Source organism: Aquisalimonas sp. APHAB1-3 (genome assembly GCF_048323695.1).
Lineage (GTDB): Bacteria > Pseudomonadota > Gammaproteobacteria > Nitrococcales > Aquisalimonadaceae > Aquisalimonas.
This window is the reverse complement of sequence record NZ_JBLWFT010000007.1, coordinates 1-56444: the sequence shown is the minus strand read 5'-3', so window position 1 is coordinate 56444 and position 56444 is coordinate 1. Positions and strand designations below refer to the sequence as shown.

General features: G+C 66.2%; 56 protein-coding genes (1 of these 56 running past the window's edge). 26 read left to right on the top strand and 30 right to left on the bottom strand.

The annotated features are described in order from the left end of the window. From accD to prmB, 14 genes are all read right to left on the bottom strand, one after another. Window positions 1-879 carry the 5' portion of an acetyl-CoA carboxylase, carboxyltransferase subunit beta gene (accD, locus tag ACNSTU_RS11580; protein ID WP_290630451.1) on the bottom strand. The gene continues 36 nt to the left of window position 1, outside the view, so 879 of the gene's 915 nt are visible here — the first part of the coding sequence; its start codon is at window positions 877-879; its stop codon lies beyond the left edge, outside the window. A gap of 65 nt (window positions 880-944) precedes the next feature. Then, window positions 945-1766 (bottom strand): tryptophan synthase subunit alpha, encoded by an 822-nt coding sequence (gene trpA, locus ACNSTU_RS11575; RefSeq protein WP_290630449.1) that lies wholly within the window; start codon window positions 1764-1766, stop codon window positions 945-947. Further along, window positions 1763-2974, bottom strand: a complete 1212-nt coding sequence (trpB, locus tag ACNSTU_RS11570) for a tryptophan synthase subunit beta (protein WP_290637251.1) — start codon at window positions 2972-2974, stop codon at window positions 1763-1765. The genes trpA and trpB overlap by 4 nt, the downstream gene beginning before the upstream one ends. Then, window positions 2958-3605: a phosphoribosylanthranilate isomerase gene (locus ACNSTU_RS11565; RefSeq protein ID WP_290630493.1), complete on the bottom strand. Its 648-nt coding sequence runs from the start codon at window positions 3603-3605 to the stop codon at window positions 2958-2960. Before ACNSTU_RS11565 ends, trpB begins: the two co-directional genes overlap by 17 nt. Before the next feature lie 51 nt (window positions 3606-3656). Continuing rightward, window positions 3657-4424, bottom strand: coding sequence for a tRNA pseudouridine(38-40) synthase TruA (gene truA / locus ACNSTU_RS11560; RefSeq protein WP_290630491.1), 768 nt, complete (start codon window positions 4422-4424; stop codon window positions 3657-3659). Window positions 4425-4488: 64 nt separating this feature from the next. Then, entirely contained in the window at window positions 4489-5175 is a 687-nt protein-coding gene (locus ACNSTU_RS11555; RefSeq protein ID WP_290630445.1) for a CbiQ family ECF transporter T component, read from the bottom strand. 30 nt (window positions 5176-5205) lie between these two features. Further along, window positions 5206-7893, bottom strand: coding sequence for a FimV/HubP family polar landmark protein (locus ACNSTU_RS11550; RefSeq protein WP_418212386.1), 2688 nt, complete (start codon window positions 7891-7893; stop codon window positions 5206-5208). Between the two features lie 237 nt (window positions 7894-8130). Then, the gene (gene asd / locus ACNSTU_RS11545; RefSeq protein WP_290636903.1) at window positions 8131-9243 is read right to left on the bottom strand and encodes an aspartate-semialdehyde dehydrogenase; all 1113 of its coding nucleotides are present in this window, start codon (window positions 9241-9243) and stop codon (window positions 8131-8133) included. Between the two features lie 49 nt (window positions 9244-9292). Next, on the bottom strand, window positions 9293-10372 hold the full coding sequence (gene leuB, locus ACNSTU_RS11540; protein ID WP_290632972.1) for a 3-isopropylmalate dehydrogenase: 1080 nt from the start codon (window positions 10370-10372) through the stop codon (window positions 9293-9295). Window positions 10373-10398: 26 nt separating this feature from the next. Next, window positions 10399-11040 carry a 3-isopropylmalate dehydratase small subunit gene (leuD, locus tag ACNSTU_RS11535; protein ID WP_290632970.1) on the bottom strand — a complete coding sequence of 214 codons (642 nt, stop codon included), beginning with the start codon at window positions 11038-11040 and terminating at the stop codon, window positions 10399-10401. A 1-nt stretch (window position 11041) separates the two neighbouring features. Further along, window positions 11042-12445: a 3-isopropylmalate dehydratase large subunit gene (leuC, locus tag ACNSTU_RS11530; RefSeq protein ID WP_290632968.1), complete on the bottom strand. Its 1404-nt coding sequence runs from the start codon at window positions 12443-12445 to the stop codon at window positions 11042-11044. An 88-nt stretch (window positions 12446-12533) separates the two neighbouring features. Then, complete coding sequence (locus ACNSTU_RS11525) at window positions 12534-13715, bottom strand: MFS transporter (RefSeq protein WP_290632966.1); 1182 nt, start codon at window positions 13713-13715, stop codon at window positions 12534-12536. A 3-nt stretch (window positions 13716-13718) separates the two neighbouring features. Further along, entirely contained in the window at window positions 13719-14831 is a 1113-nt protein-coding gene (gene aroC / locus ACNSTU_RS11520) for a chorismate synthase (RefSeq protein ID WP_290632964.1), read from the bottom strand. A 10-nt stretch (window positions 14832-14841) separates the two neighbouring features. Next, complete coding sequence (gene prmB, locus ACNSTU_RS11515; RefSeq protein WP_290632962.1) at window positions 14842-15789, bottom strand: 50S ribosomal protein L3 N(5)-glutamine methyltransferase; 948 nt, start codon at window positions 15787-15789, stop codon at window positions 14842-14844. 149 nt (window positions 15790-15938) lie between these two features. Here prmB and ACNSTU_RS11510 point away from each other — a divergent pair, with 149 nt between their 5' ends. Together ACNSTU_RS11510 and asd (ACNSTU_RS11505) are read left to right on the top strand one after the other, a co-directional pair. Continuing rightward, window positions 15939-16589, top strand: coding sequence for an SCO family protein (locus ACNSTU_RS11510; protein WP_290632960.1), 651 nt, complete (start codon window positions 15939-15941; stop codon window positions 16587-16589). Further along, window positions 16576-17508: an archaetidylserine decarboxylase gene (asd, locus tag ACNSTU_RS11505; RefSeq protein ID WP_290632958.1), complete on the top strand. Its 933-nt coding sequence runs from the start codon at window positions 16576-16578 to the stop codon at window positions 17506-17508. Before ACNSTU_RS11510 ends, asd (ACNSTU_RS11505) begins: the two co-directional genes overlap by 14 nt. A gap of 53 nt (window positions 17509-17561) precedes the next feature. Here the strand turns inward: asd (ACNSTU_RS11505) and ACNSTU_RS11500 are convergent, their stop codons facing one another. Further along, window positions 17562-18026, bottom strand: a complete 465-nt coding sequence (locus tag ACNSTU_RS11500; protein WP_290632956.1) for a GlcG/HbpS family heme-binding protein — start codon at window positions 18024-18026, stop codon at window positions 17562-17564. 213 nt (window positions 18027-18239) lie between these two features. Between ACNSTU_RS11500 and ACNSTU_RS11495 the strand changes: the two genes are divergently transcribed. Beyond that, a complete protein-coding gene (locus ACNSTU_RS11495) occupies window positions 18240-18635 on the top strand; it encodes a DoxX family protein (protein WP_290632954.1) in 396 nt (131 codons plus the stop codon). 52 nt (window positions 18636-18687) lie between these two features. On the opposite strand, the gene ACNSTU_RS11490 is transcribed toward ACNSTU_RS11495, so the two are convergent. Continuing rightward, a complete protein-coding gene (locus ACNSTU_RS11490; RefSeq protein WP_290632952.1) occupies window positions 18688-19155 on the bottom strand; it encodes a hypothetical protein in 468 nt (155 codons plus the stop codon). A 125-nt stretch (window positions 19156-19280) separates the two neighbouring features. On the opposite strand from ACNSTU_RS11490, the gene ACNSTU_RS11485 reads away from it, so the two are divergent. The 4 genes from ACNSTU_RS11485 to ACNSTU_RS11470 all read left to right on the top strand — a co-directional run bounded on the left by ACNSTU_RS11485 (window position 19281) and on the right by ACNSTU_RS11470 (window position 24197). Next, window positions 19281-20462, top strand: coding sequence for a M24 family metallopeptidase (locus tag ACNSTU_RS11485; RefSeq protein WP_290632950.1), 1182 nt, complete (start codon window positions 19281-19283; stop codon window positions 20460-20462). A gap of 86 nt (window positions 20463-20548) precedes the next feature. Further along, on the top strand, window positions 20549-21694 hold the full coding sequence (locus ACNSTU_RS11480) for a glycosyltransferase (RefSeq protein ID WP_290632948.1): 1146 nt from the start codon (window positions 20549-20551) through the stop codon (window positions 21692-21694). Between the two features lie 94 nt (window positions 21695-21788). Then, complete coding sequence (gene pckA / locus ACNSTU_RS11475; RefSeq protein ID WP_290632946.1) at window positions 21789-23405, top strand: phosphoenolpyruvate carboxykinase (ATP); 1617 nt, start codon at window positions 21789-21791, stop codon at window positions 23403-23405. 123 nt (window positions 23406-23528) lie between these two features. Next, window positions 23529-24197: a type 1 glutamine amidotransferase domain-containing protein gene (locus ACNSTU_RS11470; protein WP_290632944.1), complete on the top strand. Its 669-nt coding sequence runs from the start codon at window positions 23529-23531 to the stop codon at window positions 24195-24197. Here ACNSTU_RS11470 and ACNSTU_RS11465 read toward each other — a convergent pair whose 3' ends face one another. Continuing rightward, window positions 24198-25094, bottom strand: coding sequence for a DMT family transporter (locus ACNSTU_RS11465; RefSeq protein ID WP_290636900.1), 897 nt, complete (start codon window positions 25092-25094; stop codon window positions 24198-24200). A 101-nt stretch (window positions 25095-25195) separates the two neighbouring features. Between ACNSTU_RS11465 and ACNSTU_RS11460 the strand changes: the two genes are divergently transcribed. Together ACNSTU_RS11460 and nudC are read left to right on the top strand one after the other, a co-directional pair. Continuing rightward, complete coding sequence (locus tag ACNSTU_RS11460) at window positions 25196-25666, top strand: flavodoxin family protein (protein WP_290632940.1); 471 nt, start codon at window positions 25196-25198, stop codon at window positions 25664-25666. Window positions 25667-25731: 65 nt separating this feature from the next. After that, the gene (gene nudC, locus ACNSTU_RS11455; protein WP_290636899.1) at window positions 25732-26577 is read left to right on the top strand and encodes an NAD(+) diphosphatase; all 846 of its coding nucleotides are present in this window, start codon (window positions 25732-25734) and stop codon (window positions 26575-26577) included. Between the two features lie 10 nt (window positions 26578-26587). Here nudC and ACNSTU_RS11450 read toward each other — a convergent pair whose 3' ends face one another. Both ACNSTU_RS11450 and ACNSTU_RS11445 read right to left on the bottom strand, forming a co-directional pair. Further along, window positions 26588-27166: a hypothetical protein gene (locus tag ACNSTU_RS11450; protein ID WP_290632936.1), complete on the bottom strand. Its 579-nt coding sequence runs from the start codon at window positions 27164-27166 to the stop codon at window positions 26588-26590. A 154-nt stretch (window positions 27167-27320) separates the two neighbouring features. After that, complete coding sequence (locus ACNSTU_RS11445) at window positions 27321-28016, bottom strand: bactofilin family protein (protein WP_290632934.1); 696 nt, start codon at window positions 28014-28016, stop codon at window positions 27321-27323. Between the two features lie 224 nt (window positions 28017-28240). Here ACNSTU_RS11445 and ACNSTU_RS11440 point away from each other — a divergent pair, with 224 nt between their 5' ends. From ACNSTU_RS11440 to ACNSTU_RS11420, 5 genes are read left to right on the top strand one after another with little or no spacing between them, the layout of a single operon-like run. Further along, window positions 28241-28594: a PA2779 family protein gene (locus ACNSTU_RS11440; protein ID WP_290632932.1), complete on the top strand. Its 354-nt coding sequence runs from the start codon at window positions 28241-28243 to the stop codon at window positions 28592-28594. Then, window positions 28591-29526: a PA2778 family cysteine peptidase gene (locus ACNSTU_RS11435; protein WP_418212385.1), complete on the top strand. Its 936-nt coding sequence runs from the start codon at window positions 28591-28593 to the stop codon at window positions 29524-29526. Before ACNSTU_RS11440 ends, ACNSTU_RS11435 begins: the two co-directional genes overlap by 4 nt. A gap of 18 nt (window positions 29527-29544) precedes the next feature. Continuing rightward, window positions 29545-30774, top strand: coding sequence for a DsbA family protein (locus tag ACNSTU_RS11430; RefSeq protein WP_418212384.1), 1230 nt, complete (start codon window positions 29545-29547; stop codon window positions 30772-30774). Between the two features lie 33 nt (window positions 30775-30807). Next, window positions 30808-32010: a CaiB/BaiF CoA transferase family protein gene (locus ACNSTU_RS11425; RefSeq protein WP_290636896.1), complete on the top strand. Its 1203-nt coding sequence runs from the start codon at window positions 30808-30810 to the stop codon at window positions 32008-32010. Continuing rightward, window positions 32007-32687, top strand: coding sequence for a glutathione S-transferase N-terminal domain-containing protein (locus tag ACNSTU_RS11420; protein WP_290632924.1), 681 nt, complete (start codon window positions 32007-32009; stop codon window positions 32685-32687). Before ACNSTU_RS11425 ends, ACNSTU_RS11420 begins: the two co-directional genes overlap by 4 nt. A 7-nt stretch (window positions 32688-32694) precedes the next feature. On the opposite strand, the gene ACNSTU_RS11415 is transcribed toward ACNSTU_RS11420, so the two are convergent. Beyond that, window positions 32695-34152: an amidase gene (locus ACNSTU_RS11415; RefSeq protein ID WP_290632922.1), complete on the bottom strand. Its 1458-nt coding sequence runs from the start codon at window positions 34150-34152 to the stop codon at window positions 32695-32697. 133 nt (window positions 34153-34285) lie between these two features. Here ACNSTU_RS11415 and ACNSTU_RS11410 point away from each other — a divergent pair, with 133 nt between their 5' ends. The 5 genes from ACNSTU_RS11410 (at window position 34286) to ACNSTU_RS11390 (ending at window position 38101) form a co-directional block, all read left to right on the top strand. Beyond that, entirely contained in the window at window positions 34286-34774 is a 489-nt protein-coding gene (locus ACNSTU_RS11410; protein ID WP_290636895.1) for a permease, read from the top strand. Then, window positions 34771-35274, top strand: coding sequence for a hypothetical protein (locus ACNSTU_RS11405; protein WP_290632918.1), 504 nt, complete (start codon window positions 34771-34773; stop codon window positions 35272-35274). Before ACNSTU_RS11410 ends, ACNSTU_RS11405 begins: the two co-directional genes overlap by 4 nt. Further along, window positions 35271-36620 (top strand): MATE family efflux transporter, encoded by a 1350-nt coding sequence (locus ACNSTU_RS11400; RefSeq protein ID WP_290632916.1) that lies wholly within the window; start codon window positions 35271-35273, stop codon window positions 36618-36620. Before ACNSTU_RS11405 ends, ACNSTU_RS11400 begins: the two co-directional genes overlap by 4 nt. A 78-nt stretch (window positions 36621-36698) precedes the next feature. Then, window positions 36699-37100, top strand: coding sequence for a hypothetical protein (locus ACNSTU_RS11395; protein ID WP_290632914.1), 402 nt, complete (start codon window positions 36699-36701; stop codon window positions 37098-37100). Window positions 37101-37321: 221 nt separating this feature from the next. Then, entirely contained in the window at window positions 37322-38101 is a 780-nt protein-coding gene (locus ACNSTU_RS11390; RefSeq protein ID WP_290632912.1) for a ferredoxin--NADP reductase, read from the top strand. Between the two features lie 28 nt (window positions 38102-38129). On the opposite strand, the gene ACNSTU_RS11385 is transcribed toward ACNSTU_RS11390, so the two are convergent. Then, window positions 38130-38717 (bottom strand): TetR/AcrR family transcriptional regulator, encoded by a 588-nt coding sequence (locus ACNSTU_RS11385; RefSeq protein WP_418212383.1) that lies wholly within the window; start codon window positions 38715-38717, stop codon window positions 38130-38132. Between the two features lie 181 nt (window positions 38718-38898). Further along, on the bottom strand, window positions 38899-39102 hold the full coding sequence (locus ACNSTU_RS11380) for a cold-shock protein (RefSeq protein ID WP_091640723.1): 204 nt from the start codon (window positions 39100-39102) through the stop codon (window positions 38899-38901). Window positions 39103-39365: 263 nt separating this feature from the next. Here ACNSTU_RS11380 and ACNSTU_RS11375 point away from each other — a divergent pair, with 263 nt between their 5' ends. Further along, window positions 39366-40862: a 1-acyl-sn-glycerol-3-phosphate acyltransferase gene (locus ACNSTU_RS11375; protein WP_290632907.1), complete on the top strand. Its 1497-nt coding sequence runs from the start codon at window positions 39366-39368 to the stop codon at window positions 40860-40862. Here the strand turns inward: ACNSTU_RS11375 and ACNSTU_RS11370 are convergent. From ACNSTU_RS11370 to dctP, 3 genes are all read right to left on the bottom strand, one after another. After that, window positions 40852-42165 (bottom strand): TRAP transporter large permease, encoded by a 1314-nt coding sequence (locus ACNSTU_RS11370; RefSeq protein ID WP_290632905.1) that lies wholly within the window; start codon window positions 42163-42165, stop codon window positions 40852-40854. The genes ACNSTU_RS11375 and ACNSTU_RS11370 overlap by 11 nt on opposite strands. Further along, the gene (locus ACNSTU_RS11365; protein WP_290632903.1) at window positions 42162-42713 is read right to left on the bottom strand and encodes a TRAP transporter small permease subunit; all 552 of its coding nucleotides are present in this window, start codon (window positions 42711-42713) and stop codon (window positions 42162-42164) included. The genes ACNSTU_RS11370 and ACNSTU_RS11365 overlap by 4 nt, the downstream gene beginning before the upstream one ends. Window positions 42714-42832: 119 nt before the next feature. Next, the gene (gene dctP / locus ACNSTU_RS11360) at window positions 42833-43873 is read right to left on the bottom strand and encodes a TRAP transporter substrate-binding protein DctP (protein WP_290632901.1); all 1041 of its coding nucleotides are present in this window, start codon (window positions 43871-43873) and stop codon (window positions 42833-42835) included. A 463-nt stretch (window positions 43874-44336) separates the two neighbouring features. On the opposite strand from dctP, the gene ACNSTU_RS11355 reads away from it, so the two are divergent. Together ACNSTU_RS11355 and cfa are read left to right on the top strand one after the other, a co-directional pair. Then, complete coding sequence (locus ACNSTU_RS11355; protein ID WP_290632899.1) at window positions 44337-45197, top strand: crotonase/enoyl-CoA hydratase family protein; 861 nt, start codon at window positions 44337-44339, stop codon at window positions 45195-45197. 128 nt (window positions 45198-45325) lie between these two features. Further along, on the top strand, window positions 45326-46483 hold the full coding sequence (cfa, locus tag ACNSTU_RS11350) for a cyclopropane fatty acyl phospholipid synthase (RefSeq protein ID WP_290632897.1): 1158 nt from the start codon (window positions 45326-45328) through the stop codon (window positions 46481-46483). 46 nt (window positions 46484-46529) lie between these two features. On the opposite strand, the gene ACNSTU_RS11345 is transcribed toward cfa, so the two are convergent. Both ACNSTU_RS11345 and ACNSTU_RS11340 read right to left on the bottom strand, forming a co-directional pair. Next, the gene (locus tag ACNSTU_RS11345) at window positions 46530-47159 is read right to left on the bottom strand and encodes an SDR family oxidoreductase (RefSeq protein WP_290632895.1); all 630 of its coding nucleotides are present in this window, start codon (window positions 47157-47159) and stop codon (window positions 46530-46532) included. Between the two features lie 135 nt (window positions 47160-47294). Beyond that, a complete protein-coding gene (locus ACNSTU_RS11340) occupies window positions 47295-47942 on the bottom strand; it encodes a TetR/AcrR family transcriptional regulator (RefSeq protein WP_290632893.1) in 648 nt (215 codons plus the stop codon). Window positions 47943-48183: 241 nt separating this feature from the next. On the opposite strand from ACNSTU_RS11340, the gene ACNSTU_RS11335 reads away from it, so the two are divergent. The 3 genes from ACNSTU_RS11335 (at window position 48184) to ACNSTU_RS11325 (ending at window position 53493) form a co-directional block, all read left to right on the top strand. Then, complete coding sequence (locus tag ACNSTU_RS11335) at window positions 48184-50274, top strand: 3-hydroxyacyl-CoA dehydrogenase NAD-binding domain-containing protein (RefSeq protein ID WP_290632891.1); 2091 nt, start codon at window positions 48184-48186, stop codon at window positions 50272-50274. A 52-nt stretch (window positions 50275-50326) separates the two neighbouring features. After that, window positions 50327-51505 (top strand): acetyl-CoA C-acyltransferase, encoded by a 1179-nt coding sequence (locus ACNSTU_RS11330; RefSeq protein ID WP_290632889.1) that lies wholly within the window; start codon window positions 50327-50329, stop codon window positions 51503-51505. A 227-nt stretch (window positions 51506-51732) separates the two neighbouring features. Continuing rightward, window positions 51733-53493, top strand: a complete 1761-nt coding sequence (locus ACNSTU_RS11325; RefSeq protein WP_290632887.1) for an AMP-binding protein — start codon at window positions 51733-51735, stop codon at window positions 53491-53493. Between the two features lie 40 nt (window positions 53494-53533). Here ACNSTU_RS11325 and ACNSTU_RS11320 read toward each other — a convergent pair whose 3' ends face one another. After that, window positions 53534-53899 carry a DUF2784 domain-containing protein gene (locus ACNSTU_RS11320; RefSeq protein WP_290632885.1) on the bottom strand — a complete coding sequence of 122 codons (366 nt, stop codon included), beginning with the start codon at window positions 53897-53899 and terminating at the stop codon, window positions 53534-53536. Window positions 53900-54045: 146 nt separating this feature from the next. Between ACNSTU_RS11320 and ACNSTU_RS11315 the strand changes: the two genes are divergently transcribed. After that, on the top strand, window positions 54046-54594 hold the full coding sequence (locus ACNSTU_RS11315; RefSeq protein ID WP_290632883.1) for a helix-hairpin-helix domain-containing protein: 549 nt from the start codon (window positions 54046-54048) through the stop codon (window positions 54592-54594). Here ACNSTU_RS11315 and ACNSTU_RS11310 read toward each other — a convergent pair. Both ACNSTU_RS11310 and ACNSTU_RS11305 read right to left on the bottom strand, forming a co-directional pair. After that, window positions 54572-55480, bottom strand: coding sequence for a LysR family transcriptional regulator (locus ACNSTU_RS11310; RefSeq protein WP_418212382.1), 909 nt, complete (start codon window positions 55478-55480; stop codon window positions 54572-54574). The two genes, ACNSTU_RS11315 and ACNSTU_RS11310, sit on opposite strands and share 23 nt — an antisense overlap. Before the next feature lie 82 nt (window positions 55481-55562). After that, a complete protein-coding gene (locus ACNSTU_RS11305) occupies window positions 55563-55769 on the bottom strand; it encodes a YjfB family protein (RefSeq protein ID WP_290632879.1) in 207 nt (68 codons plus the stop codon). Window positions 55770-56444: the final 675 nt, after the last annotated feature.

Below are 56444 nucleotides of genomic sequence, written 5' to 3'. Positions count from 1 at the left end.
GGGATCGGCCGCCGGCGACGCCTGATGCGTCAGCATGGCGAGCAGGCGCGCCAGCGTATCGCGCATCTCGCGGCGGTCGACGATCATGTCGATGGCGCCGTGATCAAGCAGGAATTCGGCGCGCTGGAACCCTTCCGGAAGGGTTTCGCGCACCGTCTGCTCGATCACCCGCGGGCCTGCAAATCCGATCAGGGCACCGGGCTCGGCGATATTGACGTCCCCGAGCATGGCCAGACTGGCGGAGACGCCACCCATGGTCGGGTCGGTGAGTACCGAGATGAAGGGCACACCCTCCTCGCGCATGCGGCCCAGCGCGGCGCTGGTCTTGGCCATCTGCATGAGCGAGAACAGCGCTTCCTGCATGCGGGCGCCGCCACTGGCGGTGAAACAGACCAGAGGGATTCGCTCCTCGAGCGCGATATTGGCTGCGCGCACGAACCGCTCACCCACCACCGAGCCCATGGAGCCGCCCATGAACTCGAACTCGAAGGCGCAGGCCACCACGGGCCGCCCCTTGAGTCGCCCCTGATAGACCACCAGGGCATCGTCTTCGCCGGTGCTCTTCTGCGCCTGGGCGAGACGGTCCTTGTACTTCTTGCCGTCCTTGAAACGCAGCATGTCCACCGGTTTCACGTCGGCGCCGATCTCGGTGAGATCGTCACTGTCCAGCAGCGACTCCAGGCGGATGCGGGCGGTGACGCGCATGTGGTGCCCGCACTTGGGGCAGACCTCGTGGTTGCGCTCGACCTCCGGCCGGTACAGCACGGCATTGCACCCGGGGCATTTGGTCCAGAGCCCTTCGGGCACGCTGCGACTGCGGGCCTTTTCCGTCGCATCCGTGCGGATGCGGGAAGGCATGAGTTTCTGAAACCAGCTCATGATGTCGCGTTCCTGTATTCAATGACGTTAAGCGTTGATGCGCCCGACCCGCATTGTCCGGCTGGTCAGGTACTGGCCGCTGCCGCGGCATCCATGGCATGCCGCATGTCGGCGACCAGCTCGGTGACGGCTTCATGCGCCTTGTCCAGGTCGTCCTGGTTCGCCTCGATCCGCCGGACCAGGGCGCTGCCCACTACCACCGCATCGGCGACCGCGGCCATGCGCGCGGCGGTGGGCGCGTCACTGATACCGAACCCGACACCGACCGGCAGCCCGGTCATGGACCGGAGGCGGTCGACCCGTTGCCCCACCGCGTCCACATCGAGGCTCGCCGCCCCCGTAACGCCTTTGAGCGAGACGTAGTAAACGAATCCGCCCGCTCGCTCGCAGATGGTCTGCATGCGCTCCTCGGTGGACGTGGGTGCGACCAGGAACACGGGGTCCAGCCCGGAATCGGCAAGCAATCCGTCGAGGTCGCCCATTTCCTCCAGCGGCATGTCTACGGTTAACACGCCGTCAACGCCGGATTCCAGTGCGGCCTTCGCAAATTCCGCATAGCCCATGACCTCGATGGGATTCATGTACCCCATCAACACCACGGGCGTCTCTGTGTCGTCCTCGCGGAAACGGCGGACCATGGCCAGTACGTCCCGCAGTCCGACGTTGTGGCACAGGGCGCGCTCGCACGCCTGCTGAATCACCGGGCCATCGCCGATCGGATCGGAGAAGGGGACGCCCACCTCCACCACGTCCGCACCGGCGGCCACCATGCCGTGCATCAGCCGCACCGTGAGATCCGGGTGCGGGTCCCCGGCTGTGATGTACGGGATCAGCGCGGTACGCTGCTGCTCACGCAGCGCCTGGAAACGAGTGGCTAGACGACTCACAGCTCAATCCCCTCCCGTTCGGCGACGGTCTGAATGTCCTTGTCTCCCCGGCCGGAGAGATTGACCACGATGCTCTTCCCGGGGCCCAGTTCCCGCGCGAGTTTCTCCGCATAGGCCAGCGCATGCGCAGTCTCCAGCGCCGGGATGATGCCCTCGGTCCGGGTCACCTCATGGAATGCCGCCAGGGCTTCATCGTCGGTCACCGATGTGTACACGGCACGGTTGATGTCCTTGAGCCAGGCGTGCTCCGGCCCCACCCCGGGGTAGTCCAGCCCGGCAGACACGGAGTGGGTGCCGATGATCTGGCCGTTGTCGTTCTCCATGAGGTAGGTGCGGTTGCCGTGCAGCACGCCGGGGCGGCCCGCGCACAACGGTGCGGCGTGCTGACCGGTCGCGACGCCGTAGCCACCGGCTTCCACACCGTGCAGGGCGACTTCCTGGTCCTCCAGGAACGGGCGGAACAGACCAATGGCGTTGGAGCCACCGCCTACACACGCCACCAGAGCATCGGGCAGCCGGCCCTCGCGCTCAAGCATCTGCTCCCGCGTTTCCTGACCGATGATGGCCTGGAAATCGCGCACCATCATGGGATAGGGGTGCGGCCCGGCCACGGTGCCGATGATGTAGAACGTGTCATCCACGTTGGCAACCCAGTCACGCATGGCCTCGTTGAGGGCGTCCTTGAGCGTGCGCGAACCGGACGTCACCGGCACCACCTCGGCACCCAGCAGACGCATGCGGTAGACGTTGGGCGACTGGCGCTGGATGTCGTCCGCCCCCATGTAGACCACACAATCCAGACCCAGCCGCGCAGCCACGGTGGCGCTCGCAACGCCATGCTGCCCCGCACCGGTCTCGGCAATAACCCGGGTCTTGCCCATCCGCTTGGCGAGCAGGGCCTGGCCAATGGTGTTGTTGATCTTGTGCGCACCGGTGTGGTTGAGGTCCTCGCGCTTGAGATAGATGCGCGCGCCGCCGACCTTCTCGCTCCAGCGCTCGGCGAGATACAAAGGCGACGGCCGCCCGACGAAGTCCTTGCAGTCGCGCTCGAACTCGGCGCGGAAATCGGGATCGTCCCGGTAGCGCGCATAGGCATCCTGCAGTTCCCGCAGAGGCGCCATGAGCGTCTCGGGCACGAACTGCCCGCCATAACGGCCAAAATGGCCGGTCTCATCCGGAAACCGGGCGAAATCAATCGACTGCTGCATTGCCTCGGACGTCTTGGACACCTTGGACCTCGCTGATAAAGCTTGCCATCCGCCGGGCATCCTTGATGCCCGGCGCGGATTCAACGCCACTGCTCACATCCACCGCCCACGGATTCGCCTGACGCACGGCCATGGCCACATTACCCGGGTGCAGCCCGCCGGCAAGCACGATCGGACGCTCCGGCGACGACGGTACACTGCTCCAGTCAAAGACCCTGCCGCTGCCGCCTTGTTCCCCGGCGCCGTGCCCGTCCAGCACGAAACCGGCCGCATTGGGGTGGCGCGCCATGAGGGCGTGAGGGTCGGCACCGTCAGCCATGGGCACGACCTTGATGTAGGGCCGGGAAAACGATTCACAGTACGCCGCGTCTTCGCCACCATGGAACTGCAGCAGATCGATGGCGACACCATCGAGCACGTGGCGAACGCGCTGCTCCGGCGCATCCATGAACAACGCGGTGACTGTCACGAAAGGCGGCAGCAGGGACCGGATCCCGCGGGCGGTCGCCACGTCGACACCCCGCGGGCTGGCGTCGTGAAACACCAGACCGACCGCATCGGCACCAAGCCGCGCCGCGGTGCAGGCCTCATCCGCCCGGGTCAGCCCGCAGATTTTCACACGCGTGCGCACGCGCCCCACCCCACGTCGGTAAAACATTGAATGGTAACCCGGCCGTGTAAGTCAGGCAAAGCGCGGCGGCGCCGGCGGGGCCGGCAGACCGAACGCCTCCGGATAGTCCACGGCGACCATGTAGAGGCCGGCGGCCGGCGCGGTCATGCCACCCACCGTCCGGTCCCGTGCCCCGAGGACGTCCGCCACCCAGTCCGGATCGCGCTCCCCCGCGCCCACCGCCATGAGCGTACCGGCGATGTTGCGGACCATGTGATGCAGAAACGCATTGGCGCTCACGTCCATGTAGATGAACTCGCCGTGGCGGATCACATCGACCCGGGTCACCTCGCGCCACGCGTGCGCCGCCTGACAGGCAACGGCGCGAAACGATGTGAAGTCCTGCTCGCCGAGCAGGTGCCGGGCCCCCGCGTGCATGCGCTCCGCATCCAGGGGCTTCCAGGTCCAGGCGACCTGACCGTGAAGCCACGCGGGACGCACGGGCCGGTTGAGGATCACGTAGCGATAGTGCCGCTGCCGTGCGCTGCGCCGTGCATCGAATTCCGGCGCCACCGGTTGCGCCCAGGTCAGCGCAATGTCATCGGGCAGATAGGTGGTACCACCGAGCCGCCACCCGTGCATATTGCGCCGCGCTGGCGTGTCGAAATGGATTACCTGGCCCAGGCCGTGGACGCCGGCATCCGTGCGCCCGGCACACACCACGTGGACACGGTGGTCGGCCACCCGCGACAGCGCCGCCTCAACCCGCGCCTGCACCGAGTCGCAGTGGTGCTGCTGCTGCCAACCCGCGTAGCGACCACCCAGGTACTCGACGCCCATGGCGATGCGCGTGGTGTTCGCCCTGCTGTCTGCATCAAGACTCACGGTCGTTCGGCTCCTGAGCTTACTGGCCCATCGGCAGGCTAGCCGCCACTGCGCCGCACACGACGGCGACCGGCAGAAGCCACTGCCAGACGGGCAACGGCGGCAACCGGGGGATCCGGATCGGTGCGGGGGGTGATTCGTCGCCACGGCCCAAGGCGTCAGCAACCAGTGCCGCGCCAAGCGCCGCCACGCGCTCCCGCCAGGGTACACCGGCCGTCGCGGCGCGCGCGCGGCCGATCTGCTCCCGCAGCGCCGGCACCGCTTCCAGCACCAGTACCAGCCGGAGCGCAAAGCGATCGGCATCAACACCCGCGACCGCGAACGGACGCAACCACCAGTGCAGCGCCGCGATCAGCCAGTGTCGCGGGGTCGACGCCAGCAGCAGCTGCACCGCCGCGATCAGATAGCCGAGGGCCAGTGCGCGTTCGGCCCCGCCCAGGAGCCCCTGCCAGGTCGGAATCAGGGACGAGTCGGACGGCACCACGGGCGTTCCGGGCGTCAACCACCCATAGAAGACCACAATGGTGAGGAGCAGCCAGCGCAGCCGCCACAGACCACGGAGCGCCACCAGTGGCGAGAGGCGGGCCTGCCAGTACATAAACGCCAGGCCCAGCGCCGGCAGGACGAGCCCCGCCCATCCGGGGCGGGCCACCACCACCGCCAGGCACACCAGCCACAGGATGCGCGCCGCCGGGTGGAGCCGCATGGGCTTCAATTCCGCGTGACCCGCCTGCCGTTACTCCGCTTCGGCGTACAGTGTCCGCGCCTCGGACTTCTGGGAATCGGACCCTTCCTCCAGGACCTCGTCCAGCAGTGACCGGGCACCTTCACTGTCACCCATGTCGAGGTAGGCGCGGGCAAGGTCCAGTTTGGTGCTGTTCTCGTCGCCGGCGTCGAACAAGGCGTCGTCCGCGTCCTCGGTAGCCTCGTTACCCGCCGACTCGTCAACATTCCCGCTGTCCGGCGCAGCCGGGTCCGCCTCGGCGTCATCCGCCCCGTCGCCCACGGGCTCCGGCTCATCTGGGATCGCCTCCGGCGCGTATTCCAGCCCCGCTTCCTCGTCGCCGGCATCGGTTCCGGTATCCAGTTCGTCGAGACTGAACGTCGGAGCATCATCCGCGTCGTCGACCGACGATTCCGGACCTGCGGGGGTCTCCGGTTCCGGCCGGTCCGGCACCTCGAAGTCGAGGCTGAACGCATCATCCTCGAGAGGGTCGTCTTCGCCGGCTGCCTCCCCGGGCACTCCGGTCTCGGTGGAGGCGGCCGGAGTCGCCGCTTCATCCGGTGCCTCCAGGTCGTCCAGATCGAAATCGAGGCTGAAGGCGTCATCATCCGCCGCGTCGTCCGCCGGCGCTGCGGAGTCGCCCGCGGGCGCAGCAGCCTTCTCTTCAGGGGCGTCGGGCGTGTCGGCCGGCGTCTCGTCAAGACTGAACTCCAGATCACTGAAGTCGTCTTCATCGGCAGACTCAACCGCCTCCGCTGGCGCGGGGGCAGTGGGCGCAGGCAGCTCTTCCTCGGCCGGTTCCTCTGCCAGCATGCCCGTGAAGGGATCGTTCTCCTCCGCCGGCTCCGGCGGCGCCGGGGGCGCGTCGTCGGCACCACCGAACAGGGGGTTCTCCGGCGCAATCTCCCGCCCCATTTCGCTGACACGCTGCCAGACAGGGTCCGTGTCACCATCCACCAGGCCGAAGAGCGCCTGGGCATCCGCTTCGAACGCCGGGCGATCACCGCTGAGGGAATGCGCCTCCAGCAGTTTCAGCCGCAGATCCTTGCGCTCCGGATCTTCCGCCACGGCGGTCGTCAGCAGGTTCTTCGCCTGGTCATGACGGCCGTAGGCGAGATTGATCTCCGCCTCCTCCAACGGATCAGCACCGCCGGCACGCGTCGGCGAAGGCTCGAAATCGTCGTCTACCAGCGGCCGGGAGGCATCATCGTCGGCCTGCTCAGCGGCCTCGTCGGTCCGGGCGGTGGTGCCGGCGGCCATGGCTGCGGCCAGGTTCGCCTCCACCTCCTCCGACGCATCGGTCGCTGCATTGCGCCGACGGCGCACGACGAGCAGCGCGAGTAGCATCGACGCAACCAGCGCCGCCCCGGCAAGACTGAGGTTGCGCGGATCCTCCCAGGGTGCCTGCGGCTGCGTCGTGGCCGACTCATCCGCGGCGGTGCCGGTTGGATCCTGCTCATCGGCAGCCGCCACTGCCTCGTCGGTATCAACGCCGTCGGCGGCGGCAGCGACCTCGTCCTCTTCGTCGGTGACTGCCGGCTCGTCATCGTCCGTGGCTGCGTCGGCCAGCGGCACGTCCTCCTCCGCCGACTCCTGCGGCATTCCGGGAATCGCGCCCTGGACTTGCACGTCCAGCGTCCGCTCCAGCGCCTCGACCCGCTCAAGCAGTTCCTCGGTCTGGGAGCGCAGGCGCTCGTTCTCGGATCGAAGGGATGCCTCGTCCTCGCGCGCGGCAGCGAGTTCGGCCTGAAGGCGAGCCACGGTTTCGGGGCTCGCATCCTCGTCTTCATCCATGAGCGATGCAGTGGCATCGTCACCGCCCGTGTCGCCCGCGGCCACCACCTCGAGACGCCCGTCGGTCACGTCGGGCTGGTCAGCGTCCTCGGCCACCTCAGGCTCTTCAGGCGGCGCCGGATCCGGCGCCCGCCCCGCCTGCCAGGCTTCCACCTGCCGGGAATACTGCTGCCGGGCATCCGCCGCAGACAGCGCCACGGCCTCATCCCGGTCCGGTACCCGCAGAATGGCCCCCGCACGCACGTTGTTGACGTTGTCGTCGATGAACGCGTCCGGATTCGCTGCCAGCAGCGCCATCATCATCTGGTGAACGGAGGCGTCCGTCCCCTGGCGCGCCTCGTCGGCAATCTCCCAGAGCGTGTCATTGCTCTGGACTTCGATCTCGCCGGGTGCATCCGCCACCGGATCCGGCTCTCCCGCATCGCCCGGGGTGGCAGTGGCAACCTCTTCATCCGCCGTCGCGTCAGGGGCCGGAGCATCGGCGGGCGCCGGGGCGGCATCGTCTTCCGGGGAATGCACGGGCGGATCCAGCAGCATGGTGTACTCACGGACCAGCCGCCCGCCGGCCCAGTTCAGTTCGACGAGGAATGCCAGGAACGGCTCGCGCACCGGATCGCTGGTGCTGACCACCACGTAGGGCTCCGCACCATCGGTCACCACCTCGAAATCGAGCTGCGAGAGCATGAACGGGCGCTCCAGACCGGCCCGTTCAAAGGCGTCGGGAGAGGCCAGCGTCGCGCTGAGGGTCTCCAGTTCCTCCGCATCGGCGGACTCCAGCGGAATCCGTGCCTCCAGCGGTTCGTTCAGCGCCGATTCCGTCTGAATCGAACCAACGCCCAGCGCCGCCGCGATGGAGGGGGCTAATACGGTGCTAAGCGCTGCGATGCGAGCCAGTCTGCGTGCCATGGCATTCCCTTATCGGTGGACTGATCAGGTGGTCAGGTCGGTTGTCAGCCCTTGCATTGTGATTCTTGTCCCTGAATGCGGTACTGCCCGACGCCACTGCGATGGCAGTGATCGCCGTGCCGGAGACGCGCCCGTGGTGCGGCCACCCGCTTCCACCGCACACTAGCGGCCAGCCCGGCGAATTTCAAACCCCGCCAGGCCGCGCCAGAGGCGCGGCTGACAGGAATGCGACGCCGTTCACCCCTCGTTGAGGATGCGCAGCATCCGCCGCAGCGGTTCCGCGGCACCCCAGAGCAGCTGATCGCCGACCGTGAACGCACCCAGGTAGTCATTGCCCATGGAGAGCTTGCGCAGGCGGCCAACGGGCACGTTCAGGGTTCCGGTCACCGCCGCTGGGGTGAGATCCCGCAGGGAATCTTCCTTATCGTTGGGCACCACGCTGGCCCAGGGGTTGGACTCGGCGATGATGCTGCTGATCTCGTCGATGGGCGCATCCTTGCTGAGCTTGATGGTCAGCGCCTGAGCGTGGGAGCGCATGGCGCCGATGCGCACGCAGATGCCGTCGATGGGCACCGGGTTGTCGGATCGGCCGAGGATTTTGTTGGTCTCCACCTCGGCTTTCCACTCCTCCTTGCTCTGACCACTCTCGAGCTTCTTGTCGATCCAAGGCAGCAGGCTGCCGGCAAGCGGGTAGCCGAAGTGTTCACGGGGATAGCCGTCACCGGTGATCGCGTCGGAGACCGCGCGATCCAGCTCGAGAATGGCGCTGGACGGGTCGGCCAGCTGGTCGCTGGCGGACTTGTGGATGTAGCCCATCTGCGCCACCAGCTCCCGCATGTTCTGTGCGCCGGCGCCGGATGCGGCCTGATAGGTCATGGGACTGATCCACTCCACGAGCCCCTCGCGCAGCAGACCACCGATGCCCATGAGCATCAGGCTGACGGTGCAGTTGCCGCCGACGAAGGTCTTCACCCCGTTGCCGAGCCCCTGTCTGATGACGTCGGCATTCACCGGATCCAGCACGATGATGCTGTCATCGGCCATGCGCAGGGTCGAGGCGGCGTCGATCCAGTAGCCGTCCCAGCCGGCCTTGCGCAGGTCCTGGTAGACCGCCTCGGTGTAGTCGCCACCCTGGCAGGTGACGATGACATCCATGGTCTGCAGCTCGCCGATATCGCGGGCGTCCTTCAGCGTCGGCACGTCCCTGCCCACGTCGGGCCCCGGCTGGCCGACCTGCGACGTGGTGAAGAACACCGGTTCGATGTCCTGGAAATCGTTCTCGTCACGCATGCGCTGCATGAGCACGGAGCCAACCATGCCCCGCCAGCCAACAAATCCTACGCGCTTCATTGCGTCACCTCGCTTGAATCGGGTGTCGGGCCGCTCGTTCGCGACCCCCTCAATCGTTCAGTCTTGCCACCACCGCGTCACCCATGGCGGCCGTTCCCACGAGCCGGGTGCCCTCGGCGTGGATGTCCGGCGTGCGCAGCCCGTCGTCCAGGACGCGCCCCACCGCCGCCTCGACACGGCCCGCCAGCGCGCCCTCCCCGAGAGAATAACGCAGCAGCATGGCAACGGAGAGAATGGTCGCCAGGGGATTCGCCTTGTCCTGCCCGGCGATATCCGGCGCAGAGCCGTGCACGGGCTCGTACATGCCACGGCCACGGCTGTCCAGCGACGCCGACGGCAACATGCCGATGGAGCCGGTAAGCATGGCGGCACAGTCCGAAAGGATGTCGCCGAACAGGTTGCCGGTGACCATCACGTCGAACTGCTTGGGCGCGCGCACCAGCTGCATGGCCGCGTTGTCCACATACATGTGGGAGAGTTCCACGTCCGGATAATCCGCCGCCAGGCGGTTCATGACCTCACGCCAGAGCTCCGAGACCTCCAGCACGTTGGCCTTGTCCACCGAGCAGAGGCGACCGCCACGCTTGCGGGCCGTGTCGAACGCCAGGCGGCCGATGCGCTCGATCTCCGACTCCCGGTAGACGAGGGTGTTGAACCCCTGGCGTTCACCGTTCTCGAGGACCCGCTCACCCCGGGGTTCGCCGAAGTAGATACCACCGGTGAGTTCGCGCACGATCATGATGTCCAGCCCGGCCACCACATCCGGCTTCAGGGCCGACGACGCCGCCAGCTGCGGGTAGAGGATGGCGGGGCGAAGGTTGCCGAACAGCTCCAGCGCCGCCCGGATGCCAAGCAGACCGCGCTCGGGTCGCAGATGACGCTCCAGGGCGTCGTAGCGCGGTCCGCCGACGGCACCGAGAAGGATGGCATCGGATTCGCGCGCCTGCTGCAGGGTCACCTCGGGCAGCGGTTCGCCGTGGGCATCGTAGGCCGCGCCGCCGATCAGGCCCTGCTCAAGCTCCGCATCCAGGCCGAAGTCCTCGCGCAGGCGATTCAGGACCTTGACGGCTTCCGTAACAATTTCCTGGCCGATGCCGTCACCGGGTAGAACAAGAATCTTTCGGCTCATGACGCCTCTCATGCAAACGGGTTGTGTCAGGCGCGGAACAGCCAGGGCGCCTCTTTGCGCCGGCGCTCCTCGTAGGCGCGGATGGCCTCCTCGTGCTGCAGCGTGAGGCCGATCTCGTCCAGCCCCTCCACCAGCATGTGCTTGCGAAAGCCGTCCACGTCGAAGTTGATCGTCTCACCGGACGGTGTCGTCACCGTCTGCGCCGGCAGGTCCACCGACATGGTGCAACCAGGCTCGGCTTTCACTTCACGGAACAGCCGCTCGACGGTCTCTTCCGGCAGGATCACCGGCAGAATCCCGTTCTTGAAGCAGTTGTTGTAGAAGATGTCGGCGTAGCTGGGCGCGATCAGCGTGCGGATGCCGAAGTCCTTCAGTGCCCAGGGCGCATGCTCCCGGGACGAGCCGCAACCGAAGTTGCGCCCGGTGAGCAGGATGCTCGCCTGACGGTACGGCGCCTGGTTGAGCACGAAGTCGGGGTTCTCCGGCCGCTGGCTGCAGTCCTGCCCGGGCTGACCCTCGTCCAGGTAGCGCCAGGAGTCGAACAGGTTGTCGCCGAAACCGGTCCGGTGAATGGACTTCAGAAACTGCTTGGGGATGATGGCGTCGGTGTCGATGTTGGTCTGCTCCAGTGGCGCGACCACCCCGGTATGCTGGGAAAACGGCTCCATCTCAGAAATTCCTCACGTCGACGAAGTGGCCGGCGACAGCGGCCGCCGCGGCCATGGCCGGGCTAACAAGGTGGGTGCGGCCACCCTGTCCCTGCCGGCCCTCGAAATTGCGGTTGGACGTGGACGCGCAGCGCTCGCCCGGCGCGAGCTGGTCGGGGTTCATTCCCAGACACATGGAACACCCCGCCTCGCGCCACTCGAAACCGGCATCCTTGAAGATCCGGTCCAGGCCCTCGTCTTCGGCCTGTTTCTTTACCAGACCGGAGCCCGGAACCACCATGGCCAACTTGATGTTGTCGGCAATGCGCCGCCCCTTGAGCACCTCCGCGGCCGCACGCAGATCGGAGATGCGCGCGTTGGTGCAGGAGCCGATGAAGACCTTGTCCAGGCGAATGTCGGTCATGGGCGTTTCGGGTTCGAGATCCATGTACTCCAGCGCCCGGGCGTACCCCGCACGCTTGCCCTCGTCCGCTTCCTTGAACGGGTTCGGCACTCTGCCGTTCACCGGCACAACCATCTCCGGCGACGTCCCCCAGGAGACCTGCGGCTCGATGGCGGCCGCGTCGATACGCACGACCTTGTCGAACGCGGCGTCCGCATCGCTGTGCAGGGTGCGCCAGTGCGCCACGGCCTGGTCCCAGAGTTCGCCGGTGGGCGCGAACGGCCGGTTGGCGATGTATTCGATGGTGGTGTCGTCCACGGCGATCATGCCGCAGCGCGCGCCCGCCTCGATGGACATGTTGCAGATGGTCATCCGCCCTTCCATGCCCAGGTTGCGGATGGCCGAGCCGCCGTATTCGATGGCGTAGCCGGTGCCGCCGGCGGTACCGATGGTGCCGATGATGTGCAGGATGATGTCCTTGGCGGTGACGCCAGGGCCCAGCTCGCCGTCCACGCTGATGAGCATGGTCTTGCTCTTCTGCTGAACGAGGGTCTGGGTGGCGAGCGCATGCTCCACCTCGGAAGTGCCAATGCCGAATGCCATGGCACCCATGGCCCCCTGGGTAGAGGTATGGGAGTCACCGCAGACAATGGTCATGCCCGGCAGGGTCGCACCCTGCTCCGGGCCGATGACGTGCACGATCCCCTGGCGGGGGTCGTTCATGCCGAACTCGGTGATCCCGTACGTCTCGCAGTTGCGGTTCAGCGTCTCCACCTGGATGCGCGAGACGGGATCGGCGATGCCCTGGCTGCGATCCGTGGTGGGGACGTTGTGATCCGTCACGGCCAGGTTGGCATCCACCCGCCACGGCTGCCGGCCGGCCAGACGCAGCCCTTCGAACGCCTGCGGCGAGGTCACCTCGTGCACAAGCTGGCGATCGATGTAGATGAGCGACGTCCCGTCTTCGTTGTCACGAACGACGTGATCGTCCCAGAGCTTCTCGTAAAGGGTCTTGCCTGTCATTGGATCACCTGGCAGTGGTCGAACCACGGTTCAATTCGGTCTCAAACCCGCGATTATAACGGATTCCCGGTGCCCGATGAATCCGCGGTCACCCGGAACGGGCGTCGGCCGTCCGTTGCACCGGGTCTTTTCCGGGCAGACTGGCGGCGGCGATGACGGCGGCGAGAATGGCAACCAGCGCCCCCATGTAGAATGTTGCACTGCCGCCCACCACATCCCAGAGCAGCCCACTGAACAGGCTGCCCACGGCCACTCCGGCACCGAAGGTGATGCTGCTGTACAACGCCTGGCCCCGGCCCTGGTTGCTGCCCACGAAGTAGCGATTGACCAGCGCGATCCCCACGGCGTGGTAGACGCCGAAGGACGCGGCGTGCAGCCCCTGGGCGAACAACAGTACGGGCAGCAGCTGCGGCGCGAGCGCGATCAGTGCCCAGCGCAACGCTGACAGCAGCATGGCCACGGTCATGAGCAGACGGGCTCCGAAGCGCGGCAACAGCCGGTGCATGACCAGGAACAGGACGATTTCCGCCACCACACCGACGGCCCAGAGAATGCCGATCATGCTGCTGCTATACCCCGCCTCCTCCAGGTGAATACTGAAGAATGCGTAGTACGGCCCGTGGCTCGCCTTGAGCAGAAAACAGGCGAGAAAAAAGCCGATGACATCGGGCCGCAGCAGCACGCTGAGGATCGGGTCGCTGTTGTAGCGCCGAGCCGGCTGCCTGGCTTCCGGCGCGACCTGGCTCGCGACCCAAAGCCCGGCGAACATCACCAGCAGCAGCCAGGGCAGGATCTGCACGCCGAGGCGGTCGATGAGCTCGCCGAAGCCGACCACGGAAATGATGAACCCCACCGAGCCCCAGAGCCGGATCCGGCTGTAGCGGTGATCCGCCCGCCCCAGGTGGTTCATGGTGTTGGCTTCGAACTGCGGCAGGGCCGCGTTCCAGAAGAAGCTGAACAGCGCCATCACCAGCGCAATCCACCAGAACGTGCTGCCCAGCAGTACACCGGTGAACGTCAGCATCGCCGCCAGCGCGCCAAGGCGGACCACCGCCATGCGGCGCCCCGTGCGGTCGGCGATCATGCCCCAGATGTTGGGTGCCACGATCTTGGTGGCGTGCAGGATCGCGATGAGCTGACCGATCTGCGCCGCGGAAAACCCCTCCGCGGCCAGGTAGGGCCCCCAGTAGGGAGCCAGGCCACCCAGCACCGCAAAAAAGAACAGATAGAAGGCGGACAGCCGCCAGTAGGGCAGATCCGGTGCCGCCACCGGTCAGTCGCCGCGCCGGCCGGGTTCCGCGGGCACCGGAGCCAATGGCGGCTTGACGTCGGCGTTCTGGGCCCGGTGGCGCAGCGCATGGTCCATGAGCACCAGCGCCATCATCGCTTCGGCAATCGGCGTGGCACGAATGCCCACGCAGGGGTCATGACGTCCCTTGGTCACCACCTCCACCGGCTGGCCCTCGGTATTGATGGAACGGCCCGGCGTGACGATGCTGGACGTGGGCTTCAGGGCGATGGACGCCACCAGATCCTGCCCGGTGGAAATCCCCCCGAGCACCCCGCCGGCATTGTTGGCGAGAAAGCCATCCGGGGTAATCTCGTCCCGGTGCTCGGTGCCGCGCTGGGACACGGACGCGAAACCGGCACCGATCTCCACGCCCTTGACGGCGTTGATGCTCATCAACCCGTGGGCAAGATCGGCATCCAGGCGATCGAACACGGGCTCACCCCAGCCGGGCGGACAGCCTTCGGCCACCACCGTGACCCGGGCACCGACCGAATCCAGATCCTTGCGCAGGCGGACCATGTAATGCTCCAGCTCCTCGACCCGGCCCGGGTCGCCGCAGAAGAACGGGTTCTGGTCCACCGCCCCCCAGTCCTTCAGCCCCAGCTCGATGGGCCCGAGCTGGGAGAGGTAGCCACGGATGCGCACACCGAACCGCTCCACCAGCCACTTCTTGGCGATACCACCGGCGGCCACGCGCATGGCCGTCTCACGGGCCGAGGAACGGCCGCCACCGCGGTAGTCACGAACACCGTACTTCTGGGCGTAGGTGTAATCGGCATGGCCGGGCCGGAAGGTGGCCGCGATCTCGGAGTAGTCCTTGGATTTCTGGTCGGTGTTCTCGATCAGCAGGCCGATGGGCGTCCCCGTGGTGCGCCCCTCGAAGACACCCGAGAGGATACGGACCTGGTCCGGCTCCCTGCGCTGGGTGGTATAGCGGGAGGTGCCGGGCCGGCGGCGATCCAGGTCGCGCTGAAGGTCGGCTTCGGTCAGGGCCAGCCCCGGGGGGCAGCCGTCCACCACGGCGCCCAGTGCGGGGCCGTGGCTCTCACCGAAGGTCGTGAGCTGAAAGATCTTTCCGAAGGTATTACCAGACATGGCGCATCCGTTACTGGTTGTGCTGGTGAGGGGCAGGCGCCCCGAACAGGCCTTCACAGGCACGCAGGTCCTGCGCGGTCATGGCGAAGACACCGTGTCCGCCGCGTTCGAACTCGATCCAGACCACTGGCGCCTGCGGCCAGAGCGCCTCGACCGCCTCGGCGCTGTTGCCCACTTCCACCACGAGCAGGCCGTCCTCCGCCAGCCAGTGGTGCGCTTCCGCCAGAATCCGCCGTACCACATCCAGGCCATCGTCGCCGGCCGCCAGCCCCAGGCGGGGCTCATGCCGATACTCCGGGGGCAGTTGGGCCATGTCGCCGGCGTCCACATACGGCGGGTTGGCGACGATCAGCTCGTAGCATTCACCACGGGGCAGCCCATCGAAGGCATCGGCCCGGTGCAGACGCACCCAGTCCTGGAGCTGATGACGCTGCACGTTGATACGGGCGACCTCCAGGGCCTCCTCCGAGACATCCGACGCATCGACCACGGCGTGGTCGAAGGCCAGCGCGCAGGCGATGGCAATGCAACCGCTGCCGGTGCCCATATCCAGCACACGCTCAACCCGGTCCGGGTCCAGCCACGGCGCGAAGCCGGTCTCGATCAGCTCGGCGATAGGCGAGCGCGGCACCAGCACGCGATTGTCCACGTAAAACGGCAGCCCGGCGAACCAGGCCTCGCGGGTCAGATAAGGCAGCGGCAGACGCTCGTCGATCCGGCGCTTGGCGCGCTCGAGAATCGCCCGGCCCTCACTGGGCGTCACCCGCGCCTGCCAGAGGTCATCGTCGATTACCGGCGGGAGATGCACGCTGTGCAGCACCAGGGCCGCCGCCTCGTCCAGGGCGTTGTCGGTCCCGTGCCCGAACACCAGCCCCGCCTCGCGGAAACGGCTGGCGGACCAGCGCACGTAATCACGCAGCGTCCGCAGGTAGCTGAGCGGTTCGTCGAGATCGAGCATGGGCGGGCTCCATTGCAATACCGTCGAGCCCGCAATCATAACTGATCCGCTCCTGGCCTTGCCTCCGGATTGAACTGATTGCTGCCCACGCGCATCCAATCACTGACAGCCGTTCCCTTCCATCCGAGGCTATGACAGAATTCCGCGCCATGAACAGACTCCGCACAACTGCTTTCACGCTCGCGGCCATCGCCGCCGCAGGGGTTGCCTTGGCGGGAGGGATGTATGCCGCCACCACCCTGATCAACCCGGCGACGCTGGCGAATGATGACCTGAGCGCGACCTATCTCGAGAACAGCCGCGAGATCACCGATTTCCGGCTGGTGGACCACTCCGGCGAGCCGTTCGACAATGCCGATCTTCAGGGCCAATGGACGCTGCTGTTCTTCGGCTTCACCCACTGCCCGGACATCTGCCCCATGACGCTGGCCGAGCTAAGTCGGGTCCACGCAATGCTCGAGGACGAAGGCAGGGGAGACAACGTGCGCACGGTGTTCGTGACGGTTGACCCGGCGCGCGACACGCCGGAGCGCCTGGAGGCCTACGTCACCAATTTCCGCGACGATTTCCGGGGCGTCACCGGAGCGCTTGACGACATTGACGTGCTCGCGCGCGACATGGGTATAGCCCACATCAGGCACGACGAAGAAGGCGGCACGGACTACGCGGTGGACCACGGCGCGTCGGTCCTGCTGGTTAACCCCGATGGTCGGTTCCAGGCCATGTTCGGCTCGCCCCACCGGGCGCCGGAGATCGTCGAAGACCTCAAGACCATCGTCGACTTCCATGGCTCATCCTGAAACGGGCAACGGGCGCTCCGGGCCGGCTCCGGAGCGCCACCTCGAGGGCCGGCCATCGTTGGCCGACCGGCTGAAGTCCCTGCCCCTCTACCCGCTGCCCCACCACGCCGTGTCGCGCCTGATCCACCGGCTGACGCGCGTGCGGGCGGCCTGGTTCCGCAAGCCGCTGACGCGGCTGTTCATCCGCCATTTCGGCGTGGACATGAGCGAAGCAATGACGCCGGACGCGGGCGCATTCCCCGATTTCAACAGCTTCTTCACGCGCCCGCTGAAGCCCGACGCGCGGCCCATGCCGGCGGAAGACCATGCGGTATGCGCACCGGCCGACGGCGCCCTGAGCGCCATGGGCCGTATTGATGACGACAGCCTGATCCAGGCCAAGGGACAGCATTACTCCCTGACCGACCTCCTCGGTGGCGTACCGGACCGCGCGGCGCCGTTCCGGCACGGCAGTTTCGCCACCATCTACCTGTCGCCACGGGATTACCACCGCGTCCACATGCCAATCACTGGCTCACTGCGGGAAATGGTGCACGTACCGGGACGGTTGTTCAGCGTCGGCCGCCACACGGTGAGAAGCGTTCCGGCCCTGTTTGCACGCAACGAGCGTGTCGCCTGCCTGTTCGACACCGCGGTGGGGCCAATGGCCATGGTGCTGGTGGGCGCCATCAACGTGGCGAGCATCGAAACCGTGTGGGCGGGGGAAGTCACCCCGCCAAGGGGCCGGCGCGTACGCAGCTGGCGCTACGACGAGCAACCTCCACGCCTGGAACGGGGCGCGGAGATGGGCCGCTTCAACATGGGGTCCACGGTCATCGTGCTTTTCCCACAGGACACCGTGCGCTGGGACGCGGCACTGACGGCCGACGCACCGCTCCGGGTCCGCCAGGCAATGGCCTGGGAGACCCACTCCCGCTGACATCGCAGGCGACGGACACGGCCCGGCGCCGTATCCGCCCTACCGGCACTGCCTCAGCCGGCGGCATCCAGCCCGGCGCTGTAACCGGCGCTCTCGATACCCGCAACCGCACAGGCCTGATCCTCGGGCGAGGCGTCACCGCTGACACCCACGGCGCCGATAATCCGGCTGCCCTCGTCAAGCACCAGCACGCCACCGGGAACCGGCACGAACTCGCCTCCGGACGCCGTGGCCACGCTGGCGAGAAACGCGTCCCGCCCCTGGTTGCGCTCACCCACGACGCCGCTGCCAATTCCGATACCGAGCGCCGCACCCGCCTTGCCACGAGCGACCTCCACGCGCATATTGCCGGATCCGTCCTCGCGGTCCAGGGAAACGATGTGTCCTCCGGCATCCAGAGCCACTACGGTCAGGGGCTGCAGGCCTCGGCGGCGGCCTTCCGCGAGACTACCGGCGATGATTGCCCGCGCCTTCTCCAGCGGCAGGGTGACAGTCATCTTGAAAACGTCTGCTGGCATCGTCTTGCTCCTCGGGATTGCAATGTTAATGAGGGGAATAGTCGGGCTGGCGCACCGCCCCGGTCGCCACAAGCGCCTATGGCACCAGATCCTGCCGGGAAACACCAGCGTCGCCGGTCGACAGGCCCCGCGGCTTCATGGACACTGGCGACGTGCCGGAGTCCAGTGCTCCATCACGCTGTATCCACCAATTCAGAACAAGGACGCGTACGCATGACTTTTCTGCACAACGACGATGTGGGCAAACTGCTGCTTCGCCTGACGCTCGGGCTGCTCATGCTGCCCCATGGCATCGCCAAGCTGATTGGCGGCGTCGGTGGCATCCAGGGCATGCTGGCGGGCGCCGGCCTCCCCGAGTTCCTGGCTTTCGGGGTCTACATCGGCGAAGTGGTCGCGCCGCTGATGATCATTGCCGGCTGGTTCTGCGGTATCGGCGCCCTGTTGATCGTCATCAACATGCTATTCGCCATCTTCCTTGCCCATTCCCACGAGATCTTCATGCTGAGCCAGCACGGGGGCTGGGCCATTGAGCTGCAGGCATTCTTCCTGTTCACCGCCGTGGTGCTGCTGTTCACCGGCCCGGGCCGGATCGGCATGAACCGCTCCTGAGCACCAGTATCGTCATGGCGGGGTACCGCGGCCCTGCCATGACGTGTGCATCTTACCTATCACCGCTGCCCCCGGCCCGGGCCTGGGCCTGCGCTTTGGCGGCATGACTGCGGATCCAGATACTCAGGGGGAAACGGGCGATCAACAGCACGATCGCGGCCCAGAACCCCCACGCAAAGCCGGCAACACCAGCGGCCGGCGCCTCCCAGTTGAGCACGATTCCGAGCACCAGGGGAATCAACCCCAGCACGATCATCATGTCCACCACCAGCACATTGCCCCAGCCCACGCGATCCGCCGCGATCATGAGCACTGCGGCCAGCGCCAGCACGCCGAGAATCACCAGGGTCGCCATGCCCCAGGCCCCGCTGATGTCCATCAACGTGAGAAGCTGGCCGTCGCCGACTTCCAGAAACGGCGCATGGAGCAGCGCGATGGCCACACCCGCCAGCAGGGCGTGCAGCAAGGGCAGACGGCGATCCGGCTGCGGCGGAGGTGTCGTCTCATTGTGTTCGCTCATGTCTGTTTCATGTCCCTACCGTGATCCGGCGAGCATTCTGCCACACTCCGCGCGGCATCTTCCGCCATGGAAGCCGCACCGGTATCCTCGAGTCGAAGACACGTACCCCCCTCCAGGGAGGCGCCATGGATTACACCGCCTACCGCCATGCCCTGCATGCAGCCCTTGCCGGCAGCGAGCTCCCCTTTACCGCGGATGAACTGGACCGGCGTGAGGCGAAAGTCCGGGAGGCCATGGCCCGGCGCGGCCTCGACGCCCTGCTCGTCACTGCACCCGCGGATATCCACTACCTCACCGGCTACAGCACCTTCGAGGTTTCGGTGCACGCCTGCCTGGTTCTCGGCCGCGGCTACGCGGCGCTTCAGGTGCCATCCATCGAGACCGGCCCGGCGGTGGTGTGCACGCGTGTCAGCGATCTCATGGGCTACCGATGGGAAGACGCGGGCGGCCCCCTGCCCGATCTGATCGACCTGCTGCAGGGCAGCGGCGATATCGGTTACGACCCCTGGCAGCCCGGACTCCGTCCCGGTCTGCTGGATGGCCTGCGCGCGGCGCTGCCGGGCAGCCGATTCCACGACGCCGCCGACCTGCTGCCGCCGATTCGCCGGGTCAAGAGCGCAGCGGAGCTCACGCTCCTCCGGGCCAGCGCCCGCATCACCGCCACTGGGCTGGACGCCGCCGAGGCGGCCATCGGTCCCGGCGCCAGCGACAGCGCCGTCGCCGCCGCCGGGGCGCAGGCCATGCTTGCGGCGGGCAGCGAGTTCATGAGCATGCAGCCCATTGTCACCACGGGCGTGCGCAGCAGCGTTATTCACACCAACCACAACGGGTGCCGCATCGACGCGGGGGACCCCGTGTTTATGGAATTCGGCGCCTGCGTGCGCCGCTACACCGCGCCGATGATGCGGACCCGGATCTGCGACGGGCGGGCCGACGGCGACATGGCACGTATCCATGACCACTGCCGGGCCCTCTACGAGGCGCTGGTGGACGGCATGCGGCCCGGCTACACCTTCGACGACGCCGCCGCGGCCGCCGACCGGGCACTCGCGCCGATCGCGGACCAGGCGTTCTTCTCCGGGGTCTACGGCTACACCGTCGGCGCCGGTTTCCCGCCGTCCTGGGTGGAAGGATCCGGATTCATCGCCCGCGGCAAGGATGCGCTGTTCCGGGAGAACATGGTGTTCCACCTGCCCCTGTGCCTGCGCCTGCCCGGCCGCTGGGGCATCGGCATGAGCGAGACCGTGCGGGTGACGGCTGACGGACCGGCGGAGCCGCTCACGACCAACACGTGGAGTCTCGACTGAGAGGCGGGCAAGCTCGGCCACGTTCAGCTTTTCGGCCCCATTCGTGTATGATTCGCCCCTGATCGCAGCCAGGGAACGCATAACGAATGAGCACGCGGGCCCAACGTCCGGAGCTGGCGGTGCTGATTTCCTTTTCCGGTGACGGTGGCGTTGAGCGCATGGTCCTCAACCTGCTTCGCCGTTTTCCGGAACTCGGCTGCCCGACGGACCTGCTCACCCTCAAGACCGAAGGCGGCCATTTTCGCGCCGTACCGGACTCCGTCCGCCACGTGCCGCTGGGCACGAGACACGCGAGCACTTCCGTTCCGGCTTTGGTGAAGTATCTGCGCCGCGAGCGCCCGCGCGCCCTGCTTGCCGCAAAGGACCGCGCCGGCCGCGCCGCCCTGCTGGCCCGCCGGCTGGCCGGCGTCGACACCCGTGTGTACGTCCGGCTCGGCAACACCCTGTCGGCCTCTCTCGCCGGGGCACCGGCACTGAAGCGCTGGGCGCGCTACGCGCCGATCCGGCGCCTGTACCCCTGGGCAGACGGCCTCATCGCTGTCTCCGACGGCGTCGCCACCGATGTTCATGAGACGAGCGGCGTCGCCCGCGAGCGCATCCACGTGGTTCGCAACCCGGTGCTGACCGACACCATCGAGGATCTGGCGCAGGAGACAGTGGATCACCCGTGGCTGTCCACGGAACGTGAAGAACCGGTCATACTGGCCATGGGACGCCTCACGAAACAGAAGGACTTCCCGACCCTGCTGCGGGCGTTCGCGACGCTGCAGGCCAGTCGTCACGCGCGCCTGATCATACTGGGCGAAGGCCCGGACCGGGACGCGCTGGAGGAGCAGGCGCAGCAGCTCGGGCTCGCGGACCGCATCAGCATGCCCGGGTTTCAGGACAACCCCTATCCCTGGCTGCGGCAGGCGGATCTGTTCACGCTGAGTTCCGCCTGGGAAGGGTCGCCGAATGCGCTGACGGAAGCGCTGGCACTGGGGTGCCCGAGCGTCTCCACCGACTGCCCGAGCGGCCCCAGAGAGATCCTGGATGGCGGCCGCTACGGCCCGCTGGTGCCGGTTGGCGACGCCGAGGCCATGGCGGCGGCCATGGATACCTCCCTGCGCGCGCCGCTGCCCGGCGACACGCTGCGCGAAGCGGTTGCCGGCTATCGGGACATGGCGAGCGCCAGCGCCTACCTGCGGGTCATGGCGCTGCGCGACGAGACAACGACGACGCCGGCAGGCTGACGGCGACATTGCCCCGGGGTGGTGGCACACTCAAGGGTTATGGTTCGCACCCGGCGTCGACAGGAGATTTTGAATCATTCAGGAGGACACTGACGTGACTTTCAGCCTTGAGCAGCACGGGATCTCAGTCGAGACCGTATTACGCAACGCCGCCCCGGCACGGCTCTACGAGGAGGCGCTGGCGCACGAGCCCGGCAGCGCCATCTCCGCCACGGGCGCACTGATCGCCCAGTCCGGCGCCAAGACCGGCCGCAGCCCCGGAGACAAACGGGTCGTGGAGAACCCGGAAATCATGGACGATGTGTGGTGGGGCAAGGTGAACATCGGGCTCGAGGATGAGAGCTTCGGCCGCCTGCGCACCCAGGCGCGCGAACATCTGTCGCAGCATGACCGCCTCTACGTGGTGGATGGTTACGCGGGCTGGGACCCGGAGTACCGGGTAAAGATCCGGGTCATCTGCGAACGCGCCTACCACGCCCTGTTCATGCACAACATGCTGATCCGGCCGACACGTGATGAACTGGCCGACTTCGGCGATCCGGATTATGTCATCTACAACGCCGGCCGCGCCGACGCGGACACCCGCATTGAGGGTGTCTCCTCCGACACTAGCGTCAGCCTGTGCCTGCAGGCCGGCGAAATGGTCATCCTCGGCACAGAGTACGCCGGCGAGATGAAAAAGGGCGTGTTCACCATCATGAACTACATCATGCCGCGCCAGGGCGTGCTCTCCATGCATTGCTCGGCGAACGAGGGCCATGAGGGCGACGTGTCCGTCTTCTTCGGCCTGTCCGGCACGGGCAAGACCACGCTCTCCGCCGACCCGCGCCGCCGCCTCATCGGTGATGACGAGCACTGCTGGTCCGACAGCGGCGTGTCCAACATCGAAGGCGGCTGCTACGCCAAGGTCATCGACCTGGATCCGCGCGCGGAGCCGGAAATCTTCAACGCCATCCGTTTCGGGGCCGTGCTGGAGAACGTGGTCCACGACCCGGTCTCCCGGCAGGTGGACTACCATGACAACGCCCTCACCGAGAATACCCGGTGCTCTTACCCGGTGGAGTTCATCGACAACGCCAAGATCCCGTGCGTCGGCGGAACGCCGAGTAATATCATCTTCCTGACCTGCGACGCCTTCAGCGTGCTGCCGCCCGTGAGCCGGCTGTCGCCGGCGCAGGCCATGTACCATTTCATCAGCGGCTACACCGCGAAGGTTGCGGGGACCGAGATGGGGGTCACCGAGCCGGAGGCGACGTTCTCCGCCTGCTTCGGCGCGCCGTTCCTGGTCTGGCATCCGACCCAGTACGCCGATCTGCTGGCGGAGCGGATCCGCAACAGCGGCGCGACGGTCTGGCTCGTGAACACGGGCTGGACGGGAGGCCCCTACGGCCAGGGCCAGCGCATGAGCATCTCCCATACCCGCGCCATCATCGACGCGATCCATGACGGCTCCCTCGCCGAAGCCGACACGGCGGAAGATCCGGTGTTCGGAATGGCCGTGCCGACGTCCTGCCCCAGCGTGCCGTCAGAGGTCCTGGTCCCGGAGAAGACCTGGGACGATCCCGACGCGTACCGGGACATGGCGGCCCACTTGGCACGGCTGTTCCACGAGAACTTCCAGGCCTACGCCGATCAGGCCAGCGAGGAATTGCTGAACGCCGCACCGAGAATCCCCGACAGCGGCGGCAAGACCCGTTCCGGCACCGCCTGAGGCGCGGCGCCCCCCGGCCGTCCGCTGCAGGGCGCCGGGGGTCGCCCTAACGGTTGAATTCCGCTCCATATCCCCCCACGTCCTCAGACACACTCGGAAACGCGCAACTGAAGGAGGCCCCTCATGGCCGAGCCTCGCATTCTCATGATCGTCACCAGTGCCGACACCATGCCGTCGGGCAAGACCACCGGGCTCTGGCTTGAAGAGTTTGCCGTCCCGTACCAGGCCTTCATCGAGGCCGGTGCAAGGGTCACCGTTGCCAGCCCGAAGGGCGGCCAGTGCCCGATCGACCCGCGCAGCGCCCCGGACGATGAACAGCAGCGCGCATGGCAGGACGCCTCGGCGGAGCTCGCCAGCACCCGGCCGCTGTGCGACATCAGCGCGGCGGACTACGACGCCGTCTTCCTGCCGGGTGGCCACGGCACCATGTTCGACCTGCCGGACAACACCGACCTGATCGCACTGCTGGACGCCTTCGCCGCGGACGACAAGGTCATTGCCGCCGTCTGCCACGGCCCGGCCGGCTTGGTCGGCGTCACCGGCAAGGACGGCAAACCGCTGGTTGCCGGGCGCCGGGTGGCGGTATTCACTGACGAGGAAGAGCGAGCCGTCGAGCTGGATCAGGACGTGCCGTTCCTGCTGGAGACCCGGATCCGCGAGCTGGGAGCCGACGTGGACCCCAGACCCGCCTTCCAGGAGCACGCCCTGCGGGACGGCAAACTGGTCACCGGCCAGAACCCGCCCTCCAGTGCCCTGACGGCGAAACTCACTCTGGAAGCACTGAACAGCTGATCAATCGGCGGCCACGGACGGCCGCCGCAGCGTCTGCTGCAGCACCAGCCCGGTCACGATCAGGGTCAGTCCCGCCAGGGTCGAGAGCATGATCGCCTCGCCCACCAGTATGCGGATGAATACCAGCGACAGGAACGGCGACAGGAAGATCAGGTTGCCGATGCGCGCCACGCTGCGCGTGAGCCGCATGGCGCCAAGCCAGAGCGCGAACGCAAGCCCCATCTCGAAAACACCGACATAGGCCGCCCCCCAAAGCCCCTGCCACTGGTCCAGCGCCATGCCGGTGGTCAACCAGCACGCAACCACCACGACCGGCGCGGCCACGGCAAAATTGCTGAACAACGCCACCAGCGGCGGCCGCCGGTCGCGCGCCGAACCAATCCAGTAGAGCGCCCAGAGCACCGTGCTGCCAAGCGCCAGCATGACGCCCACGGGATTGGCGAAGTCCATGCCGAACACATCACCACGGGTGGCAATGACCCAGACGCCGGCGTAGGCGATCAAACCTCCGATCACGTCCCAGCGCTGCAACCGCTGCCGCAGCAGGGGGATGGACAGCAGCGCCAGCGTGAACGCCCAGGTGTAGTTGAGCGGCTGCGCCTCCTGAGCAGGCAGGCGGTCATACGCCTCGAACAGCACCACGTAATAGAGAAACGGATTGCACACGCCCAGCAGCACCGAACGGCCCCAGTCCGCCCGGGCCGACTGAAGCAGGTCCGGCAGCTGGCCGCTCGCGACCATCAGCACCCCGAGCGTGACAAGCGACACAAGGGTCGCCCACGCCAGCAGCTGAATCGGCGCCATGTACTCCAGCGAGAGCTTGAACGCGCTGGCCACCGTGGACCACAACAGGACGGCACCGAGCGCCAGCAGCGTGGCGCGGGTCTCGTCAGCCAAGCGCACCTCCCTTTGCCGCCGTGATGAAATGACCGTGCAATCCGGCCCCGTTCCCCGTTACCTTGACGGGGAGCGACACACAGCACAATGGCGGCAGACCCATGAGTGACCGTAGACAGCTTCTAATCGTGGCGCATGCGCCCTCACCGAACACACGCAAACTGGTGGACGCCGTGCTCCGCGGCGCCCGACACCCGGACGTGGAGAGCGTGGACAGCCGGCATGTCCCGCCCCTTGAGGCAGGCCCCGACGACGTACTCGGTGCCCACGCCATCATTCTCGGCACCACCGAGAACCTGGGTTACATGAGCGGCGCGCTCAAGGACTTCTTCGACCGCATCTACTACCCATGCCTGGAGGAAACCCAGGGGCTGCCTTACGCGCTCTACGTGCGCGCCGGCCGGGACGGCACCGGCACCCGCCGGGCGGTGGAGAGCATCACCACGGGCCTGCGCTGGCAACCCGCCCAGGACCCGTTGATCTGCCGCGGTGACTTCCACGAGCAGTTCGTTACCGACTGCGAGGAGCTGGGCCTCTACATGGCCGCCAGCCTGGATGCCGGCATTCTCTGACGCCACCCGCGGGCGCAACGACCGTGTTACCGTTGCTCTCCCCCCCGGACAACAGAGGGACGCCCGTGGAAATTCCCGCTTTCGAGCTGCAACTGCCATTCGAATCCGGCGTCGAGCCCCCGATGATCGGCGAGGAACCGGCGTGGTGGTTCGTCTTCCAGGACAGCAACCTGGTGCTGGAGCGCATCGACGAACGCCGGGTACGACCGCTGTTCCAGCGCCAGGACCCACGCCCCGATAGCGCGGCCCCGGAAGCGGCCCACTTCCTCGGGCGTCTCGACGGCATTCCCTGCTATGCCGCCGACCTGAAGGGCGGGCTGCCGGACACCACATGGATCGCCCGCGGCCTGTTCGTGCTCCATCACCGCATGGATGCCGACCTGTTTCTGCTGGCCGGGCGCGCGTTCCAGGTTCTGGAGTGGGACCGCAAGCACCGCTATTGCGGCCGCTGCGGCACACCGACGGAACGGGCCACCACCCAGCGGGCACGGATCTGCCCGAACTGCGAATTCACCCAGTTTCCCCGCCTCACCCCGGCCATGATGGTGCTGGTGCGTCGCGGCCGGCAGCTGCTGCTTGCCCATGCGCCACGCTACCCGGACGGCTTCTACAGCGTCCTCGCGGGGTTCACGGAGCCCGGGGAGACGCTGGAGGCGTGTGTCCGCCGCGAGGTGCGTGAGGAGGTGGGCCTGGACGTGACGAACATCCGCTATTTCGCCTCCCAGTCCTGGCCGTTTCCCCATTCACTGATGGTGGCCTACATCGCCGACTGGGCCGGCGGCGAGATCTGCATCGACGACGACGAAATCACTCATGCGGACTGGTTCGACCCGGACAACCTGCCCGATGTACCCGGCGAGATGTCCATTGCCGGCCACCTGATCCGCTGGTTCGTGGAGGAGCACCGGTAACAACCCGCGATCAGCTGCGCAGCATGTACTCCTGAAAGCCGCTGCGCAGCAGCACCGAGCGCTCCACGCGCCAGTCGGGCATCAGCCGCTGCAGCTCACCACTGCTGTGCCGCGGCGGTTTGCGCCCCGGGTCATCTGTCGGCGCCGCGGACCGCCGGAAGCCCTCGTTCTCCAGCCGGTACCCGACGGGTGACGACGGAATGCTGGACACGCCGTAGCCAACGATCGCGTGCAGCGCCGCCCCGGGACTCACCAGTGCCCGCAGATGCGACGCCAGATACCGGATCGCGTTGGCATCAAGATAATCGAGCAGATCCCAGCAGAGTATGAGATCGGTGCCGCCAAACAGCCGTTCCGGCAGTATCGCCTGAAGCCGCTCCATGGCCTCCCCGCGACCATCAACGCCGTTGATGGCGACGAGGTCCGTCAGCGCATCACCGATACCCAGCCTGCAGCGGAACGATGAGAAGAACGCGACGTTGGCCGAGCGCGGCGGACCGATATCCAGCACGATGACACGCTCGCCCGCCTCCGCGGCGCCCATCCACTCCTGGAACAGCGGTGCCGCGAACGGGGGATCAGAAGCCACAGAAGTGGTCGGCCCGGCTCTCCGGACGTCAGCCATGGAATCAAGCCTGTCAAAAACCGGGGCCGGGCACGGCAACGCGTGACAGACGCAGAGATGCCCGCCCCGCGCATGCCGTGCGGCCCACAGCAACCAATAATACGTCGTTCAGGGAAGTCTAGCTGCTACTACCGGCGCCACGCGCACCCGACGCCTTTGCCGCCTGCTCGCCACCCGTCTGCTTGCCGCTCTCGACCTGACTCGATCCGCTGGTGCCGCTCTTGCCGCCGTTATCCGCCTTGGCGGACTCCGACTTGTCCGAGCCGCTGGTGGCGGACGATGTACTGTCTTTCGATGCAGCAGGGGATGCACCACCACTCGCAGCTGCACCGCGCGGCTTGGTCCCCAGCGCCGCCTCCACGGCCGCCGGATCCATTTCGATGGCGCCCTTGAACCACGCGCCGTCGTCCAGACTCACGCGTGGCGCGGTGATGTTCCCCTTCACGCGGGCGGAGCTCCGAATCACCACTCGCTCCGAGCCGTAGAGATCCCCTTCGACGACGCCTTCCACGTTGACCACGTTCGCAAACAGGTCTGCCTCCACCCGGCCGTTGGGGCCGATGGTAAGCGAGTGATCCTGCAACTGGACGTTACCGGTGACATGCCCCTCGATCATGAGGTCTTCTTCGCCCTTCAGCGTCCCGTCGATATGGATCGACGGCCCGACCACGGCAGCCTCCCGCCGACGCACTCCGCCACCAGCCGCAGCGCCTTCCCGCGCGGGTTCCTGGGCGCGCTTGGGCTCGAATTCCGGTTCCGCTGCGGCCTCGCGTTCGGTGCCAGCCCCGCGCTTACCAATATCAAACATGGCCATGCCATCCCCTCCAGAAGTCGGTCGCATTACGTTTGAGCCGGCCGTATTTTCGCCAGCGTGCGCGCTATCCTACGCTCCCGGCTGACCGCAGGTAACTGTATCCTGACAGCGACACTCCCGTTCTCCGTATAGCCCGCGCGTGGCAACGGGTTCACCCCACCGGCAAAGTGTGCTTGCATCTAACCGCCAGCACATCAATCAGAACCCAGACACGGGAGCCCATCATGGAAAGCCTCAGACATTACCGCCGCCTCTGCGCCCTGCCCCTGATTCTCATGCTCGCGCTAAGCGGCCTGTTCGCCCAGACGGCCAGCGCCGGCATCGTCGGCACCGAGACGATGATCAGCGCCGACGCGCCGAGCGAGCAGGAACGACTGCAGTCCATGATCGAGCGCGATGATGTGCAGGAGCAACTGATTGCGCGCGGCGTTGACCCGGCGGATGCCATGGAGCGGGCGGCGAACCTGTCCGATGCCGAAGCGGCCGAGATGAATGCCCAAATCGACAATCTGCCGGCCGGCAGCGGCACCGTCACCATTCTTCTGGTGATCATTCTGCTCCTGCTGATTCTGCGATGAACGCGGTTCGGCTGCTGCTGCTGACGGGCGCCCTGATCGTGCTGGCCGGCTGTGCCGGCAGCCCGTCGCCGCAGCACGCCGAACTGGACGGCGACCCGGGCGATACCGCCCACGAGCGGGAACTCACCCACGTGCCGTTCCACCCCCAGGACGCCTATCAGTGCGGCCCCGCCGCGCTGGCGACGGTGATGAACGTCGCCGGGGTGGATGTGAACCCGGACACCCTCAAACCACAGGTATACCTCCCGGAGCGCCGCGGCACCCTGCAGCCGGAACTGGTTGCTGCCACCCGCCTCTACGGGCTCGTGGGGCATGCGGGCGAACATACCTTCGCGGACCTGCTGCACGAAGTGGATGCCGGCAACCCGGTGCTGGTCCTGCAGAACCTCGGGCTGGACCGATTTCCAATCTGGCATTACGCCGTGGTGATCGGCTTCGACCGCGTAGACCAGACCGTGATCCTGCGCTCCGGCACCACAGAGCGCGAGGTCATCTCGTTTGACCGTTTCGAGGCCACCTGGCGACGGGGTGACTACTGGGCCATGACCGTTCATGCACCCGGGGCGATGCCCGCCACCGCCGATGAAGGCACTTATCTGCGCGCCGTTACGGCCCTGGAAGGTCGCAACCCCGAAGCCGCCAGGGAAGCCTATGCGGCTGCAACCGAGCGCTGGCCCGACCACCCCGTGCCCCATGTGGGCCTTGGCAATATTGCCTACGGCGCCGAACGCTTCGACACCGCCGCCGCACACTACCGGGACGCGATCACCCGGGCGCCGGAGTCGCCGGCGGCGCATCACAACCTGGCGTGGTCACTGCTGCGCCTGGAGCAGCGTGAGGAAGCACTGCACCATGCTCGCCGCGCCGCAGCTCTGGCCGAAACGGGCCAATCCCAGTACTTTGGAGCGCTGGAAGCGCTGGTCCGGCGTTAGCGACTGCAGGAGTCCCCCATGGCACAACTGGAATGGTTCTTCGACGTCATCTGCCCACAGGCGCACCTGGCTGCCTCCCGGGTGGAGTCACTGGCGCGGGAGACCGGACACGACCTGGTGCTTCGCCCCGTCTCGCTGGCGCACCTCTACGAAGCCCAGGGGCTGCCCCTGCAGCCGGAAGCCGACTGGGCAGAGAACAAACGCCATCGTCACGATCACGACGTCCTGCGCCAGGCGGAGCTGGCCGGGCTCCGCCTGCGGGGCGATCTGCACCGGCCGGTGCGGGAAAGCGAAGCCGCCCAGCGCCTGCTGGCCGGCACGTCGCCGACACAGCGGTCCGGCGTCATGCACGCTCTGTTCAACGCGGCCTGGGAGCGCGGCAAGGCCCTGGACGACACCGGCCTCCTGCGCCGTATCGCCGAAGAGCACGGCCTGGCGTCGGCGCTGATCGACGCCGACGCCAGCGCCTCCGCGCTCGCCGCCAACACCGACGAGGCGCTGTCACGCGGCGTGTTCGGCGTGCCGACGGTAGCGTTCGGTGAACAGCTCTGGTGGGGGGCTGACCGGCTGGACTTCGTCGCCCGGGCGATGGGCGGTTCGGCGGCGACCGCGCCCCGGCAGCCGGACGGCCACCGGCGGCGGCTGGAGGTCTTCCACGACTTCTCCAGCCCGTTTTCCTACCTGGCCTGCACCCAGGTGGCTCGCCTGGCGCAGGAGCACGATGCCGAACTCGTCTGGCGGCCCATGCTCCTGGGTGCGCTGTTCAAGTCCATCGGCACGCCCATGATGCCCATCCGTGCCATGAGCGAGAACCGTCAGGCGTGGGGACTGCGGGACATGCAGCGGTGGGCAACGCACTGGGACGTGCCCTTCCGGTTCACCAGTCATTTCCCGCTCAACACCGTGCTTGCGCTCCGGGTCTCCGCCGTGGCGCCGGATCTGATCCAGCCGCTGTACCGCGCGGCCTGGGCGGACAACCGCAACCTCAGCGAGCAGGAGACGGTGGCGGCCATCGTCCGCGAGGCGGGGATGGATCCCGAGGACCTCTTCGCCCGCGCCACCGCCGAGGAGACCAAGGCACTGATCAAGACCAACACCCAACAGGCCGAGGCCCTGGGCGCCTGCGGCGCGCCAACGCTGGTGGTGGACGGACGGCTGGTCTTCTGGGGGCAGGACCGGCTCGACATGGTCGCCCGGGCCCTGGACGGCTGGGTCCCGGCCGTGGACGGCGGCGCCGATGACCGTTGAGCGCGCGAGTCTGCAGCCATGGGGCACAGCCACATGAGCGGTCCCCTTGCCGGCATCCGGGTGGTCGACCTCACGGCCATGGTCTCCGGCCCGCTGGCAACCATGATACTTGCCGACCAGGGTGCGGAGGTCATCAAGGTGGAGAATCCCGCCGGTGGTGATTACACCCGCCTGGCCGCCAATCAGCGCAGCGGCTTCTCCGCCAGCTTCCTGAACAACAATCGCAACAAGCGCTCGCTCACACTGAACCTGAAAACGGACGCGGGCCTGGCGGCAGTGCAACGACTGGCAACCGGGGCCGACGTGTTCATCCAGAACTTCCGCCCCGGGGTCATCGAGCGCATGGGGCTGGACGAAGCGACCCTGCGCGCATCGAACCCCGGCCTGGTCTACGCCTCCATCAGTGGCTTCGGCGATGCCGGGCCGTATGCCGCCAAACCCGTCTACGATCCGCTGGTCCAGGCACTCTCGGGGCTCGCCAGCGTCCAGGGCGGCAGCGACAGCGTGCGCCCGCAACTGGTCCGGACCATTCTCCCGGACAAGCTCACCGGCATGACCACGGCCCAGGCCGTCACCGCCGCCCTGCTCCACAGGGCGCAAACGGGTGAAGGCCAGCACGTGCGGGTTTCCATGCTCGGCGCCGTCCTGGCCTTTCTGTGGGGATCGGACATGGGCAGTCAGACGTTCGTGGGCGACGAACTGCCCCAGGCGGAAGCCGCGAGTTTCATCGACCTCATCTACGCCACCGCCGACGGCTACATCAGCGTGGCCGTGCAGACCGACCGCGAGTGGCAGGCGCTGACGCGGGCACTGGATCGCCCGGAGTGGCTCACCGACCCGCGTTTCCTGACACCGGCACTGCGCCAGGAGCACATTGATGAGCGCCTGCAGCTAACTCAGGACGCGCTCTACGCCCGCACCGCGGAAACCTGGCTGGAGCGCCTGGAGCGCGAAGGGGTGCCGTGCGCGCCCGTGCTCACGCGCAACCAGGTCATCCACCACCCCCAGGTCAGCGCCAAGGCCCTGGTGCTGGAGTCGGATCACCCGGCGGCCGGCACACTGCGACAGGCGGCGCCGGCGGCAACGTTCTCGCGCTCACCCGCGGGCATCCGCCACGGCGCCCCGGCCCTGGGCCAGGACACCGACGCCATCCTGGCCGACCTGGGATACAGTGAAGACGAACGGCGCCGCCTCCGCGAGACCGGCGTCACCGCGCCCGGAGAGAGAACCCCATGATCGACTTCTACTACTGGCCCACGCCGAACGGCTGGAAGATCGGCATGATGCTGGAGGAATGCGGCCTGCCCTACCGCATGGTGCCGATCAACATCGGCCGCGGCGAGCAGTTCACACCGGAGTTCCTGGCCATCAGCCCCAACAACCGCATGCCGGCCATCGTTGACCATGACGTCAGCGGCGAGCCGGTGCCGGTGTTCGAATCCGGCGCCATTCTCGTCTACCTGGCGGAGAAGACGGGGCGCTTCATGCCCACCGATGCCATCGGCCGCAAGGAAGCGCTGGAGTGGCTGTTCTGGCAGGTGGGCAATATCGGCCCCATGGCCGGGCAGCTCAGCCATTTCGTGAACTATGCGCCGGCGGGCCAGGACTACGCCCACACCCGCTACGCCAACGAGTACAACCGCTGCCTGGGTGTTCTGGAGCGGCGCCTGGAGACGCGGGAGTACATACTGGGGGAGTACTCCGTTGCCGACATGGCCACCTGGCCCTGGGTCCTGATCGCGAAACCGCTGGGCGACAGCCTGGAGGCCTTCCCCAACGTTCGGCGCTGGCGCCAGACCATCAAGGAGCGTGCGCCAGTGCAACGGGCGGTGGACCTGGGCAGCGAATACCGTCGCCAGGCGCCACCGGACGACCGCGAGCGGGAAATCCTGTTCAACCAACGGGCGCGGTGACGCCCGCTCAGTATCCCGGCGGTGCCTCGAAGCCGCCGGTCACCGCCTCAACGAAACGGGCGAACGCCAGGGACGTGGCGTCCTCCAGATAGGGGCCGATGATCTGCACACCTACCGGAAGCCCGGCCCGGGTGCGCGCGACCGGCACCACCGTCGAGGGCAGATGCACCACGCCGGCCAGCCCGGCCCAGGTCAGCACGTCCATGTAGGGGCGGTCCACGCCGTTGATGGGCAGGCGGCGCTCGGCCATGGGCTGACCGTGGTCGTGGGCAAAGGGCGGCGTATGGATGGCGGGGGCCAGCATGACGTCGAACGAGCCGAAGAAGGCCTGCCACGCCGCACGCATGTGGAGCCGTTTCTCGTTGGTGCGCAGCCACTGGGCATGGCGCTGGGTCGCGCCACGGGCAAAGCGCGCCGGATAGCCGGCATCGTCCGGGCCGGCGCCATCGGCCTGGGCCAGCATGCTCGAGAAGACCTTCTCCGGCAGACCGCCGCTCATGGTGCCGGTCAACAGCTGATAGTAGGTATCGTGAGACCGGGCGAGATCGATGCCGGCGGGCCGAGCCATGGTATCGACCTTCGTGCCCTCCCCCCGGAGACGCTCCACTAGCGCCTCCAGCAGCGCCACGACCTCCGCATCTACCGGACAGCCGGGATCATCCAGCCATGCGGCCACGCGGAAGTCGCGGCCGTGGCCATGCCGGGACGGCGGCAGTTCCACCCGCCAGCCCGTGGCCTGCTCCGGATCCGGCCCCAGCAGCAGGCCCATGGCCAGATCGAGATCATCCACCGTGCGGGCCAGCGGCCCGGCGACACTGATATCCGCCGCCGACAACGACCCCGGTGGGCCGGGGATATGGCCGCGCATGGAGACAATGCCGTAACTCGGCTTGTGGCCGCACACGCCGCAGAAACTCGCTGGCGTGCGGATGGAGCCACCGATGTCACTACCCAGTTCCAGAGGCGTCAACCCGGCCGCCACCGCGGCCGCCGCCCCCCCGGAAGAACCGCCGGGGGTGCGATCCGGGTTCCAGGGATTCACGGTGGTCCCGTAGATGTCGTTGTAGGTCTGCAGATCACCGGCAAACAGCGGCACGTTGGTCTTGCCGTGGATCACCGCGCCGGCGTTCAGCAGCCGCTGCACGGCCAAGGCGCTGTGCTCCGACCGGTACTCCCGCAACGAAGGTGACCCGGCGGTGGTGGGCATGCCAGCCACCTCGTAGGTCTCTTTCACCGTCATGGGCACGCCGTGCAATGGCCCCCAACGCTCGCCGCGCGCCAGAGCGGCATCGGCCTCGCGTGCCCGCTGCCGGGCGGCGCCCACGTCCGTCACCACCACCGCGTTCAGCGGCGGATTGCACGCATCATGGCGCGCCAGCAGGTGCTCCAGCAGAGCCTCCGAGCCGATCTCCCCTTCGCGGATCATCAGCGCCAGCCGCGCCGTGGAGTGGTATGCCAGATCCATTGCGATCTCCTCCTCTCGCCCACGGACCGGTAGCCTGTAGACTGTGCGTTCGGTCAACCTTCCCACACCTTTCTCGATGCCGCCAGCAACCCGACTAAAACGACCCCCATGGCGCCGCCTGGACGGCACAACAGTGTTCTTCCTGGCGCTCGCGGCCATGGCGGGCGCAGCCACGTGGTGGCAGCACGGCACCGCCGTGTTCAGTGACACACTGCAGCAGGCTCTGGGCCTGATGGTGTGGATCGTTCCCGTTCTCGTCGGCGCCCTGCTCGTTGGCGCCTATGTGCAACGGCTGATCCCGCGCACGACCATGGAGCACTGGCTGGGCGGCCGCAGCGGACTGCGCGGCCTCACCGTCGCCACCGTTGCCGGTGCGATCACGCCGGGCGGCCCCTTCACCGCCTTCCCACTGGTGGTCGGACTCCACCGGGCCGGCGCCTCGACCGAGGTCTGCGTTGCCTACCTGACGGCCTGGTCGGTGCTTGGCCTGAACCGGGTGCTGGTGTGGGAGCTGCCGTTTCTCGGTGTGGATTTCGTCGCCCTGCGGCTGCTGGTGTCGCTGCCGCTGCCCTTTCTGGCCGGGTTCGCCACCCGGCTGATCCTCCGCCGGGTGCAGCCATGATGACGGTGGTGGCCTACGGCACCGTGGCCCTGCTCCTGGCAGCGGCCTTCGCTGCGGCTCACCGCCGTGGCACCATTCGCCACCGGGACGTGGCCCATGACGGCTGGATCCAGCTGCAACCGCTGCTGATGCGGCTGCCGCCTGCGCTACTTGCCGGCGTCTTTCTCGCCGCTCTGATACCGGAGCAGCAGATGGTTGCCGTGCTGGGCGATGCGTCCGGCATCCGCGGCATCCTGCTGGCCACCCTGATCGGCGGAATCATGCCCGGCGGGCCGATGATCGTCTTTCCGCTGGCACTGGCGCTAATCGACGCCGGCATCGGCGTGGCACAGATGATCACGCTGATCACTGCCTGGTCCGTGCTCGCGTTTCACCGCGTGCTGGTCTTCGAGGCACCCATGATGGGCTGGCGCTTCGTCGTGCTGCGTACACTGGCCTGCCTGCCGGTGCCGCTCGCCGCCGGACTGCTCACCGAAATCATCCGTACGGGAACGCCATGACCACAGAGGACCTCACACGCCATGGTCTCGGGCGCACCCTGTTCACCATGACCTGGCCCATGCTGTTCGGGGTGGTGTCGCTGCTCGGTTTCCAGCTGGTGGACAGCGCCTTCATCGCGCAGCTTGGCGTCGACCCATTGGCCGCGCTGGCGTTCACCCTGCCCATGCAGCAGCTGATCATTGGCTTTCAGGTGGGGCTCGGTATCGCCACCACGGCGATCATATCGCGCACCCTGGGTGCCGGCGACGCCGCCCTGGCCCGGCGCCAGGGCGGTCTGGTGGTCGTCTCCGGCGCCATCGCCGTCGCTGCGCTGTGCCTGCTGCTGTGGGTGCTGCGCGAACCGCTGGTCACTCTGCTCGGCGCCGACGCCGATCTGCTGCCACTGATCCGAACGTTCTGGATTCCGTGGCTGCTGAGCGCCTGGTGCGGTGCGGTGCTCTACTTCGGCTACAGTGTGATGCGCGCTCACGGAGACACCCGCACGCCGGGGCTGTGGATGGTAATCACCAGCCTGGCGAACCTGGCCCTGGACCCTCTGTTCATCTTCGTCTTTGGCTGGGGGTTGCCCGGTGCGGCGTGGGCCACGGTGACGGCGTTCACCCTCGGCATCGCCGTCATCTATCCGGCACTGTTGCGGCGCCATCTGATGCACTTCGACCTGCTGGCGATCAACCCAGCCCCCGCCTTGCGTCAGCTGGCCGGTATCACCGGACCGGCCATGGTCAGCCAGCTGATGCCCCCGGTCTCGGCCATGCTGGCAACGTCGCTGGTGGCCGGTTTCGGCTCCAGCGCCGTCGCCGCGTGGGGCCTGGGTACCCGCCTGGAGTTCTTCTCCATTGTCGTGGTGCTGGCGCTGACCATGTCCATGCCGCCCATGATCGGGCGGTTCCTTGGTGCGGGGGAGCTGCACCACGTACGCAGCCTGGTCCGCATCGCCGTACGCTTCGTTCTGATCTGGCAGCTCGCCATCGCCGTGCTCTGGCTGCTGCTGTCCGGGGTCCTGACGGGGCTCGTGAGCAGCGATGGCGAGGTGGCGGCGGCGCTCAACGACTACCTGCTGCGGGTGCCGCTGAGTTACGGCGCCTTGGGGGTCTGCATGCTGATGGTATCGGTATGCAACGCCCTGGGTCTGCCCATGCGAGCCCTGGCCATATCGGTTGCGCGGCTGTTCCTGTGTTACCTGCCCCTGCTCTGGCTCGGCGCCTGGCTAATGGGTCTCACTGGCGTGTTCAACGGCGCCCTCGCGGGGAACCTGGCCGCCGGGCTGCTGTCATGGACATTGTATCAGCAGGGGATGGCCCTTCTTGAGCAGCGCCGTGAACAAGCGGCGACGCCGGGCTGCTGACCGACCGGCGGGTTTGGATCAGCGGCACCGTTGCGGCATCATAAAGGACTGTCCATCAATGACTCACAGGAGAGGGAAATGAGTGAAGCCGACCAGATGCCCGACATGTCCCTGGACACCAGTGCGCTCGTCCAGGAAGAAACCTTTACGGATGGCCGGGTCGGCGCCATTCGACGCATGACCCCGGTGAACACGGATGGCAGCCGCGATGAATCACGCCCGGTGACCTACAACGGTCAGAGCCAGGTCATGACCCAGGGTGGCGCCCTGCCGCTGTCGTTCGACATTGAGGCCGACAGCCTGGAAGACGCCATCGCAAAATTCCCGGACGCCGCCAATCAGGCGCTGGAGGACATGATCCGGCGCATCGAGGAGATGCAGCGGGAACAGGCCACTTCCATCGTCACGCCCGGTCAGGGTGGAGGCATGGGCGGAGGCGGGCAGCAGGGAATGCCCGGAGGCGGTATCCAGTTCCGCTGAGCACGCCATATGTCGAAATGGGTTATAGCTTATGCGAATAACCCATTTCACAGATATTCCTTTTCCCCCTAAGCTTTGCACCATCAAGGCTACCTGCGTGGCAATGGCGCTTGCGAGCGACCGCGGACTGACCATGCGGGATGTGGCGCCGGGGAGGATCCGGCTCCACAGGGCCTGCTAACATTCTGTCTTGTATTGAACGTCCAGGGAGAGCTGGCGACATGAGCAACATGGCTACCGAACGCGTGATCAGCGTCCACCACTGGAACGATACGCTGTTCAGCTTCCGTACCACCCGCGATCCGGCCCTGCGCTTCGAGAACGGCCAGTTCGTCATGATCGGACTGCAGGAAGAAAGCGGCAAGAAGCTCATGCGGGCATACAGCATCGCCAGCCCGAACTACGAGGACCACCTCGAGTTCTTCAGCATCAAGGTACCGGACGGCCCGCTGACCTCCCGCCTGCAGCATCTCAAGGAAGGGGATGAAGTGGTAACCAGCCGGAAGCCGACGGGCACGCTCGTACTCAGCGACCTCTCCCCGGGCAAGAACCTGTACCTGTTCAGCACCGGCACGGGACTGGCGCCGTTCCTGAGCGTCATCCAGGACCCGGAGGCGTACGAGCAGTTCGAGAAAATCGTGCTCATCCACGGCGTTCGCTACAAGAGCGAGCTTGCCTACCAGGATTTCATCCAGGGCGAGCTGCCGGAGAACGAGTTCTTTGGCGAAATGATCCGCGAGAAGCTGATTTACTACCCGACCGTCACCCGGGAGGAGTTCAAGAATCAGGGCCGCATCACGCACCTGGTGGAGACCGGAAAGTTGTTTGATGACATCGGCCTGCCGCCACTCAACCCGGAACACGACCGCGCCATGATCTGCGGCAGTCCGGCCATGCTGGAAGACATCAGCACCATGCTTGACAAGCGGGGTTTCAAGGCCTCGCCGCGGATCGGCGTAGCGGGCGATTACGTCATCGAACGCGCCTTTGTGGAAAAGTGACCAACGCCGGGCAGCGCTGACGGCTCGGTCAATCCAGGGCCGTCAGCAGCATCTCGCACGCACCGTCGACCAGCGCTTCCACCTCCCCCCCTTTCACGAGCGTCCGCAGCCCGCCCATGCCCGCCACAAGATACACGGCGAGCTGCTGCGGGCTCTGACTCGGTGTGATGCTGCCGTCAGCCTGCCCGCGCCGCACGGCCTCCTCGAAAACCGCCCGGAACGCGCTCAATGCCGCCTGGACCTGACGTGTCACGTCCGGGTCGCGGTGGCCGAACTCGGTGGCCGTATTGAGTACCAGACACCCCCTGGGGCCACCGGCGGCGTGCCGGTCGTCGATGGCACGACGCATCGTCAACTCGACAAAGACGCGACCGGTGGGAGCATCTTCGAGACGCTGCCACATGCCGGAAACCGTCTTCTCCCGGTAGTGTTCCAGGCACTGGGAGAACAGGTGATGCTTGTCACCGAAGGTCTGGTACAGGCTGCTCCGGGACAGCCCCGTGACTGCCAGCAGCCCCTGCAGTGACGTCCCCTCATAACCGCGGGACCAGAACAGATCCGTCGCCCGACCCAGGGCAACAGGGGGATCGAACTGTCTGGGGCGTCCAGCAGGCATGGCAAGCTCTCTCCGGCTCTTTCCTGACCAGTCAGTCTATAAGGGTAACCCAGGGGCCGTTTCGAACCAACGGCGAACGCCGGAACCTCACTTCTCGAACGCAAAAAACCCCGCCGGAGCGGGGCTTTTTAACAGGCGCGCGTGCTCGCGGGTCGCCGCGGCACGCACCAGCCAGTCAGGCTCAGATCGCGGTGACGTTCGCCGCGGCCAGGCCCTTCGGGGTGTCCTGGGTTTCGAACTCGACCTGCTGCCCTTCGGCCAGGCTCTTGAAGCCCGCGCCGTTGATGGCGGAGTGATGGACGAACACGTCCTTGCCACCATCCTGCGGGGTAATAAAGCCAAAGCCCTTGGCGTCGTCGAACCACTTAACGGTACCGGTCATCATCGTTACATTTCCTCATCGATCGTTTGCATAATGCAGGTCGACCTGAACAACGTACGGAGTGACGACCAAGAAGGGCGGGACTGCCGAAGGTACTCAAGCTGGACACTGCAAGGAGGAGACTACAGGATGATTCGCCGTCAGGCCAGCATTTTTCACACTGCACCGCCGCAATAGCGTTGCCGTACCGGCGTGGGCGTGTGACAGCGTCGCGCTCGCATGATAAACGTCCCCACTATCAGCCCGGCTTCGAGACCCCCGAAACGATGACTGAACCGGTAGAGGTGCCCTACTGGCTGCTTTTGGTCATGCTGCTCATCACCCTGTGGGCGGTACTCGCACGCCTGCTGATTCCCACAGTGCGCTGGTTCTTCCGGCGCCGGCTGAGCGGGCTGATCGAGGAGGTGAACCGGCGTCTGCACCTCAAGCTGCCGACGTTCAGCCTCACCAAGCGGGAAGTCCTCATCGACCGCCTTGCCTACGACCCGCGCGTCCTGGCCGCCGTCAGGGCTTATTGCGAAGAGAATGGCACGCCATGGGCGGTGGCGCTGCGCCGGGTGGACGCTTACGCCCGCGAAATCGTCCCCGCGTTCAACGCTTACGTCTATTTCCGGCTCGGTAACCGCCTTGCGCGGGCGATCGTGCGCCGGTTCTACCAGGTACGACTCGCCTACCGGGACGAGCGGGGCCTGGCCAACATCGACCCCGACGCCAGTATCGTCTTCGTCATGAACCATCGCAGCAACATGGATTACGTGCTGGTGGCCTACCTGGCGGAAGACCAGACCGCCCTCTCCTACGCCGTGGGAGAGTGGGCCCGCGTCTGGCCACTGGAGCCCCTGGTGCGGGCCATGGGCGCCTATTTCGTGCGTCGACACGACCACAACGCGCTCTACCGCCGCGTGCTGGAGCGTTACGTGCAGATGGCGGTGGACGGCGGCGTGGTGCAGGCCGTGTTCCCCGAAGCCGGACTCAGTCGTGACGGGGCCCTGCGCGCGCCGCGGGCGGGGCTGCTGGATTACATGCTGCGGGATTTCAACCCGGGCGGCGAACGGGACATCCTGTTCATCCCCGTGGGCCTCACCTACGACCGCGTCGTCGAGGACCAGTCACTCCTTGCAGAGGCTCACGGCCAGATAAAACGCCGTTCGACGGTGCGCGCCATGGGTCAGGGGGTCATGCTGTTGCTGCGCAACGTCGGCAATCGCTTGACGGGGCGCGCAGATACCATGGGGCATGCGGCCGCCGGTTTTGGCACCCCCATCTCCGCGCGGGCTTGGTGCCAGGAACGCAACGTCGACCCGCGCTTTCTGCCCCCACGGGAGCGGCTGCGCCTGAGCCGTGCCTTCGCCGGGCACGTCATGGGATGCATCGGCGAGGTCACGCCGATCCTGCCGGTGCCCCTGGTGTGCTGGCTACTGATACACGAGCCTCGCCGGGAGTGGTCCAGGGAGGCACTCGATTCGGCATACGCTGCGGCTGTGCTGGAACTGGAATCGGGGGATCGGGCAACCCCCTACATTCCAGTCCCGGATCCAGCCGAGGGTCTCGACCTCGCCATTGCCATGCTGACCGAACGCAATGCGCTGCTGGACGCCGGCAACGACCGATTCATGCCCGCCGAGACCGCGCGGCCCCTGCTGGAGTACTACGCCAACAGCATCGAGCACCTGTTGCGCGACAGACCCGGCGCTGACGATCCGGCGGCGGACTCCGGCCTGATGCCGGAATCCGCCGCGGACGCCCCCCGAACTAACCCATGAGCAGGTTGGGTAGCCACAACGCGATGCCCGGGAACAGAATCACCAGGAACAGCCCGAACATCTCCACCGCCGTGTAGGGAATCACCGACCGGTAGATATCCCCCATGGTCACACCAGGCGGTGCCACTCCCTTCAGGTAGAAGAGGTTGAAGCCGAACGGCGGAGTCATGTAACCGATTTCCATCATGATGATGAACAGGATCCCGAACCAGACGGGATCGAACCCGAAACCGGTCACGATCGGCAGGAACACCGGCAGCGTGATCAGCATGATGCCGAGTGGATCCAGCACCATGGCCATAAGGAAGATGATGATCAGAATGGCCGCCAGCGCCCCCCACTCCCCGCCGGGGATCGACATCATGAACTCGAGGATCATGGGCTGGGCGCCCATGGAGTTATAGGCGGTACTGAACGCGTGGGCCGCGAACAGGATCCACATGATCATTCCCGTCAGCCGCAGCGTGCGTATACACGACTCCCGCAGCATCTCCCAGCTGAACCGGCGATAGACGATGGACGACACCAGCGCCCCGAACACGCCGATGGCGGCCGCCTCTGTTGCGGTTGCGATCCCGGCCAGGATCGAGCCGAGTACGATGACGACGATGAAGATCGGCAGGATCACCGACCGCAGGGCGATGAACTTGTCTTTCAGGCTACCGCGGTCCTCCTGGGGCAGCGCCGGCCCCAGGTGCGGCTGAAAGTAGCAGCGGATGCCGATGTAGAGCGACACTAGCACCATCAGCAGCAACCCCGGGACAATCCCCGCGGCGAACAGCTCACCCACCGACACGCCCGTGATCAGGGCATAGAGAATCATGATGATGCTCGGCGGGATGAGAATCCCCCAGCCGCCGCCGGCGTTGATGGCCCCCAGCGCCATCTCCTTGTCGTACTTGCGCTCCAGCATGTTGGGCAGGGCTATGGTGCCCATGCTGGTCACCGCCGCGCCGCTGATGCCGCACATGGCGGCAAAGATCGCGCAAATACCAACAGTGCCGATGGCCAGCCCGCCACGCACGCCGGACCACCACAAGTGCATCATGTGGTAGAGATCGCGGGCAACGCCCGAGCGCTCCAGCAGCATCGCCATGAAGATGAACAGCGGGATGGCGATCAGCGTGAAGCTGTTCATGGTGCTCCACATGTTGGAGGCCACCATGTAGAACGCATCCGGCCCCCAGTCGAAGTACAGGAACACCACCGAGACACCGCCCAGCACAAAGGCCAGGGGCACCCCCAGGAACAGGAAGAACAGCAGCGAACCGAAGAACAGCAGCGTGATCATTTCGACGCTCATAGCTTGTCCTCCCCTGCCTGCTCGGGGAACAGCGGCTCGCTACCCTCCAGATTGAAAAGAATCAGGATGTCGTGAATCAGCTTGACCAGCCCTTGCAGCAACAACAGTCCCGCGCCCACGGGAATGGCCAGCTTCACCGGCCACACAGGCGGGTTCCAGGCCGAACGGGAGGTCTCCCAGCGGCTCATGGAGTCCTCCGCCATGCTGTATCCCTCGGTCACCAGAACCAGCACGAACGCGAAAAATAGCGCCGAGGTCAGAATATCCACGCCGGCGCGGACCCGCTTCGGGAAGCGCGCGTAGAAGATGTCCACGTTCACGTGGGCGCGCTGGGTCATGATGTAAGCGCCGGCGAGAATGGCGTAGACCCCGAAAAGCATCTGCGTGAGCTCGCCCGTCCAGACCGTGGGCGAGCCGAACAGATACCGCATGTTCACTTCCAGAAACAGCAACACGAACATGACCAGGACAAGCCAGGCCAGTACCGCTCGGCCCAGCCACTCATTGGCATGGGTCACGCCGCGGAGCACCTTGCGCAGGGCGTTCATAACATCTCCGTGAGGGGAAATCCGTCACCTGGGTGGTGGTGACCCCGGCTTGGCGTCACCACCGGCGAAACGCAACCGGGGAGTCTGCAGCACGTGACCGCAGACTCCCCATGGCCGACTCACTCCTCGTCGATATGCCCCAGATCGGCGAGCAGTTCGCGCATCAGCTCGACCGCCTCGGCGGCACGCTCGCTCTCGGCAGCCTGGTCATCCCAGATACTCTCCGCTGCCTCCAGCATGGCGTCCTGTACTTCGTCGGGCAGTTCGATAACCTCAACGCCGTACTCTTCCTTGGAGTGAGCCAGGGCGGCCTGCTCCTGGTAGATGTACTCGTTGGTGCGGCGCCAGAACTGCTCCTCGATGGTGTCTTCCACCGTCTTACGGATGTCATCCGGCAACTCGTCCAGGGAGTCCTGGCTTATGACGTAGGCATCGATACCGCCGATGTTGAGCGGTGGCCGCACATGATAAGGCGCCACCTCGTACAGTGACATGCTCATCGCGCCCTGCACGGCCCCCCAGTGGGCACCGTCGACGACACCCGTCTGCAGGGCCTGGTAAAGCTCTTCACCGGGAATGTTGGATGCCGCTGCGCCGGCCTCGGTCAGGAAGGTCTGCAGCACGCCGGAAGAGCGGATATTCAGCCCCTCGAAATCGCTCAGGGACTCAATGGGCTCGCTGAGCACCATTTCTGTCGGATAGACCTTCTCGGTGAAGTAGGCCACGTCGTACTCTGCGGCCTCTTCGCGGATCATCTCCTCGAAGCCCTTGTGCTTGAAGAAGTAAGCGGCCTCCCAGGTTTCCTGGAAGCCGTTGGGGAGACCGAATGCGATACCGGCAGTGGACAACCGGTCCATCTCGTAAGCGGGCGAAATAGTCCCCATATCCAGCGTGCCGCGGCTCACAGCGCTGAAGATCTCGTCATGCCCGAACAGCGAACCGGCCTCGTGCAGCTCGAGTTCAAGCCGGCCGTCCGTGCGCTCGTAGAGCTTCTCCTTCAACGTTTCCAGGCTGTCGCCGTACGAGCTGCTGGCACTGGGCCAGTGCGACTGGACACGCCAGGTGTAGGTCTCGTCCGCGGAGACCGTTGCTGGAGCCAGTGCGAGCCCGAGCAGGCCCGTGGCGGCGGCGGAAAGACCCAGCTTCATGGAATGCTTCACGGTATTCTCCTCCCGAATTGGACTGATGCCGACTGCGAATCACGCCAGTGCCGTGGCACTTATTCTTGATTCTGTGGACGTTATTCAGACTACAGCTGGCAAACCCCCTGTCAACAGCAAACAGGGCCGGTAAAGCAACTGCCCGGGTCCGCTCTGCGGAAAAGGCAACCCTTTGACATAGATGCGAAAGATCAGAACGCAAACCCAACGACCACGGTTCTCACGGATACTGTCTGCGCACAACGATCACAGCGTTACCAAACCCCGCTGGCAGCAAATACGATGATTTTTTCAGGGCTTTCAGGGAATTTCACTCACCCAGCCCTTCTCAGCCTATTTGCGGAATGGCACTCGCACCTGACAGCGCCGGGTCAGCGCAATAGACTGGGTGCATACACGCCGGCCGGATCCGGTCACGACCGGCATGCCTGAACCAGAAAACCACACCACAAGGAGATCCGCAGTGAGCTACGAAACGCTGCAGTACGAGGTCGACCAGGGGGTCCTGACCCTGACCCTGGACCGCCCCGACCGCATGAACGCCTTCAACGACGCGATGCGGCGCGAACTCATCGAAGCATTCGATGCCGCGGACAGCGATGACTCGGTCCGCGCCATCATCGTCACCGGCGCCGGCAAGGCGTTCTGCGCCGGCGCCGATCTGGAGAAAGGCGGCGACACGTTCAACCGGGACAAGCGCGAGGACAAGGAGCTGGCCAACAGCAACCGCGACGGCGGTGGCACGGTCACCCTGCGTATTTATGAATGCCGCAAACCGGTCATCGGCGCAATCAACGGTGCCGCGGTCGGCATCGGGCTCACCATGCAGCTCCCCATGGACATCCGGCTGGCCTCGACGCGGGCCCGCTTCGGTTTCGTCTTCTCCCGCCGGGGCATCACCATGGAAGCATGCTCGAGCTGGTTCCTGCCGCGTCTTGTCGGCATGCAGCAGGCTGCCGAATGGGTCTACAGCGGCCGCGTCTTCGATGCCGAGGAGGCACATGCAGGCGGCCTCGTGCGCAGCCTGCATGAACCCGACGCCCTGCTCCCAGCGGCACGGGAACTGGCGCGGGAGTTTGCCGACAACACCTCGGCGGTGGCCACCGCGCTCAACCGCCAGCTGATGTGGCGCATGCTGGCGGCCGATCATCCCATGGAGGCGCACAAGATCGACTCCCGCGCCATCGCCTACATGGGCCAGTCAGCCGATGCCCGCGAAGGCGTCAGCAGCTTTCTCGAGAAGCGTCCGGCCAGGTTCACCATGGGGCCGTCCGCGGATATGCCGGACTTCTTCCCCTGGTGGCGCGAGCGGCCGTTCGAGTGACCGGCGTCGCCGCCGGGACACCCCGGCGGCGCCGACGGGTAGGATCAACGGCGGCTCATTGACTATGCTGAAAGTAAATGGAGGATTGACAGCGCAGAAGCAAGAATAAACTGCGCATGGAGGGGCTGATGGCATCACCGACACGCACGCGTCTGCCTTCCCAACAGCAGAGCAGTAACAGTCTCGACCGCCTCATGCACGACCTGCTTGAGAAAGCAGACATCCGTGTCAACGGCGACCGACCCTGGGACATCCAACTCCACGCGAGCAATGTCCCCGAGCGCGCCCTGGCCTACGGTAATCTGGGCCTGGGCGAGGCGTACATGGACGGCCACTGGGACGTGGAGCGCCTCGACGAGTTCTTCTTCCGTATCCTCCGTGCCCGCATCCACGACCAGGTCCAGCCGCTGCGTCTGGCGTTCCACTCCATGCGCGCCAGGCTGCTCAACCTGCAAAGCCTTCGGCGCGCCAGACAGGTGGGGGAGGCCCACTACGACCTGGGCAACGACTTCTACGCCGCAATGCTGGACCGCCGCATGACCTACACGTGCGGTTACTGGCGGGATGCGCGGACACTGGACGAGGCCCAGGAAGCAAAACTGGACCTGATCTGCCGCAAGCTCCAGCTCGAACCGGGTATGCGTGTGCTCGACATCGGCTGCGGCTGGGGCAGTTTCATGCAGTATGCCGCCGAACACTACGGCGTGGAGTGCGTGGGACTGACCATTTCCGAGGAACAGGTCCGCCTCGGGCGGGAACGCTGCCGGGGCCTGCCCGTCGAGTTCCGGCTGCAGGACTACCGGGAAGTCGACGAGCACTTCGATGCCGTCGTCAGCGTCGGCATGTTCGAGCACGTGGGCCGCAAGAACCATCGCACGTTTCTGGAGACAGTGAACCGCTGCCTCGCGGACGACGGCCTCTGCCTGCTCCACACCATCGGCAAGAACCGCCGCAACTCGACGCCCGACCCGTGGGTCGACAAGTACATCTTCCCCAACGGCGACCTGCCCGCGCTCGGCCAGATCAGCGATGCCGCCGAGGACCTGGTCCTCATCGAAGACGTCCACAACTTCGGCGCCGACTACGACCCGACGCTGATGGCGTGGCACGACAACGTCGAGGCGGCATGGCCGCAGTTCCGGGATCGCTACGGCGAGCGTTTCCGGCGCATGTGGCGCTACTACCTGCTGAGCTGCGCGGCACTGTTCCGGGCACGGGAAACCCAGCTGTGGCAGTTGGTGTTGTCCAGACGGGGGATTGTGGGAGGGTGTCCCCGGGTGAGCTGACACCCGCGTGTCGGGTGCCAGCTCAACGGGCGACAGCGCCGATGCGTCAGCCGACCACGGCGTCCACCGGACGGTCACCGTCCACCAGCGGGATTTCCCGGTCAACGATGTCCGGATTGCGCAGAATGGCGAACAGCGCCAGAGCCACATTGCCGCGGCTGATATCGATCCCCACCGACTGGTCCGGATCCGTCGAGACCAGCCCGGTGGGCTCGTCGTCCGTGAACTTGCCGGGCCGCAGAATAACGTGGGGCAGGGTCGAGCGCTGCAGAATCAGGTCGGCCGCGTACTTCGCTGCCAGATAGGGCCGCAGGTTCTCCGGCCCCGCCAGCGGATCGCTGGCCCGCAGGGCGCTGAGCATGATGAAACGCGACACGCCGGCTTCCTCGGCAAGCTGGATGGCACGAACGGCGCCGTGCAGATCCACCAGCAGGGTGCGGTCCGCGCTGGTGTGGGGACCGGACCCGGCAACGAAAACCACCTGATCACACCCATCCAGCGCCTCGTGGAAGTCCCCTTCCAGATCGCCCTGAACTGTGTCGATGCCCTGCTCCTCGAAGAGCGGTTCTTCGGCCCGGTGCCTCACCATGGCACGCACCGGCACCCCGGATTCCGCGGCCAGAGCACATACCTGTCTGCCGATGCGCCCGTTGGCACCAATGACTAGTACGGTCATGCTGATCTCCTCCAGCGGAGCGCGGCGGACGCGCTCCGTATCTAATGGGCCGCCTGCCCTTAAACCCGTTGGCGCGGCCTCTCAAAATCACACCCTACGGATCATGGCGCCGTTGATCCACCGTGGAACGGCGTTTCACTCAGCGTCCGGGCCAAGCATGCTGCCGCCGCCCCGCTCGTGCCACTGGACCACGAGATTGGCGATGAGCTGCTCGATGCGTTCTACTTTCGCCTCATCCCGATCGGGGCCGGTCATCACCAGCTGCGCCCCCATGGTGGCCACGTACAGCAACAGCGAGAGATCCTGCGCCCCCTCACCATTATCCGCAATGCGCAGCAGCTGCGTCTCGTTCTGGCGAATGCGGGCTTCATCCACCGCGGCCACCGCATCGGCGGCGTCACGGTCCCGCCGGGCGAAGTCGCGAACCGCCAGCTCCACGCGCATGCGCCGCACGCTGCGACCGGAGTCACCCAGCAGCAGCCGGAGGATACGCCGGGTCTCGGTGTGGACGTCGCCGTCGCCGGACTTCCAGTAGTCCAGGTCCGCCATCCGACGCTCGCGCCAGCGCTGCAGAAAGCTCGATAGCAGGTCCTGGTGATCCCGGAAGTGCCAGTAGAAACTCCCCCGCGACACGCCGAGACGGCGCGCCAGGGTGAGTACGCGGACATTGTCGAAGCCACCCTCCACCACCAGCTCGGTGGCCGCGTCCAGCCAGTCGTCGCGCGTGAGCTGATCGCGATCACCCCGCCGCCGCCGGCTGCCGGAAGACTCTGCGTCAGTCATTTCCTACCTCACCTTGAAGCATTGACGCCCCTGCAGAACATGAACTACCGTTCCAGTCACCATACACTAGTGTATTGGCATAAAAGAACCGCCCGCACGCCACCCGCAAAGCGCGCCGCTCACCGTCACCGGCGGCCGGCCAGCGCTGGCGCCGGCGGTTTTCGCAAACAACCTGTTCCGGAGCAGCCGGCGCACCGTCCCGAAGGCGGCCGGCGTCCTGTTAAGCAAGTCAGGAGATGACATGAGCACAGCCCATTACGAAGTCAAAGGCGAGATTGCCCTCATTCGCCTCGACAACCCGCCGGTCAACGGCCTCGGTTACGATCTGCGGCGCGGCATTGTCGACGGCATCCGCAAGGCGGAAGGGGACGACGCCATCAAGGCCGTGGTGATCACCGGCGCCAACGGCACCTTCTCCGGCGGTGCGGACATCCGTGAATTCGGCACGCCGAAGATGATGGCCGAACCCAGCCTGCCCACAGTGATCAACGTCATCGAGACCAGCAGCAAGCCGGTTGTGGCCGCGGTGGACGGCAACTGCATGGGCGGCGGACTGGAACTGGCCCTGGGCTGCCACTACCGCGTCGCCACACCGAACGCGAGCGTCGCCCTTCCGGAAGTCAAGCTCGGCCTGCTGCCCGGCGCCGGCGGCACCCAGCGTCTGCCCCGCGTGGTCGGCGTGGAGCATGCGCTGAACCTGATCGTCTCCGGCACCACCGTGCCGGCGAAGATGTTCCAGGGCAGTGCCCTGTTCGACCAGTACAGCGAAGGCGATCTGGAAGCCGACGCCACGGCCCTGGCCAGTCAGGTGGTCAAGCAGAACAAGCCCCTCAAACGCGTGCGCGACATGCGCGTCTCCCACCCCAAGGCCGAGGCGTTCTTCATGTTCGCCCGCAACGGCATCAGCCAGATGGCGAAGAACTACCCGGCACCGCTGAAGTGCCTGGAAGCCGTGCGCGCGGCCGTGGAGAAGCCCTTCGATGAAGGCCTGCAGAAGGAGCGCCAGCTGTTTGCCGAGCTGATGCAGACCCCCGAATCCGCCGCCCTGCGCCACGCCTTTTTCGCCGAGCGCGAGGCGTCCAAGGTCCCGGACATCGGTAAGGACACGCCCAGCCGCGAGATCAAGCACGTGGGCGTCATCGGCGCCGGCACCATGGGCAGTGGCATTGCCATCAACTTCCTCAACGCCGGCATTCCCGTGACCATCCTGGACATGAAGCAGGAGTCCCTGGACAAGGGCGTGGCGCACATCCGCAGCGTCTACGAGGGGCGCGTCAAGAAGGGCAAGATGAAGCAGGAGGATGCCGAGCAGAAGCTCGCCCTGCTGCACACGGCCACCGACTACGACGCTTATAAGGATGTCGATCTCGTCATCGAGGCGGTGTTCGAGGACATGGGCGTCAAACAGAAAGTGTTCGAGACGCTGGACGCCACCTGCAAGCCCGGCGCCATCCTCGCCAGCAACACCTCCACCCTGGATCTGAACAAGATTGCCGGCTTCACGAAGCGCCCGGAAGACGTGGTCGGCATGCACTTCTTCAGCCCGGCGAACGTCATGAAGCTGCTGGAAGTGGTGCGCGGCGACAAAACGTCGAAGGACGTCATGGCCACGGTCATGAAGATCGGCAAGACCATCAAGAAGACCGCGGTGGTCTCCGGCGTGTGCGACGGCTTCATCGGCAACCGCATGGTCGGGCCGTACCAGCGCGAAGCGCTGATCATGCTTGAGGAAGGCGCCACGCCGCAGCAGATCGACAAGGCCATCGAGAAGTTCGGCTTCGTGATGGGACCGCTGCGCATGGCCGACCTGGCCGGCGGCGACATCGGCTGGGCCATCCGCAAGCGCCAGTACGAAGAGAAGCCGGACATGAAGCGCCTGGTCATCGCCGACCGGCTGTGCGAGATGGGCCGCTACGGTCAGAAGACCGGCGCCGGCTTCTACCGCTACGAACCGGGCAACCGCTCCCCGCTGCACGACCCGGAAGTCGACCGCGTCATCGAGGAATGCCGCAAGGAGATGGGCATTACGCCGCGCAAGATCAGCAGCAAGGAGATTGTGGAGCGCTGCATCTATGCCCTGGTCAACGAGGGGGCACGCATCCTCGAGGAAGGCATCGCCCAGCGCGCCTCGGACATCGACATCGTCTACCTCACCGGCTACGGCTTCCCGGTTCACCGCGGCGGCCCCATGCACTACGCCGACCAGGTGGGGCTGATGAATGTGGAGCGGGCCATGGAACAGTTCCGGGCCAATCCCAACGTCCAGCCGGGCTTCTGGGAACCGGCGCCGCTGCTGACGAAACTCGCCGCCGACGGCAAGACGTTCAACTGAATACGCGACAGGGGGCTCGCCATTGCGGGCCCGCTGACACCAGGAGAGACACATGAACGACGTAGTCATCGTATCCACTGCCCGTACGCCGCTGGCGAAATCCTGGCGCGGGAGCTTCAACCTGACCCACGGCGCCACGCTCGCCGGCCACGCCATCCAGCACGCCGTGGAGCGCGCCGGTGTCGACGGCGCCGAGATCGACGACGTGATCATGGGCTGCGCCCTCCCCGAGGGCTCCACCGGCAACGACGTCGCCCGCATGGGCGCCCTGCGTGCCGGCCTGCCCGTGAGCGTGGCGGGCGTTACGGTCAACCGCTTCTGCTCCTCGGGACTGCAGGCAGTGGCCATGGCGGCGCAGCACATCATCGTCGACAACGCGCCGGTGATGGTCGCGGGCGGCGTGGAGTCCATCTCCACGGTGCAGGCGGACGTAAACACCAACTACATGCAGGAAGAGTGGCTCGCCAAGCACAAGCCGGAAGTCTACTGGAGCATGCTGCAGACGGCGGAAACCGTGGCCGAACGCTACAACATCCCCAAGGAAGCCCAGGACGAGTACGGCGTGCGCAGCCAGCAGCGGGCCGCCGCCGCCCGCGAAGCGGGCAAGTTCGACGATGAGATCGTGCCCATGACGACGGTCATGGGCGCCGCCGACAAGGCCACGGGCGCGATGATGACCAAGGAAGTCACCGTCTCCCAGGATGAGGGGATCCGCCCGGACACCAACATCGAGGGCGTCAGCGGCATCCGCTCGGCCATGCCGGGTGGCGTCATCACCGCAGGCAACGCCAGCCAGTTCTCCGACGGCGCATCGGCCCAGGTGCTGATGTCGGCCAAAGAGGCGGAGCGGCGCAACCTCAGCCCACTGGGCATCTTCCGCGGCTTTGCGGTGGCCGGCTGCGAGCCGGACGAAATGGGTATCGGCCCGGTCTACGCCATCCCCAAGCTGCTCAAGCGCCACGGGCTCAGCGTGGACGACATCGGGCTGTGGGAACTGAACGAGGCGTTCGCGGTACAGGTGCTGTACTGCCGCGACAAGCTCGGCATCCCCGACGAGCGCCTGAACGTCAACGGCGGCTCCATCGCCGTGGGCCACCCCTACGGCCTGACGGGATCCCGCCTGGTCGGCCACGCCCTGATCGAGGGCAAGCGCCGGAACGTCAAGTACGTGGTCGTGACCATGTGCGTGGGCACCGGCATGGGTGCAGCCGGGCTGTTCGAGGTCGCCTGAAGGCGGCTCCAGCCATGAACCGGCCGTCGGCGGTGATGCCCCGGCGGCCGACCAGGACTGACGCGGGCACGGCGAAGACCCGCCCCGCGCCATCCTGCTATCCTGTCTCGGGAATGAGGCCATCCTGTCGGTTCGTCCACGCCCCACGCGCCCATGGACACCACCGGCAGGCGGCTGCATGATCGCACCAACGACACCATAACAAGATCAAACGGAGGAGATTGGCCATGACGGATTCGGCACAGGAACCCGGCAATAACAAGACCAGTGCGAGCTTCGAACCCTATGACGCGCGGCCCTGGCTGAAGTTCTACGGTGAAGAAAGCCAGAACGACCTGGACGCCCTGCCCTACAAGAGCTTTGGTGACATGGTGCGCCAGGCAAGCCGCGAGCATGCGCAGAAGCCCGCATTCACCACCTGTCTGCCCACCGGCACCACGGGCACGCTCACCTTTGCGGAGGTCGACACCCTGTCGGACCAGTTCGCGGCCTACCTGCGCTACGAGCTGGGCCTGGAAAAGGGCGACCGCGTCGCGATCCAGAGCCCCAACTGCCTCACCTATCCGATCTTCATGTTCGGCGCGGCCAAGGCAGGCTGCGTTCTGGTCAACATCAACCCGCTGTACACCGTGCCGGAGATCGATCACGCCCTGAATGACTCGGGCGCGAAAGTGCTTCTGATGATCGACATGTTCGCGGACAAGCTGCCGCAGGTGGTGCCGAAGAGCCAGGTTCAAACGGTGGTCATCCACAGCGTGGCGGACTTCTTCCCGACTGTGCGGCGCTTCATCGTGCGGACCGTGCAGAAGCTGAAGAAGATGGTGCCCAAATGCGAAGTGCCCGCCACCACCATCAACGAGGCACTGGAGCTGGGCGCGAAACACCTGGCGGCCGGCAAGTCGGTGGACACCATCGAAGTGAGCCAGGACGACCTGCTGGCGCTTCAGTACACGGGCGGCACCACCGGACGCTCGAAAGGCGCGATGCTGACCCACGGCAACCTGATCTCCAACATCCAGCAGTCGTACAACAACCTGCAGAACAGCCTGCCGGAAGAGCGTGTGGCGATGACGGCGCTGCCCATGTACCACATCTTCGCCCTGGGTGTTAGCGGCATCTTCTTCAGCCTCGGCGGCCACAATGTGCTGATTCCCTCGCCGCGACCGGTCGCCAACCTCAAGCCGGCGTTCGAGAAGTACGACATCCGTTTCTTCTCCGGCGTGAACACGCTGTTCAACGGTCTGCTGGCCGAAGACTGGTTCCGGGAAGCGCCGCCGCGCAACCTGGAGATCACCATCGGCGGCGGCACCGCCGTGCAGGACGCCACTGCAGAACGCTGGAAAGAGGTGGTGGGCCAACCCATCTACCAGGCCTACGGTCTGACCGAGACCAGCCCGGGCGTCACCACCAACCCGCTCAACGGCCCGGTCAAGATGGGCAGCATCGGCATTCCGTACGCCAGTACCTGGTGCCGCATCGTGGACGAGGGCGGCAACCCGATGCCGGTGGGCGAACCGGGCGAACTGGTGGTCAAGGGACCGCAGGTAATGAAGGGCTACTGGAACCGCCCCGATGCCACTGACGAGGCCATGGATGACGGTTGGTTCTTCACCGGTGACATCGCGAAGATGGACGAGGACGGCTATTTCTACATCGTCGACCGCAAGAAGGACATGGTCCTGGTCTCCGGCTTCAACGTCTACCCGAACGAAGTGGAAGACGTCATCGCCCGCCATCCGGGCGTGCGCGAGGTCGGCGTCGTCGGGGTGCCGGACGATGAAACCGGTGAGGCCGTGCGCGCCTACGTGGTCAAGGCCGACGAGTCCGTCACGGAGGACGATATCCGTGACCATTGCCGCCAGTCGCTGACCAGCTACAAGGTGCCCAAGCAGATCGTGTTCCGGGAAGAAATCCCGCTGACACCGGTGGGCAAGGTCCTGCGCAAGGACCTGCGCGCGGAAGCACTGAAGGAACTGGGCAAGGCGTAAAGCTGATCCGGGTGCGGCAACCGCTGCCGCACCCGGCCTCTCAGCGAAGGGCGAACAGCACCAGGTAAAGTACTGCGTTCCACGCCAGCAGTGCCCACGCGACCCGCACCTCCAGCTGTCGGCGGGGCATCCCCTGCAAGCCGAATTTCTCCAGATAATGCTGGATGAACCCTCCGCCGTAACCACTCTCTCCGGCCGCGACACGAAACCGGTTTTCCAGGGGCGTCAGCGGGCAGGTACAGCCGCCCAGGTTGATACCCGCAGCCCAGGCGAGCACCACCAGATGCAGGACCAGCCAACCGGTCCCCAGGAGGGCAACCGGAGCGCCGAGCAGCGCAAACAGCACGAACGCTGCGTGACTCCACATGATTGCATCCGCGGCAAACCGGTATCCCGTTCGCTCCATATCACCCTCTGCTCTCCGCCCGCCATGCTGCGAGCCTGCCACACGCCGTTCGTGACCTCTACCATAAGGTATGGAAGAATGAAGCGACGGCATGATGCACTGCCGTAATTTCAAACGCAGACCGCGAGCTGCAACGGAGCCTGACTATGGGACCGGATCTTTTCAAACGCTGGATGGACATGCTGTTCTGGTGGCTGCCCCGGGACGATAACGCCTCACGGCGCGAGGACAGCGCCTCTCAGGGCCAGAAACCAGAAGCCGAGACACCACCCGCCCAGGAATCCAGGGCTAACGTGCGGCCTGCTGCGGCCTCCCAGCCGGCGGCGGCGCAGCCGGAGCCGGCCCCAGAACCGGAACCGGCGCCTGAACAGAAAGCGGACCCGAAGGCGGAAGCCAAACCCGAAGCACCACCGGAACCGAAGCCGAAACCAGAGGCGAAATCCGAATCTGCTCAGGAACAGGCCCCAAAGCCGTCTGCGGCAAAGGCTGAAGAAGCACCGGTGGACGACCTGACGGCCATCAAGGGCATCGGACCGGCCATGGCCGCCCGGCTCCAGAACCTCGGCATCCGCACTTTCGACGATCTGGCGGCAGCCAACGTCAAGGCCGTAACCCAGAAGCTGCGGGATCAGTCGGTGGTCATCTCGGAGAAAAAGGTCGAGGGCTGGTCCGTCAGTGCCCGGGAGATGGTCTAGCACCATCGAATATGGACTCCAGGTGCCGGCGCAGCCACAGGTTGGCCGGCTCCGAGTCCACGTTGGCGTGCCAGTACAGGTAGGAGTCCAGCTGCGGCAGGGTCATGGGTAGCGGCAGCACACGGTTGCCGAATGCCTGATTGGCCACTTGGGCGTATCGCTCCGGGATGGTCAGCACCAGATCCGTTTCGCTGACGACCCGACACGCGGCGAAGTAGTGCTGGCAGCGCAGGCGAATGGTGCGCTGCAGGCCAAGCCGGCTCAGCTCCACATCCTCGACCCCCGGCCCGGCCCGGCGCGAACTGGCCACCAAGTGATCCTGGGCCAGGTAGGTATCCAGCGTCATGGGCCCGTCGGCGATCGGGTGATTATGCCGCACCAGCACCACCAGCCGGTTACTCACGAGGCGCTTGTGGCATACGCGCTCGGACAGGGGCAGCCAGATATCCACGGCGGCATCCAGCGACCCGGCGGCCAGTTCCGACTCCAGACCGCGCCGATCCGCACGAACAGCAGACACCCGCACACCGGGCGCCTCACGCCGCACCTGGGCCATGAGCGGCGGTAGCACCGTCGTCTCCAGCACATCACGAACCCCGAGCGTAAAGAGTCGGTCACTGGATTCCGGATCGAACCGGTCCGCTTCCACCAGCCCGATCTCCAGCCCCCGCAACGCCTCGCGCACAGGGCCGATGAGGTTACGCGCCAATGGCGTAGGCACCATGCGACGCCCCTCGCGCTCGAACAGCGGGTCGCCGAAGATGTCGCGGAGACGCCCCAGGGCGTGGCTCACCGCCGGCTGGGTAAGATGCAGCTTGCCGCTGGCGGCCGTGATCCCACCCTCGGTGTAGATGGCCTCGAAGACCACGAAGAGATTCAGGTCCATGCGCTCGATATGCATGGACCGGATTGTTACAGAGGACTGGCGGTGGCACCACCCGAGTCGGACGGACCGCCAGTGACCGGCATCAAGCGCGGGTGTCGAGCATTTCGCCGACCCGGTCTCCCGGGTTGCTGGGCGCATTGCCGACGGCGTCGATGTTGTCGATCAGCTGCATTGCGGTGGACTCGTGCACGTCCATCGCCTTGCGCGTGACACTGGTTCCGGCTTCAACCTGCAGCTGCGTCTGACTCATCGTCGTGGCGGTTGCCGCAATTGCGGATGCGTCGGCCATGATTCACCTCCTTGGTATGGCGTCAGGAAACCATGGATGGCGACCGCGACCAGTGATCCATGTCACAACGTGGGCATCATCTGTAGGTCGGTCGTGCTCCCGGATCGGGCACGTCGTGCGCTTCGCGCCCCAACGTGGTGCTCGACAGCCTCACAGGCATCAGCAGAATGCGTGAATATGCTCTTAAAAACATACACTTAAAAACATGGCACGGGGGTTGCTTTGCTTCAATTGCGGCAGGATGCCGCCCAGCAATGCTTCTCCTCCTAATCGAACGGACTCCTTACGCCCCGCTCTCGCGGGGCGCTTTTTTTGGTGCGTCGCAGCGACACGCGGTCGTGCGTTTCAGGTCGGATGGTGGACCTGAAGATCCACCCTACGGTTGCCGCCCGGGTGCCATCGGATGGTGGATCTGAAGATCCACCCTACGGGTGCTGCCGGGGTGCCGTCGGATGGTGGATCTGGAGATCCACCCTACGGGTGCTTGCCCGGGTGCCGTCGGATGGTGGATCTGGAGATCCACCCTACGGGTGCTGCCCGGGTGCCGTCGTAGATACCGTCTTGCGGGTCAAGCGGTAGACCCCGTAGGGCGGACCTTCAGGTCCGCCATCCCGGGCCCCCCATGCCGGTTGGCCGTCAGGCCAACGCGGGGTCGTAAGGGCGCTGGTTTTTGAT

Coding starts and splice junctions, on each gene's coding strand:
- ACNSTU_RS11550 (WP_418212386.1), bottom strand. CDS start 7,893: ATGGCACGCAGACTGGCTCGCATCGCAGCGCTTAGCACCGTATTAGCC.
- ACNSTU_RS11435 (WP_418212385.1), top strand. CDS start 28,591: ATGAACGCGGTTCGGCTGCTGCTGCTGACGGGCGCCCTGATCGTGCTG.
- leuB (WP_290632972.1), bottom strand. CDS start 10,372: ATGAGCCGAAAGATTCTTGTTCTACCCGGTGACGGCATCGGCCAGGAA.
- cfa (WP_290632897.1), top strand. CDS start 45,326: ATGGCATCACCGACACGCACGCGTCTGCCTTCCCAACAGCAGAGCAGT.
- ACNSTU_RS11485 (WP_290632950.1), top strand. CDS start 19,281: ATGGATTACACCGCCTACCGCCATGCCCTGCATGCAGCCCTTGCCGGC.
- ACNSTU_RS11510 (WP_290632960.1), top strand. CDS start 15,939: ATGAACAGACTCCGCACAACTGCTTTCACGCTCGCGGCCATCGCCGCC.
- ACNSTU_RS11440 (WP_290632932.1), top strand. CDS start 28,241: ATGGAAAGCCTCAGACATTACCGCCGCCTCTGCGCCCTGCCCCTGATT.
- asd (WP_290632958.1), top strand. CDS start 16,576: ATGGCTCATCCTGAAACGGGCAACGGGCGCTCCGGGCCGGCTCCGGAG.
- ACNSTU_RS11340 (WP_290632893.1), bottom strand. CDS start 47,942: ATGACTGACGCAGAGTCTTCCGGCAGCCGGCGGCGGCGGGGTGATCGC.
- trpB (WP_290637251.1), bottom strand. CDS start 2,974: ATGCAGCAGTCGATTGATTTCGCCCGGTTTCCGGATGAGACCGGCCAT.
- ACNSTU_RS11395 (WP_290632914.1), top strand. CDS start 36,699: ATGAGTGAAGCCGACCAGATGCCCGACATGTCCCTGGACACCAGTGCG.
- ACNSTU_RS11315 (WP_290632883.1), top strand. CDS start 54,046: ATGGGACCGGATCTTTTCAAACGCTGGATGGACATGCTGTTCTGGTGG.
- ACNSTU_RS11480 (WP_290632948.1), top strand. CDS start 20,549: ATGAGCACGCGGGCCCAACGTCCGGAGCTGGCGGTGCTGATTTCCTTT.
- ACNSTU_RS11390 (WP_290632912.1), top strand. CDS start 37,322: ATGAGCAACATGGCTACCGAACGCGTGATCAGCGTCCACCACTGGAAC.
- ACNSTU_RS11415 (WP_290632922.1), bottom strand. CDS start 34,152: ATGGATCTGGCATACCACTCCACGGCGCGGCTGGCGCTGATGATCCGC.
- leuD (WP_290632970.1), bottom strand. CDS start 11,040: ATGGAGCCGTTTTCCCAGCATACCGGGGTGGTCGCGCCACTGGAGCAG.
- ACNSTU_RS11310 (WP_418212382.1), bottom strand. CDS start 55,480: ATGGACCTGAATCTCTTCGTGGTCTTCGAGGCCATCTACACCGAGGGT.
- ACNSTU_RS11445 (WP_290632934.1), bottom strand. CDS start 28,016: ATGGCCATGTTTGATATTGGTAAGCGCGGGGCTGGCACCGAACGCGAG.
- ACNSTU_RS11365 (WP_290632903.1), bottom strand. CDS start 42,713: ATGAACGCCCTGCGCAAGGTGCTCCGCGGCGTGACCCATGCCAATGAG.
- asd (WP_290636903.1), bottom strand. CDS start 9,243: ATGAAGCGCGTAGGATTTGTTGGCTGGCGGGGCATGGTTGGCTCCGTG.
- ACNSTU_RS11495 (WP_290632954.1), top strand. CDS start 18,240: ATGACTTTTCTGCACAACGACGATGTGGGCAAACTGCTGCTTCGCCTG.
- ACNSTU_RS11345 (WP_290632895.1), bottom strand. CDS start 47,159: ATGACCGTACTAGTCATTGGTGCCAACGGGCGCATCGGCAGACAGGTA.
- ACNSTU_RS11420 (WP_290632924.1), top strand. CDS start 32,007: ATGATCGACTTCTACTACTGGCCCACGCCGAACGGCTGGAAGATCGGC.
- ACNSTU_RS11490 (WP_290632952.1), bottom strand. CDS start 19,155: ATGAGCGAACACAATGAGACGACACCTCCGCCGCAGCCGGATCGCCGT.
- prmB (WP_290632962.1), bottom strand. CDS start 15,789: ATGCTCGATCTCGACGAACCGCTCAGCTACCTGCGGACGCTGCGTGAT.
- ACNSTU_RS11460 (WP_290632940.1), top strand. CDS start 25,196: ATGAGTGACCGTAGACAGCTTCTAATCGTGGCGCATGCGCCCTCACCG.
- ACNSTU_RS11325 (WP_290632887.1), top strand. CDS start 51,733: ATGACGGATTCGGCACAGGAACCCGGCAATAACAAGACCAGTGCGAGC.
- ACNSTU_RS11370 (WP_290632905.1), bottom strand. CDS start 42,165: ATGAGCGTCGAAATGATCACGCTGCTGTTCTTCGGTTCGCTGCTGTTC.
- ACNSTU_RS11305 (WP_290632879.1), bottom strand. CDS start 55,769: ATGGCCGACGCATCCGCAATTGCGGCAACCGCCACGACGATGAGTCAG.
- truA (WP_290630491.1), bottom strand. CDS start 4,424: ATGGGCGTCGAGTACCTGGGTGGTCGCTACGCGGGTTGGCAGCAGCAG.
- ACNSTU_RS11400 (WP_290632916.1), top strand. CDS start 35,271: ATGACCACAGAGGACCTCACACGCCATGGTCTCGGGCGCACCCTGTTC.
- ACNSTU_RS11470 (WP_290632944.1), top strand. CDS start 23,529: ATGGCCGAGCCTCGCATTCTCATGATCGTCACCAGTGCCGACACCATG.
- ACNSTU_RS11320 (WP_290632885.1), bottom strand. CDS start 53,899: ATGGAGCGAACGGGATACCGGTTTGCCGCGGATGCAATCATGTGGAGT.
- ACNSTU_RS11500 (WP_290632956.1), bottom strand. CDS start 18,026: ATGCCAGCAGACGTTTTCAAGATGACTGTCACCCTGCCGCTGGAGAAG.
- ACNSTU_RS11430 (WP_418212384.1), top strand. CDS start 29,545: ATGGCACAACTGGAATGGTTCTTCGACGTCATCTGCCCACAGGCGCAC.
- ACNSTU_RS11375 (WP_290632907.1), top strand. CDS start 39,366: ATGACTGAACCGGTAGAGGTGCCCTACTGGCTGCTTTTGGTCATGCTG.
- ACNSTU_RS11425 (WP_290636896.1), top strand. CDS start 30,808: ATGAGCGGTCCCCTTGCCGGCATCCGGGTGGTCGACCTCACGGCCATG.
- leuC (WP_290632968.1), bottom strand. CDS start 12,445: ATGACAGGCAAGACCCTTTACGAGAAGCTCTGGGACGATCACGTCGTT.
- ACNSTU_RS11335 (WP_290632891.1), top strand. CDS start 48,184: ATGAGCACAGCCCATTACGAAGTCAAAGGCGAGATTGCCCTCATTCGC.
- aroC (WP_290632964.1), bottom strand. CDS start 14,831: ATGTCTGGTAATACCTTCGGAAAGATCTTTCAGCTCACGACCTTCGGT.
- ACNSTU_RS11330 (WP_290632889.1), top strand. CDS start 50,327: ATGAACGACGTAGTCATCGTATCCACTGCCCGTACGCCGCTGGCGAAA.
- ACNSTU_RS11380 (WP_091640723.1), bottom strand. CDS start 39,102: ATGATGACCGGTACCGTTAAGTGGTTCGACGACGCCAAGGGCTTTGGC.
- ACNSTU_RS11385 (WP_418212383.1), bottom strand. CDS start 38,717: ATGCCTGCTGGACGCCCCAGACAGTTCGATCCCCCTGTTGCCCTGGGT.
- ACNSTU_RS11405 (WP_290632918.1), top strand. CDS start 34,771: ATGATGACGGTGGTGGCCTACGGCACCGTGGCCCTGCTCCTGGCAGCG.
- ACNSTU_RS11555 (WP_290630445.1), bottom strand. CDS start 5,175: ATGCGGCTCCACCCGGCGGCGCGCATCCTGTGGCTGGTGTGCCTGGCG.